This is a genomic window from Micromonospora sp. NPDC047620 (assembly GCF_043205005.1).
In the GTDB taxonomy this organism is placed as follows: Bacteria; Actinomycetota; Actinomycetes; order Mycobacteriales; family Micromonosporaceae; genus Micromonospora.
In genome coordinates this window covers 1-43,313 of sequence record NZ_JBIDDG010000045.1, presented here as the reverse complement: position 1 = coordinate 43,313, position 43,313 = coordinate 1, and the positions used below count along the sequence as shown (strand labels likewise).

The 43,313-nt window shown below is 72.2% G+C and carries 39 protein-coding genes and 1 pseudogene; 26 read left to right on the top strand and 14 right to left on the bottom strand.

The window, feature by feature from the left end; genetic code table 11:
• Nucleotides 1–212 precede the first annotated feature (212 nt).
• Both ACGF5C_RS32480 and ACGF5C_RS32475 read right to left on the bottom strand, forming a co-directional pair.
• Nucleotides 213–1,583 carry an ATP-binding protein gene (locus tag ACGF5C_RS32480; protein ID WP_393307873.1) on the bottom strand — a complete coding sequence of 457 codons (1,371 nt, stop codon included), beginning with the start codon at nucleotides 1,581–1,583 and terminating at the stop codon, nucleotides 213–215.
• Nucleotides 1,584–1,612: 29 nt separating this feature from the next.
• Nucleotides 1,613–2,302, bottom strand: coding sequence for a response regulator transcription factor (locus ACGF5C_RS32475; RefSeq protein ID WP_357701537.1), 690 nt, complete (start codon nucleotides 2,300–2,302; stop codon nucleotides 1,613–1,615).
• A 73-nt stretch (nucleotides 2,303–2,375) separates the two neighbouring features.
• Here ACGF5C_RS32475 and ACGF5C_RS32470 point away from each other — a divergent pair, with 73 nt between their 5' ends.
• Together ACGF5C_RS32470 and thrS are read left to right on the top strand one after the other, a co-directional pair.
• Nucleotides 2,376–3,296, top strand: a complete 921-nt coding sequence (locus ACGF5C_RS32470) for an ADP-ribosylglycohydrolase family protein (protein WP_393307871.1) — start codon at nucleotides 2,376–2,378, stop codon at nucleotides 3,294–3,296.
• A 205-nt stretch (nucleotides 3,297–3,501) separates the two neighbouring features.
• Nucleotides 3,502–5,502, top strand: a complete 2,001-nt coding sequence (thrS, locus tag ACGF5C_RS32465) for a threonine--tRNA ligase (protein ID WP_393307869.1) — start codon at nucleotides 3,502–3,504, stop codon at nucleotides 5,500–5,502.
• 72 nt (nucleotides 5,503–5,574) lie between these two features.
• Here thrS and ACGF5C_RS32460 read toward each other — a convergent pair whose 3' ends face one another.
• Nucleotides 5,575–6,321 (bottom strand): D-Ala-D-Ala carboxypeptidase family metallohydrolase, encoded by a 747-nt coding sequence (locus ACGF5C_RS32460; protein WP_393307867.1) that lies wholly within the window; start codon nucleotides 6,319–6,321, stop codon nucleotides 5,575–5,577.
• A gap of 159 nt (nucleotides 6,322–6,480) precedes the next feature.
• Between ACGF5C_RS32460 and ACGF5C_RS32455 the strand changes: the two genes are divergently transcribed.
• Together ACGF5C_RS32455 and ACGF5C_RS32450 are read left to right on the top strand one after the other, a co-directional pair.
• On the top strand, nucleotides 6,481–6,990 hold the full coding sequence (locus ACGF5C_RS32455) for an HIT domain-containing protein (protein ID WP_350706683.1): 510 nt from the start codon (nucleotides 6,481–6,483) through the stop codon (nucleotides 6,988–6,990).
• A gap of 115 nt (nucleotides 6,991–7,105) precedes the next feature.
• A complete protein-coding gene (locus ACGF5C_RS32450; protein WP_393307865.1) occupies nucleotides 7,106–8,164 on the top strand; it encodes an aldo/keto reductase in 1,059 nt (352 codons plus the stop codon).
• A 141-nt stretch (nucleotides 8,165–8,305) separates the two neighbouring features.
• On the opposite strand, the gene ACGF5C_RS32445 is transcribed toward ACGF5C_RS32450, so the two are convergent.
• Nucleotides 8,306–10,468: an elongation factor G-like protein EF-G2 gene (locus tag ACGF5C_RS32445; protein ID WP_393307863.1), complete on the bottom strand. Its 2,163-nt coding sequence runs from the start codon at nucleotides 10,466–10,468 to the stop codon at nucleotides 8,306–8,308.
• A gap of 252 nt (nucleotides 10,469–10,720) precedes the next feature.
• On the opposite strand from ACGF5C_RS32445, the gene pgsA reads away from it, so the two are divergent.
• The 11 genes from pgsA (at nucleotide 10,721) to ACGF5C_RS32390 (ending at nucleotide 19,686) form a co-directional block, all read left to right on the top strand.
• A complete protein-coding gene (pgsA, locus tag ACGF5C_RS32440; RefSeq protein ID WP_393307861.1) occupies nucleotides 10,721–11,353 on the top strand; it encodes a phosphatidylinositol phosphate synthase in 633 nt (210 codons plus the stop codon).
• A gap of 43 nt (nucleotides 11,354–11,396) precedes the next feature.
• On the top strand, nucleotides 11,397–12,329 hold the full coding sequence (locus ACGF5C_RS32435; protein WP_393307859.1) for a phosphatidylinositol mannoside acyltransferase: 933 nt from the start codon (nucleotides 11,397–11,399) through the stop codon (nucleotides 12,327–12,329).
• A 15-nt stretch (nucleotides 12,330–12,344) separates the two neighbouring features.
• A complete protein-coding gene (locus tag ACGF5C_RS32430) occupies nucleotides 12,345–13,505 on the top strand; it encodes a glycosyltransferase family 4 protein (protein WP_393307857.1) in 1,161 nt (386 codons plus the stop codon).
• Nucleotides 13,506–13,507: 2 nt separating this feature from the next.
• On the top strand, nucleotides 13,508–14,011 hold the full coding sequence (locus ACGF5C_RS32425; RefSeq protein ID WP_393269670.1) for a hypothetical protein: 504 nt from the start codon (nucleotides 13,508–13,510) through the stop codon (nucleotides 14,009–14,011).
• Between the two features lie 191 nt (nucleotides 14,012–14,202).
• Nucleotides 14,203–15,120 carry a pyridoxal 5'-phosphate synthase lyase subunit PdxS gene (gene pdxS / locus ACGF5C_RS32420; RefSeq protein WP_393307855.1) on the top strand — a complete coding sequence of 306 codons (918 nt, stop codon included), beginning with the start codon at nucleotides 14,203–14,205 and terminating at the stop codon, nucleotides 15,118–15,120.
• Nucleotides 15,121–15,196: 76 nt separating this feature from the next.
• Nucleotides 15,197–15,805, top strand: a complete 609-nt coding sequence (gene pdxT / locus ACGF5C_RS32415; protein WP_357452246.1) for a pyridoxal 5'-phosphate synthase glutaminase subunit PdxT — start codon at nucleotides 15,197–15,199, stop codon at nucleotides 15,803–15,805.
• Between the two features lie 242 nt (nucleotides 15,806–16,047).
• Nucleotides 16,048–16,797, top strand: a complete 750-nt coding sequence (locus tag ACGF5C_RS32410; RefSeq protein WP_357701515.1) for a YebC/PmpR family DNA-binding transcriptional regulator — start codon at nucleotides 16,048–16,050, stop codon at nucleotides 16,795–16,797.
• Nucleotides 16,798–16,852: 55 nt separating this feature from the next.
• Nucleotides 16,853–17,065 (top strand): type II toxin-antitoxin system VapB family antitoxin, encoded by a 213-nt coding sequence (locus ACGF5C_RS32405; RefSeq protein WP_393307853.1) that lies wholly within the window; start codon nucleotides 16,853–16,855, stop codon nucleotides 17,063–17,065.
• Nucleotides 17,062–17,457 carry a PIN domain-containing protein gene (locus ACGF5C_RS32400; protein WP_393307851.1) on the top strand — a complete coding sequence of 132 codons (396 nt, stop codon included), beginning with the start codon at nucleotides 17,062–17,064 and terminating at the stop codon, nucleotides 17,455–17,457. Before ACGF5C_RS32405 ends, ACGF5C_RS32400 begins: the two co-directional genes overlap by 4 nt.
• Nucleotides 17,458–17,674: 217 nt before the next feature.
• Nucleotides 17,675–18,925, top strand: coding sequence for a hypothetical protein (locus ACGF5C_RS32395; protein ID WP_393307849.1), 1,251 nt, complete (start codon nucleotides 17,675–17,677; stop codon nucleotides 18,923–18,925).
• A gap of 116 nt (nucleotides 18,926–19,041) precedes the next feature.
• Nucleotides 19,042–19,686 (top strand): DUF402 domain-containing protein, encoded by a 645-nt coding sequence (locus ACGF5C_RS32390; RefSeq protein ID WP_393307847.1) that lies wholly within the window; start codon nucleotides 19,042–19,044, stop codon nucleotides 19,684–19,686.
• A 54-nt stretch (nucleotides 19,687–19,740) separates the two neighbouring features.
• Here the strand turns inward: ACGF5C_RS32390 and ACGF5C_RS32385 are convergent, their stop codons facing one another.
• On the bottom strand, nucleotides 19,741–21,189 hold the full coding sequence (locus ACGF5C_RS32385) for a hypothetical protein (RefSeq protein WP_393307845.1): 1,449 nt from the start codon (nucleotides 21,187–21,189) through the stop codon (nucleotides 19,741–19,743).
• 220 nt (nucleotides 21,190–21,409) lie between these two features.
• Nucleotides 21,410–22,201 (bottom strand): shikimate dehydrogenase family protein, encoded by a 792-nt coding sequence (locus ACGF5C_RS32380; RefSeq protein ID WP_393307843.1) that lies wholly within the window; start codon nucleotides 22,199–22,201, stop codon nucleotides 21,410–21,412.
• Between the two features lie 351 nt (nucleotides 22,202–22,552).
• Here ACGF5C_RS32380 and ACGF5C_RS32375 point away from each other — a divergent pair, with 351 nt between their 5' ends.
• Entirely contained in the window at nucleotides 22,553–23,356 is an 804-nt protein-coding gene (locus ACGF5C_RS32375; protein ID WP_393307841.1) for an SGNH/GDSL hydrolase family protein, read from the top strand.
• 240 nt (nucleotides 23,357–23,596) lie between these two features.
• Here ACGF5C_RS32375 and ACGF5C_RS32370 read toward each other — a convergent pair.
• The 3 genes and pseudogenes from ACGF5C_RS32370 to ACGF5C_RS32360 form a co-directional block, all read right to left on the bottom strand.
• Nucleotides 23,597–23,869 (bottom strand): annotated as a pseudogene (locus tag ACGF5C_RS32370) (ABC transporter permease); the annotation flags it as partial.
• Between the two features lie 32 nt (nucleotides 23,870–23,901).
• Entirely contained in the window at nucleotides 23,902–24,195 is a 294-nt protein-coding gene (locus ACGF5C_RS32365) for a hypothetical protein (RefSeq protein ID WP_393307839.1), read from the bottom strand.
• The gene (locus tag ACGF5C_RS32360; RefSeq protein WP_393307837.1) at nucleotides 24,192–25,067 is read right to left on the bottom strand and encodes an IS630 family transposase; all 876 of its coding nucleotides are present in this window, start codon (nucleotides 25,065–25,067) and stop codon (nucleotides 24,192–24,194) included. Before ACGF5C_RS32360 ends, ACGF5C_RS32365 begins: the two co-directional genes overlap by 4 nt.
• A 442-nt stretch (nucleotides 25,068–25,509) precedes the next feature.
• On the opposite strand from ACGF5C_RS32360, the gene ACGF5C_RS32355 reads away from it, so the two are divergent.
• The 3 genes from ACGF5C_RS32355 (at nucleotide 25,510) to ACGF5C_RS32345 (ending at nucleotide 28,979) form a co-directional block, all read left to right on the top strand.
• Nucleotides 25,510–27,903: a hypothetical protein gene (locus tag ACGF5C_RS32355; protein WP_393307835.1), complete on the top strand. Its 2,394-nt coding sequence runs from the start codon at nucleotides 25,510–25,512 to the stop codon at nucleotides 27,901–27,903.
• 279 nt (nucleotides 27,904–28,182) lie between these two features.
• On the top strand, nucleotides 28,183–28,776 hold the full coding sequence (locus ACGF5C_RS32350; RefSeq protein ID WP_393307875.1) for a DUF5753 domain-containing protein: 594 nt from the start codon (nucleotides 28,183–28,185) through the stop codon (nucleotides 28,774–28,776).
• Nucleotides 28,767–28,979 (top strand): DUF397 domain-containing protein, encoded by a 213-nt coding sequence (locus ACGF5C_RS32345; protein ID WP_393307833.1) that lies wholly within the window; start codon nucleotides 28,767–28,769, stop codon nucleotides 28,977–28,979. The genes ACGF5C_RS32350 and ACGF5C_RS32345 overlap by 10 nt, the downstream gene beginning before the upstream one ends.
• Before the next feature lie 45 nt (nucleotides 28,980–29,024).
• Here ACGF5C_RS32345 and ACGF5C_RS32340 read toward each other — a convergent pair whose 3' ends face one another.
• The 3 genes from ACGF5C_RS32340 to ACGF5C_RS32330 form a co-directional block, all read right to left on the bottom strand.
• Nucleotides 29,025–29,975, bottom strand: coding sequence for an HAAS signaling domain-containing protein (locus ACGF5C_RS32340; RefSeq protein WP_393307831.1), 951 nt, complete (start codon nucleotides 29,973–29,975; stop codon nucleotides 29,025–29,027).
• Nucleotides 29,972–30,313 (bottom strand): PadR family transcriptional regulator, encoded by a 342-nt coding sequence (locus ACGF5C_RS32335; protein ID WP_393307829.1) that lies wholly within the window; start codon nucleotides 30,311–30,313, stop codon nucleotides 29,972–29,974. The genes ACGF5C_RS32340 and ACGF5C_RS32335 overlap by 4 nt, the downstream gene beginning before the upstream one ends.
• A 147-nt stretch (nucleotides 30,314–30,460) precedes the next feature.
• Nucleotides 30,461–31,354, bottom strand: a complete 894-nt coding sequence (locus ACGF5C_RS32330) for an NmrA/HSCARG family protein (protein WP_393307827.1) — start codon at nucleotides 31,352–31,354, stop codon at nucleotides 30,461–30,463.
• A gap of 218 nt (nucleotides 31,355–31,572) precedes the next feature.
• Here ACGF5C_RS32330 and dnaE point away from each other — a divergent pair, with 218 nt between their 5' ends.
• Both dnaE and ACGF5C_RS32320 read left to right on the top strand, forming a co-directional pair.
• On the top strand, nucleotides 31,573–35,103 hold the full coding sequence (gene dnaE / locus ACGF5C_RS32325; RefSeq protein ID WP_393307825.1) for a DNA polymerase III subunit alpha: 3,531 nt from the start codon (nucleotides 31,573–31,575) through the stop codon (nucleotides 35,101–35,103).
• A gap of 81 nt (nucleotides 35,104–35,184) precedes the next feature.
• The gene (locus ACGF5C_RS32320) at nucleotides 35,185–36,222 is read left to right on the top strand and encodes an aminotransferase class V-fold PLP-dependent enzyme (RefSeq protein WP_393307823.1); all 1,038 of its coding nucleotides are present in this window, start codon (nucleotides 35,185–35,187) and stop codon (nucleotides 36,220–36,222) included.
• Nucleotides 36,223–36,263: 41 nt separating this feature from the next.
• Here ACGF5C_RS32320 and ACGF5C_RS32315 read toward each other — a convergent pair whose 3' ends face one another.
• Nucleotides 36,264–37,124 (bottom strand): SPFH domain-containing protein, encoded by an 861-nt coding sequence (locus ACGF5C_RS32315; RefSeq protein ID WP_393307821.1) that lies wholly within the window; start codon nucleotides 37,122–37,124, stop codon nucleotides 36,264–36,266.
• Between the two features lie 311 nt (nucleotides 37,125–37,435).
• On the opposite strand from ACGF5C_RS32315, the gene ACGF5C_RS32310 reads away from it, so the two are divergent.
• From ACGF5C_RS32310 to ACGF5C_RS32290, 5 genes are read left to right on the top strand one after another with little or no spacing between them, the layout of a single operon-like run.
• Nucleotides 37,436–38,197 (top strand): ABC transporter ATP-binding protein, encoded by a 762-nt coding sequence (locus ACGF5C_RS32310; protein ID WP_393307819.1) that lies wholly within the window; start codon nucleotides 37,436–37,438, stop codon nucleotides 38,195–38,197.
• The gene (locus tag ACGF5C_RS32305) at nucleotides 38,184–38,876 is read left to right on the top strand and encodes an ABC transporter ATP-binding protein (RefSeq protein ID WP_393307817.1); all 693 of its coding nucleotides are present in this window, start codon (nucleotides 38,184–38,186) and stop codon (nucleotides 38,874–38,876) included. The genes ACGF5C_RS32310 and ACGF5C_RS32305 overlap by 14 nt, the downstream gene beginning before the upstream one ends.
• A gap of 38 nt (nucleotides 38,877–38,914) precedes the next feature.
• The gene (locus ACGF5C_RS32300; RefSeq protein ID WP_393307815.1) at nucleotides 38,915–40,174 is read left to right on the top strand and encodes an ABC transporter substrate-binding protein; all 1,260 of its coding nucleotides are present in this window, start codon (nucleotides 38,915–38,917) and stop codon (nucleotides 40,172–40,174) included.
• 7 nt (nucleotides 40,175–40,181) lie between these two features.
• A complete protein-coding gene (locus tag ACGF5C_RS32295) occupies nucleotides 40,182–41,063 on the top strand; it encodes a branched-chain amino acid ABC transporter permease (protein ID WP_393307813.1) in 882 nt (293 codons plus the stop codon).
• A complete protein-coding gene (locus tag ACGF5C_RS32290; protein ID WP_393307811.1) occupies nucleotides 41,060–42,076 on the top strand; it encodes a branched-chain amino acid ABC transporter permease in 1,017 nt (338 codons plus the stop codon). Before ACGF5C_RS32295 ends, ACGF5C_RS32290 begins: the two co-directional genes overlap by 4 nt.
• A 506-nt stretch (nucleotides 42,077–42,582) precedes the next feature.
• Here ACGF5C_RS32290 and ACGF5C_RS32285 read toward each other — a convergent pair.
• Nucleotides 42,583–43,179: a hypothetical protein gene (locus ACGF5C_RS32285; protein WP_393307809.1), complete on the bottom strand. Its 597-nt coding sequence runs from the start codon at nucleotides 43,177–43,179 to the stop codon at nucleotides 42,583–42,585.
• Nucleotides 43,180–43,313 lie beyond the last annotated feature (134 nt).

Below are 43,313 nucleotides of genomic sequence, written 5' to 3'. Positions count from 1 at the left end.
GGCGGGGGGGTGGGGGGGGGGGCCCCGCGGGGCGCGGGGGGGGGGGGTGGGCTCGGCGTGTTGGGGGCGGGCGGGGGGCGGTGGTGGGGGGGGCCCGGGCCCCCCCCCCCCCCCCACGGCTCCACCGGCCGGTGGGTGCTCGAGGCAGTGACCGGTGGAACTGATGGGTTCGTGGAAGATCATGCCAGGCCGCGACGGGTCGGCCGCCGCGGTTAATCCGGATCTAAGGAAGACTTGCGCCGGCCCACAGCTCGGCCGACCAGCCCGAACCGGCTGACCTGCCGGGGCGTCGCCTCGGGGTCGGCGAGCAGCATGACCACGCTCGCCCCGCCGAGCCGGGCCCGGTCGATGCTCACCGAGCCGTTGGCCTGCAACGCCACCCGCTTGGCGATGTCCAGCCCCAGCCCGGTGGAGCCCTGGTCGCTGGCACCCCGGCGCAGCGCCCGGTCGGGGTTGGCGATCCCCGGCCCGGCGTCGTCGATCCGGATGGCCACGTAGCCGTCGCGGCGGGAGACCGCCACCTCGAACGCGGTGCCCTGCGGGGTGTAGCGGAAGACGTTGCCGATCACCGCGTCCAGCGCGGCGGCCAGCTCGGCCCGCGGCACCGGTGCCGGGATGCGCAGCTGGGCGCCGGTCACCCGGTGCGGGCGGTTCTGGTCGCCGGCCAGCGCGGCCCAGAACACCATCCGGTCCCGGACCACCTCGCTGACGTCGCACATCGCCGGCCCCGCCTCGTGCGCCACCGCCTTGCGGGTGGTCTTGATCAGCACGTCGATCTCGCCCTCAAGGGTGACGATCGCCTGCCGGATACGTCGGATGCCGCGCCGCCGGTCCAGCTCCGCCGCGCTGAACGAGCCCACGCTGGTGTCGTCGGACTCCAGCGCCTCGGCGTCCAGCCGTAGCACGGTCAGCGGGGTGCGCAGCCGGTGCGACAGGTCGGCGACCAGCTCCCGCTCGTCGGTGCGCGCCGCGACCATCCGGTCGGCCATCCGGTTGAAGGCGTACCCGGCCTCGGCCAGCTCGCGCGGGCCGCTGGGCTCGACGCGTACGGCCAGGTCGCCGTCGCCGATCGCGAGCGCCGCCCTGACCAGCCCCCGGGCCGAGTCGACCGCGCGGGCGGCGACCCGGTCGACCACCAGCACCGCCGCGCCCACCAGCGCGGCGGCCACCCCGAGCAGCAGCAGCCACCGGCCGCCGGCGCCCTCGTCCAGCGCCGCCTCGGGCACGAAGACCTCCACCACGGCGGTGCGGTCGCCGAGCACCACCGGGTCGAGCCGGAGCACGCCGCCGTCGACGTCGACGACCACGGAGCGCCGCTCGGCCCGCGCCCGCTCCAGGTCCGCGCCGCCGGCCCGGCCCGCGGACTCGTCCGCCCCCAGGCCGTGTACGACGGGCCGGGTGGCCGGGTCGTCGCCGCTGGCGGCCACGGCGCGCTGCACCACGGCGGGATCGGTGCTGACCGCGAGCGCCCCGGTGACCAGCGCGCTGCGGCGGGCGGCATCCGCGATCGCCTCCTCGCGGGCCCGGTCACCGAGGCCGGTGGCGAGCGGGAGGAGGAAGGCGAGCGCGACCAGGGCGCACATGCCGGCCGTGAGACGGGCCAGCGACGCCCTCAGTCCGGCGCCACCAACCGGAAGCCGACCCCCCGCACGGTGCGCAGGTAGCGCGGCTTCGCCGCGGACTCGCCCATTTTGCGACGCAGCCAGTAAAGGTGAACGTCGATGGTCTGGTCCTCGCCGACCGACGGCTGCCGCCATACCTCCTCCAGAAGTTCCCGGCGGGACACTACCCGGCCCGGACGTGCGGCGAGATACGCCAACAGGTCGAATTCCTTGCGGGTCAGCGCCAACGGCTCGCCGTCGAGGTGGGCGCTGCGCTGCCCGACGTCCACCCGCAGCCCGCCGACGCTGTGCACGGCCGGCTGCACCGCCCGGCTGGCCCGCCCGGCGCGGCGCAGCACGGTGGTGATCCGGGCGTCGAGGTGCGCGCCGGTGAACGGCTTGACCATGTAGTCGTCGGCCCCGGCGCGCAGCAGCCGGACCACGGACTGCTCGTCGTCGCGCGCGGTGGCGATGATGATCGGCACGTCGGTGATGCCGCGCAGCATCCGCAGTGCGTCCGAGCCGTCGAGGTCGGGCAGGCCGAGGTCGAGCACCACCAGGTCGGGGGTCTCGGCGGCCACGCGGCGCAGGGCGTCCAGCGCGGTGCCCACGGCGTGCACGGCGTGCCCCCGGTCGGCGAGGGACCGCAGCATCGCGCCGCGTACGACGTGATCGTCTTCGACCAGGAGCACGGTGGCCACGCCAAGACGGTACTCGGCGGGGCAAGTTGATCGCGTTGCGGCGCACCTGCGAACCGGGCAAGCTGGTACAACGATGTCCTTCACGCTCTTTGCCGACACCCGCCTCGCGCTCGCCCGGGACTCGCTCGCCGGCCTGTCGGTCGGCGACGCGCTCGGCTCGCAGTTCTTTGTCCCCGGCCGGCACCCGGCCGACCTGGCCGCCGGCAAGCTTCCCCCGGCACCGTGGGAGTGGACCGACGACACCGAGATGGCCTGCTCGGTCGTCGCCGCCCTCGCCGCATCGGGCACCATCGACCGGGACGCCCTTGCCATGGCCTTCGCCGAGCGCTGCGAGCCCTACCGGGGGTACGGTCCGGGCGCCGTGACGATCCTGCGGCTGATCCGCACGGGCACGCCGTGGCCAGTGGCGGCCGCCGCCGCCTTCGACGGGCAGGGCTCGTGCGGCAACGGCGCGGCGATGCGGGTCGGCCCGCTGGGCGCCTGGTTCGCCGACTCGACCGCCCGGGCGGCGGCGCAGGCCCGGGCGTCGGCCGAGGTGACCCACGCGCACCCGGAGGGCATCGCCGGGGCGGTCGCGGTGGCGGTGGCCGCCTCGCTGGCCGCCCGGGCCCGGCTGGACGGCCACCGGCCGCCCCCGCGCCGGCTGCTCGCCGGGGTGGCCGCCGCGCTGGACCCGGCCACCGAGGTGCACCGGGGCGTACGCCGGGCGGCCGACCTGCTCGACTGGCCGCTGCGCGAGGTCGTCGACGTGCTCGGCAACGGCTCCCGGGTCACCGCCCAGGACACCGTCGCCTTCACCTGCTGGGTGGCGGCCGTGCACCTGGACGACTACCCGGCGGCGATCGGCGCCTGCGTCGAGGCGGGCGGGGACGTGGACACCACCGCCGCCATTGTCGGCTCGGTGGTGGCCGCGCACACCGGGGTGGGCAACCCCGGCGGGGTGCCCGCCGCCTGGCTGGCCGCCCGCGAGCCGCTGCCGGACTGGTCCGCCTGACCCTTCCCGCCGGTCGGTCGGGTGCGCCCGTCGCGCCTCGACCGTGCCGCCCGCGACGTGCGGCGTGACGACGACGTGCGCCGGGGCCGGCGTCCCACGGGTCGCGGGGGCGGTGGCGTCGCCGACCGTGCCGGCGGGGGCGACCGATAGCATCGCAGGAGCCGAACGTTCGGCGTCATCCGTACCGTCTGCTGGAGGAGTGACCGTGTCCGCACCCCGTACCCCCGCCGTGGCCGACCCCGTCGTCGTCGCCGCCGGGACCACGGCGGCCGACGCGGTGGCCGCGGCCGGGCTGCCCGCGGCCGGCCCGAAGGTGGTCGTCGTGGTCCGCGACCCGCAGGGCCAGTTGCGTGACCTGGACTGGTCGCCGCAGGTCGACACCGAGGTCGAGCCGGTCAGCCTGGACTCCCCGGACGGGCTCAACGTGCTGCGGCACTCCACCGCGCACGTGCTCGCCCAGGCCGTGCAGGACGTCTTCCCCGAGGCCAAGCTCGGCATCGGCCCGCCCATCGAGAACGGCTTCTACTACGACTTCGCCGTCGACAAGCCGTTCCAGCCGGACGACCTCGGCAAGCTCGAGAAGCGGATGCAGGAGATCATCAAGTCCGGCCAGCGGTTCCGCCGTCGCCGCTTCGGCAGCCTGGACGAGGCGAAGGCCGAGCTGGCCGCCGAGCCGTTCAAGCTGGAGCTGATCGACGTCAAGGGTGAGGGGCTGGACACCTCTGAGGTGATGGAGGTGGGCGGCGGCGAGCTGACCATCTACGACAACCTCGCCGCGACGGAGGACAAGGTCTGCTGGTCGGACCTGTGCCGCGGCCCGCACCTGCCGAACACGCGACTGATCGGCGCGTTCAAGCTGATGCGCTCGGCCGCCGCGTACTGGCGCGGGTCGGAGAAGAACCCGCAGCTCCAGCGGGTCTACGGCACCGCCTGGCCGACCCGGGACGAGCTGAAGGCGTACCTGAAGCTGCTGGAGGAGGCCGCCCGGCGCGACCACCGCAAGCTCGGCGCGGACCTCGACCTGTTCAGCTTCCCCGACGAGATCGGCTCCGGCCTGGCGGTCTTCCACCCCAAGGGCGGCATCATCCGCCGTGAGCTGGAGAACTACTCGCGCCGCCGGCACGAGGAGGCCGGGTACGAGTTCGTCAACACCCCGCACATCACCAAGGCGCAGCTCTTCGAGACCTCCGGGCACCTGCAGTGGTACGCCGACGGCATGTACCCGCCCATGGAGATGGAGGGCGCGAACTACTACCTCAAGCCGATGAACTGCCCGTTCCACAACCTGATCTTCCGGTCCCGGGGGCGGTCCTACCGCGAGCTGCCGCTGCGGCTGTTCGAGTTCGGCTCGGTCTACCGGTTCGAGAAGTCCGGTGTGGTGCACGGCCTGACCCGGGTGCGCGGCATGACGCAGGACGACGCGCACATCTACTGCACCCAGGAGCAGATGGCCGGCGAGCTGAAGTCGCTGCTGTCGTTCGTGCTCGACCTGCTGCGCGACTACGGCCTGGACGACTTCTACCTGGAGCTGTCCACCCGCAACCCGGAGAAGTCCGTCGGCACCGACGAGAACTGGGAGCGGGCCACCGAGGCGCTGCGCTCGGCCGCCGAGGAGTCCGGCCTGGACCTGGTGCCGGACCCGGGCGGCGCGGCCTTCTACGGGCCGAAGATCTCGGTGCAGGCGAAGGACGCGATCGGCCGGACCTGGCAGATGTCCACCATCCAGGTCGACTTCAACCTGCCGGAGCGGTTCGGGCTGGAGTTCCAGGCCGCCGACGGCACCCGGCAGCGGCCGGTGATGATCCACCGGGCGCTGTTCGGCTCGATCGAGCGGTTCTTCGGCGTGCTCACCGAGCACTACGCGGGCGCGTTCCCGGCCTGGCTGGCCCCGGTGCAGGTGGTGGGCATCCCGATCCGCGAGGACCACACCGACTACCTGCACGGCTTCGTCGCGGCGCTGCGCGCCGAGGGGATCCGCGCCCAGGTGGACGCGGGCGACGACCGGATGCAGAAGAAGATCCGCACCGCCCAGCAGCAGAAGATCCCGTTCATGGTGATCGCCGGTGACGACGACGTGGCGGCTGGCACGGTCTCGTTCCGCTACCGGGACGGCTCGCAGCGCAACGGGGTGCCGATCGCCGACGCGGTGTCCCACGTGCTCGACGTGGTCGGCTCGCGCACCAACGTCGGCCCGTCGGCCGCCTGATCCACCACGCACCGGAGGCACGGAAGGCCCCCCGCCGTCGGCGGGGGGCCTTCGTCGACGGGCCGTCGGGCGTCAGATCCCGCAGGTCGGGGCGGACCAGGACCGGCTCGGCGTGTTGCCCAGGTGGGTGTGGTCGTTGTGGCCCGGGTAGCCGGGGCCGAGGATGTTGCTGAAGCCGTGGTAGCGGGCCTGCTGGGCGAGCCGGCACAGCGAGGGCGACCCGACCAGGTCGACCCCGTCGCCGTAGAGGTGCCGGCTGCCGGCGGCGCCGCCGACCGCGCTGTTGCAGGCGTAGCTGCGGAAGCCGCTGCTGATGTAGAGCGGCACGTTGCCGAGTGCGCGCCGCATGGCCTGGAGCTTCCACATCGACACGCGGGCGTTGAAGCGGGCGGTGCTGGCTGGCACCGCGCCGCCGGACCAGTCGCTGTTGCACCTGTTCCACTCCGCGTAGCTGAAGCTGACCGGGGTGCAGTCGTCGTCCTGGAGCGCGTAGATCTGGTTGAAGGTCAGCGGCCCGGCGACGCCGTCGGCGCCCAGCCCGTACGCCTGCTGGAAGCGGATCACGGCGGACCGGGTGCCCGGGCCGTACACGCCGTCGAGGGCGAGCACGGCGCCGTAGCCGGGGTAGCCCGAGACCCGGATCTGGAGTTGCCGGACGTCCTCGCCGGACATCCCCTCGGACAGGGTGCGCCCCCACGTGTAGCAGCCGTCGGCGTGGGCCGCGCCGGCGGTGAAGGTGACGCCCACCACGGTGGTGGCGGCGGTCAGCGCGAGCGCCGCGAGGAATCTGCCGAACCGTCGGATCACGGAGACCTCCATCGGTCTATGGAAGAAAATCGATGGATGGAAGTTTCAACGGTGCTCTTCGATTCGTCAACAACTTCCAGCGCCGGGTTCCCCACGGCGGGCCTCGCCGGTCGTCGGGCCGCTCCGTAGGATCGGCCTGTGACAGGGGTGGAACGGCACACGGACAGCGGCATGGCCGACGGCCTGGAGCGGCTCTGGACGCCGCACCGGATGACCTACATCTCGGGTGAGGACCGTCCCGAGGGCTACGAGAAGCCGAAGGGGTGCCCCTTCTGCCTCGCCCCCGGCCTGCCGGCGGAGGAGAGCCTCGTCGTCGCGCGCGGCGCGCACGTCTTCGTGGTGCTCAACCTCTACCCGTACAACCCGGGTCACCTGCTGGTCTGCCCCTACCGGCACGTCGCCGACTACACCGACCTCGACGGGCCGGAGACCGCCGAGCTGGCGTCGTTCACCCAGACCGCGATGCGGGTGATCCGCAAGGTCAGCAACGCCCACGGGTTCAACCTCGGGATGAACCAGGGCGGGGTGGCCGGCGCCGGGATCGCCGCGCACCTACACCAGCACGTCGTGCCCCGCTGGGGCGGGGACGCCAACTTCATGCCGGTGATCGGGCGCACCAAGGTGCTGCCGCAACTGCTCGGGGACACCCGGGAGTTGCTCGCCCGCGCCTGGCCCTCCTGACCCGGACCGCCCTGTTCGCCCGCGCCCGGCCCGGTGAGGCGGGCCGGGGTCGGGGTCCCGCGCGGCGGCGGGGACTTCGCCCCGGGGCGGGCGCCGGAGGTGGCACGATGCGTCGATGGCAGTCACGACACGGCCGTTGGGCCGCAGCGGCATCGAGGTCAGCGCGCTGGGCATGGGGTGCTGGGCGATCGGCGGCCCTTGGGCCGAGGGCACGCAGCCGCTGGGCTGGGGCGCCGTCGACGACGAGGAGTCCGTCCGGGCGGTACGTCGCGCGCTCGACCTCGGCGTGACCCTCTTCGACACCGCCGACACCTACGGGGCGGGGCACTCGGAGCGGGTCCTGGGCCGGGCGCTCGCCGGCCGGCGCGACGAGGCCGTGATCGCCACCAAGTGGGGCCACACCTTCGACGAGGCGACCCGTCAGGCCACCGGCGCGGACAGTTCCCCGGCGTACCTGCGGCGGGCGGTGGAGGAGTCGCTGCGCCGGCTCGGCACCGACCGGATCGACCTCTACCAGCTGCACCTCGCCGACCTGCCGGTGCCCCGGGCCGAGGCGCTCGTCGGCACCCTGGAGGACCTGGTCGCCGACGGGCTGGTCCGCGCGTACGGCTGGAGCACCGACCGCCCCGACCGGGCGGCCGCCTTCGGCCAGGGCGCCCGGCACGCCACCGCCGTGCAGCACACCCTCTCGGTGCTCCGGGACGCCCCCGAGCTGCTCGCCGTCTGCGACAAGTACGACCTGGCCAGCGTCAACCGGGGGCCGCTGGGGATGGGCCTGCTCTCCGGCAAGTACACGACCGGCTCCACGCTGCCCCGCGACGACGTGCGGGGGGTCGCACCGGGCTGGCTGGAGTGGTTCCGGGGCGGCCGGCCGGCCCCGGAGTGGCTGCGGCGGGCCGCCGCCGTGCGGGCGGCGCTGACCGCCGACGGCCGCACCCCGGCCCAGGGCGCGCTGGGCTGGATCTGGGCGCGCAGCGGGCGCACCGTCCCGATCCCCGGCTGCCGCACCGTCGCGCAGGTCGAGGAGAACGCCGCCGCCCTGCACCGGGGGCCGCTGCCGGCCGACCAGTTCGCCGAGGTGGAACGCCAGTTGGCGGCGCTCCGCTCGGCCGCGCTCCGCGAGGCCGACCGCCCCCACCACCCGAGCCCCATGCTTCCCACCGCCCGCCCCTGACGCGCCCCACCCGCCGGGTCACCGTCGATCATGCCGTTGTGGTGGGGCGTCGCGCCCCGGATCGCCCGTTTTGTCGGGCAGCTCCACCGCGCCAGGCGGCTCCGTGTCACAACTGCGTGATCGACCCCGCGGGGAGCCCGGTCAGGGGTGGCTGGCGTGTTCCTTGCGGACCTGGTCGGCCAGGTGGGCGGGCATGGGGTCGTAGCGGACGAAGTGGCGGCGGAAGGTGCCGGTGCCCGACGTCATCGAGCGCAGCTCGACCGCGTAACGGAGCAGCTCCGTGGCGGGCACCTCGGCGCGGACCAGGGTGCGCCCCTCGGCGTCCGCGTCCGGCTCGGTGCCGAGCACCCGGCCGCGCCGCCCGGACAGGTCGCCCATCACCGCGCCGACGGACGAGTCGGACACCCGGATCACCACCTCGTCGACCGGCTCCAGCAGCGCCGGCTGGCCCTTCTCGGCGGCGTCCCGCAGCGCCAGCGCGCCGGCGGTCTGGAAGGCCGCGTCGGAGGAGTCCACGCTGTGCGCCTTGCCGTCGAAGAGGGTCACCCGCAGGTCCACCACCGGATGGCCGGCGACCAGGCCCCGCTCCATCTGGGCGCGTACGCCCTTCTCGACGGAGGGGATGTAGTTGTGCGGCACCGCGCCGCCGACCACCCGGTCGACGAACTCGAAGCCGGCCCCGCGCGGCAGCGGCTCGACCTCGATGTCGCAGACGGCGTACTGCCCGTGGCCGCCGGACTGCTTGACGTGCCGGCCGTGCCCCTTGGCCGGGACGGTCAGCGTCTCGCGCAGCGCGACCCGGACCGGCTCGGTGTCCAGTTCCACCCCGCCCGCGCGCAGCCGCTCCAGCACCACGTCGGCGTGCGCCTCGCCCATGCACCAGAGCACCAGCTGGTGGGTCTCCGGGTTGCGCTCCAACCGCATGGTCGGGTCGCCGGCGACCAGGCGGGCCAGGTTGCGCGCGAGGGCGTCCTCGTCGGCGCGGCTGTGGGCCACGACGGCGACCGGCAGCAGCGGCTCGGGCATCTCCCAGGGTGCGATCAGCAGCGGGTCGTCCTTGGCGGAGATCGTGTCGCCGGTCTCCGCGCTGCCCGACTTGGTGATCGCGCAGATGTCGCCGGCCACGCAGGCGCCCACCTCGCGCAGGCTCGCACCCAGCGGGGTGTAGATGTGCCCGACCCGCTCGTCGGCGTCGTGGTCGGGGTGGCCGCGCTCGGCCATCCCGTGCCCGGAGACGTGCACGGTCTGCTCCGGGCGCAGCGTGCCGGAGAAGACCCGGACCAGGGAGACCCGGCCGACGTGCCGGTCGACGGTCGTCTTGACCACCTCGGCGACCAGCGGGCCGTCCGGGTCGCAGGCCAGCGGCGGGCGGGGCGAGTCGTCCACCCCGGCGACCGCCGGCAGTTCGTGCTCCAGCGGCGACGGGAAACCGGCGGTGAGCACCTCCAGCAGCGCGTCCAGCCCGACCCCGGTCTCCGCGCAGACCGGCACCACCGGGTAGAAGTGGCCTCGCGCGACCGCCTTCTCCAGGTCCTCGATCAGCACTTCGGTGCCGATCTCCTCGCCCGAGAGGTAGCGGTCCATCAGGGACTCGTCCTCGCTCTCGGCGATGATCCCCTCGATCAGCTCGTTGCGGGACTCGACGATGGCCGGCAGGTGCTCCGGGTCCGGCTCGCGCACGTCGGCCGGCAGGCCGGCGGTGTAGTCGAAGACCCGGCGGGTGATCAGGCCGAGCAGGCCGACGGTGGAGACGCCGTCGTCGCCGAGCATCGGCAGGTAGAGCGGGAGCACGTTGTCGCCGAAGACCCGCTGGCAGAGCGCCACCGCCTCGTCGAAGTCGGCGCGCGGGTGGTCGAGCCGGGCGACGGCGACGGCCCGGGGCATGTCGACCGCCGCGCACTCCTCCCAGAGGGCGGCGGTGGCGGCGTCCATCCCGTCGACGGCGGAGACCACGAACAGCGCCGCGTCGGCGGCCCGCAGCCCCGCGCGCAACTCGCCCACGAAGTCGGCGTAGCCGGGGGTGTCGAGCAGGTTGACCTTGATCCCGTCGTGCAGCAGCGGCGCGCAGGCCAGGCTCACCGAGCGCTGCTGGCGTACGGCCGCCGGGTCGTGGTCGCAGACGGTGCTGCCGTCGGCGACGGTGCCGGCCCGGCCGATCGTGCCGGTCGCCGCGAGCAGCGCCTCGACCAGGGTCGTCTTGCCCGCTCCGGAGTGCCCGACGAGCACCACGTTGCGGATCCGGCCCGGCTCGGTCACCACCGGCGCGCCGCCGGCGGCCCCCTTCTCCTGACTTTTCTGCGCCATGGGGCGCACCTCCCTCAGCCGTGGTTGGTGGCGACCGCCGCGCGCGACGGGGAAGCGGCCCGAGCGGGTTCCGCGGCGATATCCTCCGGTGCTCTGCAGGGTTGCGGGTAATCAACGGGCGAGTGGGTGAGCTGACTCACCTTCCTGGCTCGATCTCACACCTGTTGCGGGGCCGGCACAAGCCTCCGTCCTGCGCGGGTCGTTGACCGGCCGTACCACCGGTGCCGGCGGGACCGTTATCGTGGGACCGCCATGGCGAAGATCTTCCAAGTGACGGCCCGCGCGGGGATGACCCGCGTCGTCGAGCCGGTCGCACGCGGCCTGCTCCGAGCGGGCGTAACCCCCAACGCGGTCACCGTGGCGGGCACCCTCGGGGTGCTCGTCGGTGCGCTCGGCTTCGGTGCCCGCGGTCATCTGGTCGCCGGGGCCCTGATCGTGACCGTGTTCGCGCTCACCGACCTGCTCGACGGGACGATGGCCCGGATGAGCGGCGGCTCCACGAAATTCGGGGCGTTCCTCGATTCGAGCATGGACCGGATCGCCGACAGCGCGGTCTTCGGCGCGGTGGCGTACTGGCTGGCCACCGAGCACGAGTATTCGGGCGTCGCCGCCGCGCTGCTCTGCCTGGCCGCCGGCGGCCTGGTCTCCTACGTCAAGGCCCGGGCCGAGGGGCTCGGCATGACGTGCAACGTGGGCATCGCCGAGCGCACCGAGCGGCTGCTCATCGTCGGCGTCGGCGGGCTGCTCACCGGCCTCGGCGTCCGGCCCGCGCTGGAGATCGCGCTCTGGCTGCTCGCCGCCGTGTCGATCTTCACCGTCGGCCAGCGGATGGCCCACGTCTACCGCCAGGCCCAGCGGGTGCACACCCCGGGCGGGCAGGGGTGAGCGCGACGAGCGCCGGTCGGCCGCTGTCCGGGGGCCGGCGCCGGTGAATCTCACCGAGCTCGGCTACGTCGCCGGGTGGCGCGTGATCCGCGCGCTGCCCCGGCCCGTCGTGGCCGCGGCGTTCCGGGCGGGCGCCGACCGCGCCCACCGCCGGGGCGGCGGGGGTACGGCCCGACTGCGCGCGAACCTGCGCCGGGTGGTCGGCCCCGACCTGCCCGAGGCCGACCTCGACGAGCTGGTCCGCCACGGCCTGCGCTCGTACGCCCGCTACTGGATGGAGGCGTTCCGGCTGCCCTCGCTCAGCCGGACGGAGATCCTGGCCGGCTTCCGGCTCGACGGCGAGGAGCTGCTCGCGGCCGACGTGGCGGCCGGCCGGGGCGCGGTGGTGGCGCTGCCGCACGCCGGCAACTGGGACGCCGCCGGCGCCTGGGTCGCGGCGACCGGCTGGCCGATCACCACGGTCGCCGAGCGGCTCAAGCCCGAGGGCGTCTACCAGCGGTTCCTCGCCTTCCGGCGGAGTCTGGGCATGGAGATTCTGCCCACCCACGGCGGCGACCGGCCGGCGTTCGACGTGCTGGTCGACCGGGTCCGGGCCGGCACGGTGGTGCCCCTGCTGGCCGACCGGGACCTCTCCGCCCGGGGGGTGGAGGTCGACTTCTTCGGGGCCCGCACCCGGATGCCGCCGGGCCCGGCCCTGCTCGCCCTGCGCACCGGGGCGCCCCTCTACGTCGCCTCGATGTGGTACGAGGCGGACGCGGCCTGCGCGTCGGTCGAGGGTCCGCTGCCGCTGCCCGACCCCGAGGAGGGCCCGCTCGACCGGCGGGTCCGGTCGCTGACCCAGCGGATCGCCGACGGTCTGGCGGCGGGCATCGCCCGGCATCCGGAAGACTGGCACATGTTGCAGCGGATGTGGCTGGACCAGCACGGCACGGGTGGCGGCGCGACCCTGCCCTCCCCGGCTGCCGGACAGGCGTAAGGGAGGCGTTGAGGCGTGCGCATCGGCATCGTGTGCCCGTACTCCTTCGACGTGCCCGGCGGGGTGCAGAACCACGTCATGGACCTCGCCGAGGCGCTGATCGGCCTCGGGCACGAGGTGAGCGTGCTCGCCCCGGCCGACGAGGACTCCCCGCTGCCGCCGTACGTGGTGCCGGCGGGGCGGGCGGTGCCGCTGCCGTACAACGGCTCGGTGGCGCGGATCGCGTTCGGCCCGGTCTCCACGGCGCGGGTGCGGCGCTGGATCACCCGGGGCGACTTCGACGTGCTGCACGTGCACGAGCCGCTGACCCTGAGCCTGTCGCTGCTGGCCGTGCTCTCCGCCCGTGGGCCGGTGGTGGCGACCTTCCACACGGCGATGACCCGGTCGCGGGCGCTCGCCGCCGCGCAGGGGGTGCTCCAGATCGTGCTGGAGCGGATCACCGCCCGGATCGCGGTCAGCGCGCTGGCGCGCAAGGTACAGGTCGAGCACATGGACGGCGGCGCGGTGGAGATCCCCAACGGGGTGGCCGTCGCGAAGTTCAACCATGCGCAGCCGCTGCCCGGCTGGCCGGGGGAGTGCGCGCCCGGGCGGGGCGGCGCGATCGGCTTCCTCGGCCGGTTCACCGAGGCCCGCAAGGGCTTCCCGATCCTGCGCGACGCCTTCGTCGAGCTGGCCCGGCATCGTCCCGGGCTGCGGCTGCTGGTGGCCGGCCCCGGTGACCCGGACGACCTGTTCGGGCGGTTCCCGGTCGAGCTACGCGACCAGGTGACCTTCCTCGGGCTGGTCTCCGAGGAGGACAAGGCGCGGATGCTGCGCAGCGTGCACCTCTACGTGGCGCCGAACACCGGCGGGGAGTCCTTCGGCATGATCCTCACCGAGGCGCTCGCGGCGGGCACCACCGTCGTGGCCAGCGACCTCGACGCGTTCCGCCGCGTGCTCGACGGCGGCCGGGCCGGCCGGCTCTTCCCGACGGGGGACCGGCCCGCGTTGCGTACCGCCCTGGCCGAGCTGCTCGACGATCCCGACGGCCGGGCCGCGCTGACCGCCTGCGGCGACCAGGTGGTGGCCACCTTCGACTGGCCGGTGGTCGCCCGCCGGGTCCTCGAGGTGTACGCGGCGGCGATCGAGGCCACCGACGGGCGGGTCATGGACACCGAATGGGTGGGGCTGGACTGACGATGTCGGGCATGTGGTGGGGGGTGGTCGCGGCCCTGGCCGTCGGGCTGGTCGCGGCGTACCTGGTCTGGACCGCCGGCCGGGTCGACCGGCTGCACGGCCGGGCCGAGCTGGCCGCCCGCGCCCTGGACGCCCACCTGCTGCGCCGCGCGGCGGCCGCCGCGGTCCTGGCCGAGCGGCGCTACGGCGTCGAGCTGTACGCGGCGGCGCGGATCGCGCTGGACGCGCAGCCGGACGAGCGGGAGGCCGCCGAGAACGACCTCACCCGCCAGTTGCGTGCCGTGGAGCTGGACCCGGCCGATCCGGACTGCGAGGCGGTGATCGGCGCCAGCCGACGGCTCGCCCTGGCCCGTCAGGTGCACACCGACCTGGTCCGCGACGCCCGCGCGGCGCGCGGCCGTCCGCTGGTGCGGCTGTTGCGCATGGGGCGCCGTCGACCCTGGCCGCGCTACTTCGACATCGACGACCCCACCCTCACCGTCCCGGCGGACGTCCCCGCCGGCTGAGGCGGGCACGGAGCCGACAGAAACGCCCCGGACGGGACGCCGGGCGCACCCGGCGACCGGGCGGCGGCGGGGTGGTGACGACTGCCACAGGGCAGGCCACCGTGGGTCTGATTGGCTGTCGGACGGGCGTTGGGACGGCCGTAGCATTTTCGCAGCCACCCCACCCCGAGCACGTCGAGGAGCGATGACCCGTGCCCGAAACGACTGCCCAGAACGCCAGCACCAGCCCGGTCACCGGCACCGCCCGCGTCAAGCGCGGCATGGCCGAGATGCTCAAGGGCGGCGTGATCATGGATGTGGTCAACGCCGAGCAGGCCAAGATCGCCGAGGACGCCGGCGCCGTCGCCGTGATGGCGCTGGAGCGGGTGCCCGCCGACATCCGCGCCCAGGGCGGGGTGTCCCGGATGAGCGACCCCGACATGATCGACGGCATCATCGACGCCGTCTCCATCCCCGTGATGGCGAAGGCCCGGATCGGCCACTTCGTGGAGGCCCAGATCCTCCAGTCGCTCGGCGTCGACTACGTCGACGAGTCCGAGGTGCTGACCCCGGCCGACTACGCCAACCACATCGACAAGTGGGCCTTCACCGTCCCCTTCGTCTGCGGCGCGACCAACCTGGGCGAGGCCCTGCGCCGGATCACCGAGGGCGCGGCCATGATCCGCTCCAAGGGCGAGGCCGGCACCGGTGACGTCTCCAACGCCACCACCCACATGCGCAGGATCCGCCAGGAGATCCGCCGGCTGAGCTCGCTGCCGACCGACGAGCTGTACGTGGCCGCCAAGGAGCTCCAGGCGCCGTACGAGCTGGTCAAGGAGGTCGCCGAGAGCGGCAAGCTGCCAGTGGTGCTGTTCACCGCTGGTGGCATCGCCACCCCGGCCGACGCCGCGATGATGATGCAGCTCGGCGCCGAGGGCGTCTTCGTCGGCTCCGGCATCTTCAAGTCCGGCAACCCGGCGCAGCGGGCCGCCGCGATCGTCAAGGCCACCACCTTCCACGACGACCCGGACGTGCTGGCCAAGGTCTCCCGGGGCCTGGGCGAGGCGATGGTCGGCATCAACGTCGACGACATCCCGCAGCCGCACCGCCTGGCCGAGCGCGGCTGGTGACGGATGTAAGGAAGGGCACCTTCCTAATGCCTGAGGTAGTGGAAGGGGCCCTTCCTAACCAGGAGAGGAGCGGCAGATGGGCGACGCACCCGTGATCGGTGTGCTCGCGCTCCAGGGCGACGTGCGCGAGCACGTGGCCGCCCTCGCCGCGGCGGGCGCGGACGCCCGTCCGGTGCGCCGGGCGCAGGAATTGGACGCGGTGGACGGGCTGGTGATCCCCGGGGGCGAGTCCACCACGATCAGCAAGCTCGCCGACATCTTCGAGATGCGCGAGCCGATCGACAAGCGGATCGCCGGCGGGATGCCGGTGTACGGCTCGTGCGCCGGCATGATCATGCTGGCCACCGAGGTCCTCGACGGCCGGCCCGACCAGCGCGGCTTCGCCGGCATCGAGATGACCGTGCGGCGCAACGCGTTCGGGCGGCAGGTCGACTCGTTCGAGGCGCCGGTGGCGATCACCGGCGTCGAGGGCGGGCCGTTCCACGCGGTGTTCATCCGGGCGCCGTGGGTCGAGCGGGTCGGCGACGGCGTCGAGGTGCTCGGCACGGTGACCGAGGGCCCGGCCGCCGGGCGGATCGTGGCGGTCCGGCAGGGCAACCTGCTGGCCACCTCGTTCCATCCCGAACTGACCGGCGACGCGCGCGTGCACGCGTACTTCGTGGAGCTGGTCCGGGCGTCGCGCTGAGCGGTGGCGAGCCGTGCATTGTTTCGCCCCGTCTGTCCTGGTCCGGGCGGTCGGGGCGTGGCGGCGAGGCGCGGCGCGGTGACAGCGGGCCGCCGGGCGTCGGTAGGATTGCCGAGATTCGGCAGGGCCATCTGCCCGTCACGGCTTCCACCAGGGCTGACCGGCACCACCGCGTGCGCCGGTGGGAGCGGGGCGTGCGCGGTGCGGTCGATGCAGACGGCGGGTAGCAACGGAGGTAACAGATGTCCGGCCACTCAAAGTGGGCGACGACCAAGCACAAGAAGGCGGTCATCGACGCCAAGCGCGGCAAGATGTTCGCCAAGCTCATCAAGAACGTCGAGGTCGCCGCGCGGACCGGCGGTGGCGATCCCGCCGGTAACCCCACGCTCTACGACGCCATCCAGAAGGCCAAGAAGAACTCGGTCCCGAACGACAACATCGACCGCGCCGTCAAGCGCGGCTCCGGCCTGGAGGCCGGCGGCGCCGACTACCAGACCATCATGTACGAGGGCTACGGCCCGAACGGCGTGGCGCTGCTCATCGAGTGCCTGACCGACAACCGCAACCGCGCGGCCACCGAGGTGCGCACCGCGCTGACCCGCAACGGCGGCTCGTTCGCCGACGCGGGCTCGGTGTCGTACATGTTCTCCCGCAAGGGCGTGGTGATCGTCCCCAAGGCCGGGACGACCGAGGACGACGTGATGATGGCGGTCCTCGACGCCGGCGCCGAGGAGGTCAACGACCTGGGTGAGGCGTTCGAGGTGGTCTCCGAGCCGACCGACCTGGTCGCGGTGCGCACCGCGCTCCAGGACGCCGGCATCGAGTACGAGTCGGCCGAGTCGGCGCTGATCCCGAGCGTCAACGTCCCCCTCGACGAGGACGGCGCGCGCAAGATCTTCAAGCTGATCGACGTCCTGGAGGACTGCGACGACGTGCAGAACGTCTACGCGAACTTCGACGTCAGCGACGAGATCATGGCCGCGGTCGGCTGACCTGCTGCGTTGATATACGCACCTCCCGGATATATATTTGTCCGGGAGGTGTTTCATGGCGAAGACTCTGTTGGATCTCGACGAGGATCTTCTTGCCGAGGCGACCGCCGCCCTCGGTACCTCCACCAAGAAGGAAACCGTGACGGAGGCCCTCAGGCAGGCGGTGGAATCCAGTCGGGAGCGACGGCGGCGCGCGCTGGCGGACCTTCAGGAGGTCGCCGACGAGGGGGGCTTCCAGTTCGACCGGCTAGACGAGCTCGACCGGTGAGATATCTGGTTGACACGAGTGCGCTGGTCCGCATTGTGCGCCGTCAGGTTGATCCGCAGTGGTCCGAGCTGGCGACCCGCGGCCTGATCGCCCTCTGCGACCCCGTGCTCGTGGAGACCTTGACCATCGCCGATGCCAAGGCGTATGACCGGGTCGAGCGCGGCCTGCGGGATCTGTACCCCTGGGTGCCGGTTCCCGACGACGCCTGGCAGGTCGTGCGGGCGGTGCGGCAGGAACTCGCCAGCCAGAGCGCGCATCAGGGGTTGTCCGTGGCCGACTACCTGGTTATCGCCACCGCCATCCGCCTGAAGCTCGTGGTACTTCATCAGGACGCCGACTTCGAGACGGTGGCGAGGCTCGCGCCGCAGCTGAGCGAAGAGCGGATCGGCTGACGGCCGCGATGGGAGTCGCTGGCTGCGGTCCGCTTCCGACGTCTCCGATGAGATATGGCCGCCGTCGGCTGATCCAGGGCGTCGGCTGAGCCGCCGCGCCTCCGGGGCGGTTACCGCCCGGACGGGCGAAATTTCCGGATGATCATTCGGACACCCGCCGTTCGGAAAGCTCGCATAGGATCTCCCGCTGTTTGATCTTCTTGAGCAACGGAGAGACATGCGAAGGACCCTCACCGCCGTGGCTGCCGTCCTGGCGATTCCCGCCCTGGCCGGCGCTGTCGCCCCGCCGCATGCGACGGCGGGCCCGTTGCCGACTCCGGGCCGGGGCGTGGCCGTCGGGACGTCGCGCCCGCCGGTGGCGCCCCCGAACATGCCGGCGACGGTGTACGGGGGTGCGTGGCCCTCGGGCCACGTGCAGGGGGTGGCGGTCGACTGGAGCCGCGGCCACGTCTACTGGTCCTTCACGAACCTCCTGGTCAAGACGGACCTCGACGGTCGGGTCGTCGGCACGGTGACCGGCTTGACCGGCCACCTCGGCGACCTGGACGTCAACCCGGAGGACGGCCGCGTCTACGGCTCGCTGGAGTACAAGGCGCAGCGGGCCTTCTACATCGCCATCTTCGACGTCGCCCGGATCACCCGGATCGGAATGGACGCCGAGACGGACGGCGTGATGACCACCGTCTACCTGAAGGAGGTCGTCGACGATTTCACGGCGGACCTGGACGGCGACGGCGTCTTCGACGGCGACACCGGGCAGACCGCCGACCACCGGTACGGCGCCAGCGGCATCGACGGGGTCTCGTTCGGGCCGGCGTTGGGCACCGCCGGCGGACGGAACGTGCTGATGGTTGCCTACGGCATCTACCCGAACACGACGCGTACCGACAACGACCACCAGGTGCTGCTCGCGTACGACGTGCGGCGGTGGAGCCTCCTCGCCCGTCCGCTCAGCCAGACCGCACCGCACCAGAGCGGGCCAGGGCAGCCGTACTCCAAGGTCTTCGTCCGGACCGGGAACACCACCTTCGGCGTGCAGAACCTGGAGTACGACCGGCACACCCGCCGGTGGCTGATGGCGGTCTACCGGGGCAGCAAGCCGGAGTTTCCGAACTGGACGCTCTACGCGATCGACGCCACCGTCGCCCCGCAGGCCGGTGTGATCACCGGCCAGCCGGACGGCGCGACCGGATGGATCGTGCCGCTGGCCCCGGCCGGGCTGACCGATCCGGCCACCGGGATCCGCGGCTGGGAGGGGCCCGGCAGCTTCGGCCTGGAGGCCCTCGGCGACGGGCGGTTCTACGTGGTCAGCAGCGGGACGACCACGGTGGACGGTGAGCGGCGGCAGACCGGCACCGCCGTCCTCCGGCAGTGGACGGGAGCGACGCCGAACCCCTTCACCACCGCCGGATCCACCGTCGCCGGGCGCCGACCCGCAGCCCGCGCGGCGGTCTCGCGGCCCCGCTGACCCTCGTCGAGGACGGCGCGCGCAAGGTCTTCGACGTCTTGGCGGACGGCGACGACGTGCGGAACGGCTACGCGACCTGTGACGCCGGCACTCGGTAGGTTGGGGGAGTGGGCCGGGTGGAGCGAGAGGACGGGCGGGTCGGGGAGGGGCACCGCTTCGCCCCGGGCGACCTGGTCGTCCGGCGCGAGGTCCTGCACGGCGAGGTGTGGTTCGGCTGCCCGACCGTCTGCGTCGAGGACTCGCCCGACCTGCTCGTGCTCTACCTGCCCCCGGGCGCGGAGTTCGGCTTCCCCGAGACCGGGCGGTTCCCGTGCGGGCGGCACCCGTGGCAGGTCGCCGGGCACCGGGCGTGGAGCGGCCACGGCAAGCTGATGCTGCACCGCCCGGGCGAGGCGCACTCCGTCGACGTCTTCTGGACCGGCCCGGAGCGCGCCTTCGCCGGGTGGTACTTCAACCTCCAGGACCCGGTCCGGCGTACCCCGATCGGGGTGGACACCCTCGACCACGAGCTGGACCTCTGGTGGCCGGCCGACGCCGCCCGCTACGTCTGGAAGGACGTGGAGATGTTCGCCCAGCGCCTCGAAGAGGGGCGCTATCCGGGGATGGCCGACGCGATCCGCGCCGAGGGCGACCGGATCGCCGCCCTGCTCGACGCCGGGGAGCGGTGGTGGGACGAGGCGTGGGCGTCGTGGCGGCCGGACCCGGCCTGGCCGGTGCCGGCCCTGCCGGCAGGCTGGGACACCGTCCCTCCGACCCGCTGACCGCCACCCGCCGGTCCAGGGCCGGGCGGGTCGAGCGTGCCTCGGCCCTGCTCGTCAGGACCCGCCGGGGCGGGGCATGACCGGACGGACCTCGACCGGGCGGCCCGGCCCGCCACCGGCGCGCGACGCGTACTCCGGGACGCCCACGCACGTGAACAGCAGCGCCGCGAGGTCGTCCGGCTCGCCGAGCAGGCCCGGGACCTCCGAGTCGAGGAAGGTCATCCCGGAGGCGCCGGCGCCCAGGGCGTACGCCGCGAGGTGCAGCCGGCCCTCGACGAGCCCGGCGGCGAGCTGGGCGTCGCGGTAGCCGCGGTCGTCGAGCGCCGACAGCGGGGTGGCCCCGACGACGACGTACGCCGCGTCGCCGGCGAGCGCCTGGTCCAGGCAGACCCGCAGCAGCTCGTCACGCAGCTCCGCGGCCCGCAGCGGCGCCGTCAGGTCGGGCCAGCGGTAGAGACCGGGCGCCACACCGTCGACGCCGTGCACGGCCACCCAGTGCGGCACCGGCACGCCGCGCAGGGCGGCGGCCAGGGGCCACTCCAGCAGGGCGCGCGGCAGCGTGCGGGACCGGTCCATGCGGCGCTGCGACCCGCGCCGGCGCACCACCTCGTCGAGCGAATCAGACGGCGGGAACTCCGGCAGCGGCGGCGCCTCCGGCCAGGGCTCCCCGAGCGCGTCCCGCTCGCCCGCGCGCTGCGCGGCGGTGCACAGCGGCAGCTCGACCGCCGGCAACTCACCCGGCACCGCCGCCCCGGTGGGGCCGATCGCCGGCTCGCCGTCGCCGAGGGACAGCAGGGCGAGCGGATACTCGTGCACCCCGTCCGCGCCGACGAGGCGGCGTAGCGTGGCGTCCGGGAACAGCGTCCGCAGCCGTGGCGCGAGGCCGGCGCTCGTGGCCCCCGCCGACAGTTGGGACAGCAGCGTCCCGGCGTCCCAGTAGAGGTGCCGCCAGCCGCGCTCGGCGTACCGCCACCCCGTCCGCCACGGCACGCCCGTGACCACGAGCGTGGTGGCCGCTCCGGTGGCGGCGGGGGCGACCTGGACGAGCGCGTGCCGCGCCGGGTCGTACCAGTGCACGCCGTCCGGGACGCCCGCGACGTCGCGGGTGCTCGCGTAGACCTCCAGCGGGAAGCGTGCGCCGGCCGAACCGGCGGCCCGGTAGAGGAACGGCCGCCCGTGGCGCTCGGCGGTGCGGACGACGCCGGCGCCGAGGAAGAGCACGCGGCCGAGCTGCGCGGCGTCGAGGAGTTGCGCCTGGCCCGCGGCGCCCGCGAGCACCGCCGTCGCGGGGATCCCCGGGTCGGGCAGGTCGCGTGGCAGGGCGACGACGGGCAGGCCGTCCGGATAGCCCTTGAGCTGCGGCGGCAGGGTCTCGGGGTCGTTCGGCACGAGGTCGTGGCGGATCCGCGGATCGTCCCCGGGCACGTCCCAGTCGCGGTCCGGCACGTATGACGTCAGCCGGTGCAGCAGCCCGGCGCCGGAGTCGAGGTCCACAGCGGCCATCCTGCCAGTGCGCGGCCCCGCACCGCAGTGACGACCGCACCGACCACCCCACCCGCGCGGGGCCTAGGCGGCCCGGGTAGCCGGCGCTCCACCGGGCCGACGTCCGCGCGGCGCCCAGTCGGTGGGCCGACGTCCGACCGGCCCCGGTCGGTGGGACGGCGTCCGACCGGCCCCGGTGGGTGGGCCGGCGGTCACGTCACCGTGCGGCGCCGGGCCCCGGTCACAACCCGAAGAACGCGAGGTAGGAGTCGAGTTGGTGGGCGAGCATCGGCTCGCCGGGGTGCGCCCGCAGGCCGCGCGCGCGGGCCTCGGCCAGCAGGGCCGTCTCCGCCGGGGTCATGATGATGTCGGCGACCACGGCGTCCGCCGGCAGTTCGGCCACCGGGAACGGCAGCGGGTCGTCGGGGCGCAGCCCGAGGGGGGTCGCGTTGACCGCGAGGTCGGCGTCGGCCAGTCGCGGCCGCGCCGCCCCGGTGACCCGGTCCGGGTACGCGGCGGACAGCCGTCGCCGCAGCGTCTCCAGCCGGCCCGGGTCGGTGTCGGCCAGCCGCAGCTCCGCCACGCCGGCGTCGAGCAGGGCGACGGCGATGGCGCTGCCCGCCCCGCCCGCGCCCACCACGCACACCCGGCGGCCCCGGGGATGGTGTCCGGCCGTGGCCAGCCCGCGGACGAACCCGTCGCCGTCGAAGGTGTCCGCGGTCCAGGTCCCGTCGGGCTCGCGCCGCAGGGCGTTGGCGCTGCCGGCCAGGCGGGCGCGGTCGCTGGCCCGGTCCGCGAGGGCCAGGGCGGCGGCCTTGTGCGGCACGGTGACCAGCATCCCGTGCAGGTTGCCCACCCGTTGCAGGCCGCGTACGACCGGGGTGAGGTCGGCCGGTGCGACGTGGACCGGGACGAGCACCGCGTCGGTGCCGCGGCGGGTCAGCACCGGATTGAGCAGGGCGGGGGCGCGCACCTGCGCGATCGGGTCGCCGAGCAGCGCGTACAGCCGGGTGGTGCCGCCGATCTCCGTCATGCCGCGCCTCCGTGTCGATGGCCGACGCCCAGGGCCGCCCGTCCCGCCGGTCGGGTGCCGCGCCGCGCCGACGCTATCGCGGGCCCGGACGTGGGGCCCCGCCGGGTTCGCGCCCGGCCGCCGAGCCGGTCCCCTTCCGCCCGGTCGGCCGCCGAGGGTTCGGTAGGGGACGGTGGGCGTGCCCGGGGGCGTCCGACCCCCGGAGGCGCGGGGCGGGCGGACGCGGCGGTACGGGGTGCCGGACCCGGAGACCGTTGCCGGCACCCCTAAGATCACCGCAAGGATCTTTCGCCGGGGAATATTTAGTGATATCAATCTCGCACCCGATCCCTCTCACCCCCGGAGTGCGACGTGCGGAGAACCCGCTTCCTGACTCTCGCCCTGAGCCTCGCAACGGCTCTCGGCGCCAGCCTGTCCATGACGGCCCCCGCCCAGGCCGCCCCCACCGACCGCTACGTCGCCCTCGGCGACTCCTACGCCTCGGGCGTGGGCGCCGGCAACTACACCAGCGAGAGCGGCTCCTGCCAGCGCAGCACCAGCGCCTACCCCGCGCTGTACGCCGCCAACGTCAAGCCCGCCTCGTACCGCTCGGTCGCCTGCTCCGGCGCCACCACGACCAGCGTGATCAACACCCAGCTCTCCGCGCTCAGCTCCACCACCAGCCTGGTCAGCGTCACGGTCGGCGGCAACGACGTCGGCTTCGCCAACATCATGACCACCTGCGTGCTCAAGGGCACCACCGAGTGCGTCGCCGCCGTGCAGGCCGCCGAGGACAAGGCCCGCGCCCAGCTCCCCGGCCTGCTGAGCAACGTCTACAACGGCATCAAGACCCGGGCCCCGAACGCCCGGGTCGTGGTCGTCGGTTACCCGGTCTTCTACCAGCTCGGCACCGTCTGCGTCGGGCTGAGCGCCACCTCGCGTGCCAAGATCAACGAGGGTATCAACCTGGTGGACGACATCACCCGCAGCGCGGCCACCGCGGCCGGCTTCACCTTCGCCGACGTGCGCTCGGCCTTCGTCGGGCACCAGCTGTGCAGCTACGGCGAGAAGTGGCTGCACGCCCTCAACTACCTCAACCTCGGCGTCTCCTACCACCCGACCGCGGCCGGCCAGTCCGGCGGCTACTACCCGGTCTTCCGCAACGCCGCCGACTGACCCGACCGCGCGCCACCGCCGACGCGTACCGGCTGATCCGGCAGCCGCCCGCGACGGCGGTGGCGCGCGTCCGTCCCGGCTCCCGGTGGTCCTCGCCCGCTCCCCGCGGGACGCGGGCCGACCGGCCGCGGCGGCCCGGCACGTGGTGGGCGTGCCGGGCCGCGCCGTGCGTCAGCCCCGGACGCGGTACGCCCGGCCGGCGCACCGCGACACCGCTCAGCCCACCGTCTCGCGCGACCGCCACGCCGTCCGGACCAGCACGAAGCCGAGCAGGAAGAACGGCACGAACCAGCCGATCGCCGGGGCCAGCAGCGAGAGCAGCTCCCCGCTGTCGCCGAACTGCACACCCACCACGGCGACCAGGGCGACCAGGGCGACCTGCCCGAGGGCCAGCAGGGTGCCGGCGACCATCTTGCCGGCCAGCAACGCCCGGACCGGCACCGCGGCCACCAGGATCTCCACGATCCGGGTCTGCTTCTCCTCGATGATGCTCTGCGCGATCTGCACGCCTAAGTAGCCAACGTCGGAAGTCCTTCGGGGGTTGATCATGTAGCTGGCTGCGCGGAGGATGCTTCCTGGTGATCGGCGTTGTGTCGGTCGAGTCTGGCCAGCAGATCGTCCAGGTCGGAGGTGGTGAACTTCCACTGGAATGGCTGTGCTGTGGCGTTGTAGCGGTCTTCGAATGCTCGGAGCCGGTCCCTGACCTGGGCCAGGTCGGTGAAGTCGTTGGGCGAGACGACCTTGCGCTGCACGACGGAGAAGTAGATCTCCACCTGGTTGAGCCAGGAGGCGTGGACGGGGGTGTGGACCATGAGCGCGTTCGGGAATGCACTGGTCAAGCGGTCGGCGGCCTCTGCCCGCGGTGGGAGGAGCCGTTGTCGACGATCCAGAACACCCTTTTGGCGCTGGCGTAGGGCTCTTGGCTCATGACCTGGGTGACCAGGTTCATGAACGGGTCGATGCCGGTTCTGGGCTCGGTGCGGCTGAGCACCCTCGCGTGGTGGACGTCGTAGGCGGCCAGGTAGGCCAGGGCACCGCCGCGGCCGTAGGTGTGGTTGACCTGCATCGCCCGGGCCTGTCCGGGGGCCAGGGTGGGGTGGCAGCGGCAGCGGGCCTGGATGGAGGTCTTCTCGTCCGCGCTGATGACGTACTCGTCCGGTCCGAGCGGTTCGCCCTGCCAGGTGCGCGCGTACAGATCCAGCACACGGGCAGCCTTGGGTCCGAAATCGGGGTCGTGGATGAAGATCCAGGAGCGGTGCTGCCAGGGCTTGAGCGCGTCCTGGGCCAGCCAGCGGCGCACGGTGGAGGCCGACAGGGCCGGGGCGATGCCTCGCGCCGTGGCCTCGCGGGCCAGTTCCGGGCACGACCAGCGGGCCAGCGGCGTGCCGGTCTCGGCGGGTAGTTGGCAGGCCAGGGCCTTGACCTGGGCGGTCTGCAGGGCGGTGAACGAGGGTGGCCGGCCGGGGCGCTGGCGGTCGGCCAGCCCGGGCATGCCCTCGTCGGCGAAGCGGCCTCGCCAGGTCCGCACGGTGTCCACATGCAGGCCCGTCTCGCGGGCGATGCACGCGTTGGAACGGCCCCGTGCCGCGTGGAGCACGACGTGCGCGCGGATCCGGGCCTGGTGGGGAGTCCTGTGCCCGTAGGCCATCTTCTTCAGCCGGTGCCTCTGCGAGGCGGTCAGCGATATCGGGCGGGCGGTGGCAACGGGCAAGGCAGGCAGGCCGATCAGCAGAAGTGGTTCTTACCGGCTGGAGCCTGCCGCGCCGCCTGACGCGGGCGGCCAGACAGGATGACCCCTCGCCCACCGTGCCGGAGTCGGCCAAGACCTCCCCTGCTCAAAAGCTGCCCGCGCGGCCTGAGCCGCCTGGCGGTAGCTCGCCGGCCTGGACGTCCGCTGTCATTCCCTGCCCAAGATCCTCGACCTGCCCGAACAGGTCTGGATCAACAAGCCCGAGCCACAACGACAAGCCGCTTAACTCCCGTTGGCCTCAATCCCTTGACACGTTCCGGCCGGACACCAACCCTCATGAAAGCCTGAGGCTGATAGCCGACAGCGCGGGTTCGGCTACCACGATCCGCGCGCCGCGACGAGTGCGCCCGATGGGCAGAAGGACATTGAAGGACTGTCATGCCCGTGTCCTATCGTCGCCCACATGGCCAACAACCCCGCACCCGAACGCCTCTTCTTCGCAGAGGCCGACACTCGCCTCGTGCAGGCTCTCTCCGCCTCCTTCGAGGGCAACTATGACAACGTCCTGCTCTTCGACGGCGATCTGGTACTGGAGGGGGACTTCCTCGACGCCGTCGCCGGGATCGGGAGTCTGGACGACGTGGACCTGGTGGTGATCACCGGCGATCTGACCGTGTCCGGCCCGATCGCGCTCTACGAGTTTCTGCCGGGGCTCTATGTCGGCGGTACCACCCGGGCCGAGACCCTGGAGGGCGGCGACTGCGAAATCTACATCCAGGACGGCACCTTCACCCATCTGGTCTACGGCTACTACAACGACGGCATCCTGGAGGCCTGCACCGTAGAGACCCCATGGGTCATCAACTACAACCACGATCTCAGCGTTTCCGCCCCCGACGCTCGCCTGGTGGACAACTACGGCAACGATGACAACGCGGACTTCGGCAGCGAGAACATCGTGGAGTCGTTCGTCACCGAGGTCGTCGACCCGGAATACAAGAGCATCAAGGTCCCGGAGTTCCTGGAACGGCTACGGGCCGGACTGCCGGTCCTGCGCCCGGGTGCGCGGACCGCGAAGGATGCGGTGCTGGCGGACGTCGCGCGTGCCCGGGCCGACCGGGTGCTCCATCTCGATCTGTCGGAACGCAAGCTCAAAGAGTTCCCTGCCGAGGTTCTGCGGATGCCATGGCTGCGCACACTCGTCCTGGACGGCAACCCCATCGGGCGACTCCCCGACGAGATCGGCACTCTGACCGACCTGGAACTTCTGTCGGTACGAGACTGCGGCCTGGCCGAACTGCCCGCCTCCATCGGCCGGCTGTCCAGGCTGCGCGTACTGCGGATCGCCGGCAACACCACCTACGACTTCTCCACCGAGCCCGCCCACCGGCCGATCAGGCTGCCGGACACCATCGGCCGGCTCACCACGCTGGAGGAACTCGATGTCTCAGAGCTGTCCAGCAAGCCCTCCGGCACCGGCGAGGCACTGCCCGACATCACACCCTTCGCGCTCCCGGAGACGGCTGGCAACCTGATACACCTGCGCCGGCTGGTGGCGGACCAGACCAACCTGGTGTTCCCGGCATCGATGCAGGGCCTGGCCAGCCTGGAAGAAATCTCCATGGTGGGAAGGAGCTGGAGGTACCTCAAGCGGTTCCCCGAAGCCCTCACCGGCTTCCCGAACCTGCGCAAGCTCGAGCTCAGGGGCAACTTCTTTCAGGAGATCCCCGCCACACTGCTGCGCCTGACCAACCTCGAGGAACTCGACCTCGACAATGCCCTCGGACTGGTGAAGACCCCGCTGCCCGACCTGTCCCGGCTGCTCAGGCTGCGGGTGCTGAAGCTGAGCGGACTCACCGACCACACAGGTGTGCCGGTTCCGTCGCACGAGCTGCTGCGGCCCGTGCTCGCGAATCCCCTGCCCGCGCTGGAGGAACTGGAGATCGACCGCTGGGGAGCGGAGGACAGGGGCGGGCGTGGTCCGATGACCGCCGACGTCATCGCCGGAATCGGCGCCTTCCAGAGCCTGAAGAGGATCGACCTGTCCTTCAACGGGCTGGCCGAGCTGCCCGACGGCTTCTTCACCCTGCCCGCCGTCGAGCAGATCGACCTTCGCTACAACGCCCTCTCCAGAGAGGTCCGCCGACGGGTCGCCGACGCCTACCCCGGGGCGCGCATCGACTTCCGCGACCAGGGCGGCGTCGACGGCGACTCCGAGCGCGAGCAGGCAACGGCGGCCGGCAGCCTGATCACACAGGCCAACGCGCTTCGCGGCCGAGGGGAATGGTCGGCGGCACTCGCCGAGTACGACAAGGCCATCGCCCAGTACACCGAGGGCGACGCCGACTCCGCCTACGGCCTGCTCTACGCCTACTACGGCAAGATGTGGATCCACGGCAAGGTCGGCCACGGCGACGAGGGCACCGAGCAGTACCGGGCCCAGCACCGCCGCGACGGCTTCGCGGTCGCCGAGACCTGTATGCGGCTGGTGCCGCCGGTCTGGCAGATCTTCCACTTCACCGACGAGGGACAGTTCCAGCGCGAGGTCGTCCGCTACGCGACCAACTTCCTCGCCTGGGAAATCATCCATGCCGAAGACCCCGCCCCCACCCCGAAGGACCTCGCCGACGCCCTCCGGCTGATCGAAAAGGGCGTGGCGTGCGCCGACGGCGGCGACCACCTGTATCTGCATGACACCTACGCCCGGGTTCTGCTCGCACTCGGCCGAGAGTCCGACGCATGGCGGGAAGTCCAACGGGCGCTGGCCATCGACCCCGCCTTCGCACCGCTCCGGGACCTCAGAGTGGACCACCGGTACCAGGCGTGGGCCGACAGGAGCGCCGGAACCGGGGACTGACCTGGGCATGCGACACCTGGCCGTTGGCCAGGTGCGCCGGGCGTCGTGGCAGAGGCCCCGGCCTGCCTCCGGCCTCAGAACGCGTTCGCGGACGGGGCTGGAGGAGGGGCATCGGGGCCGGACACCCCGCCCGTCGCCGCCTTCAAGCGGTTTCCTGCTGGCCCAGCCCGTCCGTGGGCGTGCAGATGTGGTCAAGGCCCCCGCGTAGGTCCCACTCTGCGTCAACCCCCGAAGGACTTCCGACGTTGACCACTAAGGTCCGAGGGTTTCTTCGAGCGGCTGCTCACCCTCGTCCGCGCGGACGCCGCGCCGCCCTGGCTGCGTGAGTGGATCTCGGTGGAGGCGGAGGCCACGCTGATCCGCTGGTTCGAGCCGTCACTGATCCCCGGCCTGCTCCAGACCGAGGCGTACGCCCGCGCGGTGCTCACCGGCGGCGGCATGCTCCGCGAGGCCGAGGTGGAGCAGCGGGTGACCTCCCGGCTGGCCCGCCAGGCGGTGCTGACCCGGGAGGCCCCGCCGGAGGTCGTCTTCGTCGTCGACGAGGCGGTGCTGCGCCGGCAGATCGGCGACCGGAAAGTGATGGCCGAGCAGTTCGCCCACCTGTTGGAGGTAGGCGAGCTTCCCCAGGTCGATATTCATGTGGTGCCCGCCGAAGCCGGCATGCATCCTGGGCTCGCTGGGCCGTTCATCCTGGCCCGCACGACGGACGGCGCTGAGGTGGCCCACCTCGACAACCAGTTGCGTGCGCAGGTCACAAATCGGTCCGAGGATGTTGATAGCCTTCAACGAGCATGGGAGCGATTGCGGGGCAAGGTGCTACCCCGCAGAGCCTCCCGGGAACTTCTCGCGGAGGTGGCGGAGTCGTGGACCTGACCGGCGCGGCCTGGCGGAAGTCCACCCGGAGCAGCAACGGCGGTTCCACCTGCGTCGAGGTGGCGACGAACCTGGCCGGCGTGGTGGGCGTACGCGACAGCAAGGACCGTGGGGGGCCGGTGCTGGCCTTCGGCCCCGCGGCCTGGACCGGCTTCCTCGCCGCGGCCACTACCGGCGCCCTCCGGCCCGCTCGTCACGGCTGACGGCCCGGCACGCCGGGGCGTGCCGGGCCGCGTGGCGCGGTCGGGTCAGCGGCGGTCGCGCAGCGCCTTGACCACGCCTTCGACGACGTCCCAGAGCACGATCAGCGCCGTGCCGGCGACCACGATGGTGGCGACGGTGTTCAGGTTCTCGCCCTCGCCGAGCCACTCGAAGCGGGCCACGAAGTCGGGGTTGAGCAGCCGGTCGGTCGACATCAGCCAGACCACCGGCACCGCGAAGGCCAGGTCGAGCACCGCGTTCGCCGCGACCAGCGGCCAGGTCCAGCGCCCGGCCCGGTACTTGGCGATCTCCAGGCCCACGTTGGCGACCAGCACGGCGATCAGGAACGGCAGCCAGAAGCTCCACAGCGCCGGGTCGAGGACCGGCAGGTTGCCGTCACCGTCGGCGGGGACGAACGACCGGAAGTGCTGCATCGGCAGGTAGGCGATGAAGATCGCCAGGAAGCCGATCGAGGCGGCGGTGTCGGTCAGGGTGATCTGCCGTTCGCCCGGGCTCTCCGGAAGCTGGTCGACGCTCCAGTCGGGCAGGTGCAGGGGGGTCCTGGTGCGCTCCAGCACCGCGAAGACCAGGGTGACCCAGAAGGCGATCTGGAGGGCCACCGTGAGGGCGGTGGTGACGCCCTCGCCGACGGCCCCGCCGGCGTTCTCGCCGTCGGTGGCCGCCAGCAGGCCGACCACCACGCCGGCCGTTGCCGGCACGAAGCTGAGCAGCAGCTTCAGCAGCCGCTCCCAGGCCAGGTAGTAGGCCGGCCCGATGAGCTGCAACCGGCGGTCGGAGTAGCGGGCGGCGAGCTGCGCCGGATCGCCCAGCTCGGTGAGCACCTCCCGTTCGGCGGCGGTGCCGTCCTGCCCGCCGGTCGTGCGGCCCTCGACCATGTCCTCGATCGAGGCGCGCAGCTCGGTGGCGATCTCCTCGCGGCGCGCGACCGGCACCGAGCGCAGGGTCGCGGCGAGGTAGCGGTCGGTCAGGGTAGTCATCGGTCGGCTCCTTCGATCAGCCCGGTCAGGGAGGTATGCACTGCGGCGAGGTCGGCGAGGAGTCGGCCCAGCACCGACTCGCCCTCCCCGCTGGTCCGGTAGAACTTGCGCGGCCGCTTCTCCTCGGTGTTCCACTCGCTGGTCAAAAGCCCCTGCTCCTCCAGTCGTCGCAGCAGCGGATAGAGCGTGTTGGCGTCGACCGGGAAGCCGTGGTCGGAGAGGCGTTGCAGCAGCGCGTAGCCGTAGTCGGGGCGCCGCAGGGCGATGAGGCTCGCCACCACCACGGTGCCCCGACGCAACTCCTGGAGGTGCGTCCGCAGGATCTCATCGCTCACCATGCGTCACACCATACTGTGTGGCACACACTATCGTCCAGTGCTACATCATCGTGTCCGAAGGCATCAGTGTGTTCCGGCGAAAAAGACGGCGGCGAACCCCGCAGGGTTCGCCGCCGGTCGACGCGCCGCTGGCCGGATGGCGGTGGGCTAGCCGCCCTGGGGCTTCCGTCGCGCGGGCTTCCCGGTCCGGTCGCCCTGCGGTGCGGACGCCGCCGCCCGGCCGAGACGGTCCCGCAGAAACTGCTCGAACGTCAGCAGCCCGGGGAACCGGTTCCGCAGGCCGGCGATGTCGGCTCGGTATCCGCTCTCGGCGAACCACGCGTACATGCGTTGGTCGATGGGTTGCGGCTCCAGGCGGGTGGGGGTGCCGGTGAGCGCCTCGTAGATCTCGGCGACCCGGGTGAAGGTGAGCTCGTCACCGGCGATCTCGATCTGCGTGCCGAGGTGATCGGCGGGGTGCGCGAAGGCGTACGCGGCGATGCGGCCGACGTCGTCCGAGGCGATCATCTGGATCGGTCGGTCGGGTACGACCTGTAGCCGCAGGACCCGTTCCCCCTGGGCGTCGGCGTAGTGGAGAAGGTTGTTCATGAAGAACGCGGGGCGCAGGACGGTCGCGGGCAGGTTCAACGCCTGGATGTGCCGCTCGATCTCTGCCTTGGTCTCGAAGTGGTCGATGCCGGTCCGGCGCTCCGCACCGCCCACCGAGCTGTAGACCAGGTGTGCGACGCCGGTCTCCTTGGCCACGTCGGCGACGGTCTTTCCCTGCCTGACCTCGGCCGCGAGGGTGTCCGGCGTGTACGCCAGGGCCTGGACACTGAAGACACCGTGCACACCGTGCATCGCCGCGCGTAGCGAGTCGGCGTCGTCCATGTTCCCCTCGACCAGGGTGGCGCCCTGCTCGTGGAGGAGGCGTGCGGCGGGCTTGGCCCGATCGCGTACGAGTGCCCGCACCTGCCAGCCGTCCCGGAGCAACCGGCGTGCCGTGGCGCCGCCCTGGTTGCCGGTCGCGCCGGTCACGAGAACTGTCTTCCGCTCTGTCATGACGGTCCACCCTAGGGAAGTAGCTGGTCAGCGAGACGCCAAGGGGCCGACCGCCGAGTGGGGCGCGCGCCCCGGCCGCCCCCCGCAGCGGCCGGGGAGATCCACACCACCCCGGCCCGCTCCGCCCCGCGCGGCGTCTGGAGCCGCCTCTTCCGGCGGCGATAGGGTAGGCCGACCGACCTCGACCATCCCATGATCCGACCCGGGGGGCGCCACGCATGGGCGATTCGTTCGCGCATCTGCACGTGCACACGGAGTACTCGATGCTCGACGGGGCGGCCCGGCTGAAGGACCTCTTCGCCGAGGTCAAGCGGCAGGGCATGCCGGCGGTGGCGATGACCGACCACGGCAACATGCACGGCGCGAACGACTTCTACAAGCAGGCGATGGCGGCCGGGGTCAAGCCGATCCTCGGCATCGAGGCGTACGTGGCGCCGGAATCACGCTTCCACAAGCAGCGGGTGCGCTGGGGCAGACCGGAGCAGAAGAGCGACGACGTCTCCGGCAGCGGCGGCTACACCCACATGACCATCTGGGCGCGGAACAAGACCGGCCTGCACAACCTCTTCAAGCTGACCAGCCGGTCGTACACGGAGGGGTTCTTCGTCAAGTGGCCGCGGATGGACGCGGAACTGCTCGCCGAGAACGCCGACGGGTTGATGGCGACCACCGGCTGCCCCTCCGGGGAGGTGCAGACCCGGCTGCGCCTGGGTCAGTACGACGAGGCGCTCAAGGCAGCCGCGAGGTACCAGGAGATCTTCGGCAAGGAGAACTACTTCCTGGAAGTCATGGACCACGGCATCAGCATCGAACGCCGGGTCCGCCAGGAGCTGCACGACATCTCCCGCAAGCTGGACATCCCGCCGGTGGTGACCAACGACTCGCACTACACCCACGAGGCCCAGGCCGAGGCGCACGACGTGCTGCTCTGCGTGCAGACGGCGGCGAACGTCGCCGATCCGAACCGGTTCCGGTTCGACGGCAGCGGCTACTACATCAAGTCCGCCGACGAGATGCGCGCCGTCGACAGCTCCGACCTCTGGCTGGAGGGCTGCCGCAACACCCTGCTGGTGGCCGAGAAGGTCGACCCCGCCGGGATGTTCGAGTTCCACAACCTGATGCCGCGCTTCCCGGTCCCCGAGGGGGAGACCGAGGAGTCCTGGTTCCGCAAGGAGACCTTCGCCGGGCTGGCCCGGCGCTACCCCGGCGGCATCCCCGAGGGCCACGTCACGCAGGCCGAGTACGAGCTGGGCGTCATCATCCAGATGGGTTTCCCGTCGTACTTCCTCGTGGTCGCCGACTTCATCCAGTGGGCCAAGAACCAGGGCATCGCCGTGGGCCCCGGCCGCGGTTCGGCCGCCGGCTCGCTGGTGGCGTACGCGCTGGGCATCACCGACCTCGACCCGATCCCGCACGGCCTGATCTTCGAGCGGTTCCTCAACCCCGAGCGCGTCTCGATGCCGGATGTCGACATCGACTTCGACGAGCGCCGGCGCGGCGAGGTGATCAAGTACGTCACCGACAAGTGGGGTGAGGACAAGGTCGCCCAGATCGCCACCTTCGGCACCATCAAGGCGAAGGCCGCGATCAAGGACTCGGCCCGGGTGCTCGGCTACCCGTACGCGGTCGGCGACCGGATCACCAAGGCGATGCCCCCGGCGGTGATGGGCAAGGACATCCCCCTGGAAGGCATCTTCGACCCCAAGCACCCCCGGTACGCCGAGGCCGGCGAGATCCGGGGCATGTACGAGGCCGAGCCCGACGTCAAGAAGGTCATCGACACCGCCCGGGGCATCGAGGGGCTGATCCGGCAGACCGGCGTGCACGCCGCCGGCGTCATCATGTCCGCCGAGCCGATCATCGACCACATCCCGCTGATGCGCCGGGACTCCGACGGGGTCATCATCACCCAGTTCGACTACCCGACGTGCGAGTCGCTCGGGCTGTTGAAGATGGACTTCCTCGGCCTGCGCAACCTGACCATCATCGACGACGCGGTGAAGAACATCCAGCTCAACCACGGCAAGGAGCTGGACCTGCTCGGGTTGCCGCTGGACGACAGGGCCGCGTACGAGCTGCTGGCCCGGGGCGACACCCTGGGCGTGTTCCAGCTCGACGGCGGGCCGATGCGCTCCCTGTTGCGGATGATGAAGCCGGACAACTTCGAGGACATCTCCGCCGTCCTCGCCCTGTACCGACCCGGCCCGATGGGCGTGGACTCGCACACCAACTACGCGCTGCGCAAGAACGGCCTCCAGGAGATCACCCCGATCCACCCGGAGCTGGAGGAGCCGCTGCGGGAGATCCTCGCGCCCACCTACGGCCTGATCGTGTACCAGGAGCAGGTGCAGCGCGCCGCGCAGATCCTCGCCGGCTACACCCTCGGCCAGGCCGACCTGCTGCGGCGGGCGATGGGCAAGAAGAAGAAGGAGATCCTCGACAAGGAGTTCATCCCGTTCCGGGACGGCTGCAGGGAACGGGGCTACTCGGACGAGGCGATCCAGAAGGTCTGGGACGTGCTGGTCCCGTTCGCCGGCTACGCCTTCAACAAGGCGCACTCGGCGGCGTACGGCCTGGTGTCGTACTGGACCGCGTACCTGAAGGCGCACTACCCGGCCGAGTACATGGCGGCGCTGCTCACCTCCGTCGGCGACGACAAGGACAAGATGGCGCTCTACCTCTCGGAGTGCCGCCGGATGCGCATCCAGGTGTTGCCCCCGGACGTGAACACCTCCGCCGGGCCGTTCACCCCGGTCGGCAAGGAGATCCGGTTCGGTCTCGGCGCAGTACGCAACGTCGGGGCGAACGTGGTCGCCGCGATCATGCGCTGCCGGGAGGAGAAGGGCGACTACGCCGACTTCTACGACTTCCTGTCGAAGGTCGACGCGGTGGTCTGCAACAAGAAGACCATCGAATCGCTGATCAAGGCCGGGGCGTTCGACTCGCTCAAGCACTCCCGCAAGGCGCTGCTCGCGGTGCACGCGGAGGCCATCGACGCGTACGCCGACGTCAAGCGCAAGGAGGCCGTCGGCCAGTACGACCTCTTCGGCGCCGGCTTCGGCGACGCGGACACCAGCAGCACCACCGTGATGCCGGTGATCGGCGAGGGGGAGTGGGACAAGCGCGACAAGCTCGCCTTCGAACGCGAGATGCTCGGCCTCTACGTCTCCGACCACCCGCTCTTCGGCCTGGAGCACGTCCTCGGCGCGGCGGCCGACTGCACGATCGCCGCCCTGTCGGAGGAGGGCACCGTCCCGGACGGGGCGGTGGTGACCCTCGCCGGCATCCTCTCCGGGGTGCAGCGCCGGGTCACCAAGCAGGGCCGGGCCTGGGCCTCGGCCACCCTGGAGGACCTGGCCGGCGGCGTGGAGGCGCTGTTCTTCCCCAACACCTACGAGGTGATCGGGCAGTACATCGCCGAGGACGCCATCGTGGTGGTCAAGGGGCGGGTGGACCGTCGCGACGACACCCCGCGCATCATGGCGATGGACATGTCCATGCCCGACATCAGCAGCAACCCGGCGAGCAAGCCGATCACCCTCACCATCCCGGTGACCCGGTGCACGCCCCCGCTGGTGGAGCGGCTCAAGGAGACCCTGGTGCTGCACCCCGGCGACACCGAGGTGCACGTCAAGCTGCTCAACGGCAGCAAGGTCACCACGCTGCGGCTCGGCCCGTTCCGGGTGGCGGCCACCACCGCGCTGATGGGCGACCTGAAGAGCGTCCTCGGCCCCGCCAACGTGAGCTGACGCCGCCAGCCGCCGGTGCCGGGGCCGCGAGTGCGGGATTGGCCGTCCCGGTACGCGCCGCGGGTGACTAGCGTCGGCGGTGTGGAGATCGCGCAGGCGCAGAAGCTGTGGCAGCCGCAGCCGGGTTGGCTGAACACCGCCAGCTACGGGCTGCCGCCCGACCCGGTGTGGGACGCGGTGCAGGAGGCGCTGGCCGACTGGCGGACCGGGGGTACCTCCTGGGAGGGCTGGGGCGAGGCGACCGAACGGTCCCGGGCCGCCTTCGCCGGCCTGGTCGGGGTGCCGGCCGCCGACGTCACGGTCGGCAGCACCGTCTCCCAGTTGCTGGCCCCGGTCGCCGCCGCGCTGCCGCCCGGCGCGACCGTGGTGGTGCCTGAGGTGGAGTTCACCTCCAACCTCTTCCCCTGGCTGGTGCAGGCCGAGCGGGGCGTCCGGGTGCGGACCGTGCCGCCGGCCGGGCTCGTCGACGCGATCGACGCCGGCACCGACCTGGTCGCGTTCAGCCTGGTGCAGTCCGCCGACGGCACGATCGCCGCGTACGACGAGATCGTCGCGGCGGCCCGGGCGCACGGCGCGCTCGTCGCGGTGGACGCCACCCAGGCGTGCGGCTGGCTGCCGTTCGACGCGAGCCGAGCCGACGTGGTCGCGGTCGGCGCGTACAAGTGGCTGATGGCGCCACGCGGCTCCGCCTTCGCCTACCTCGCGCCCGCGCTGCGCGAGCGGCTGCGCCCCGACGCCGCCGGCTGGTACGCGGGCGACGACCCGCACGCCTCCTACTACGGCCCGCCGCTGCGCCTGGCCGACGACGCCCGCCGGTTCGACATCTCGCCCGCCTGGTTCAGCTGGGTCGGCACGGCCCCCGCCTTGGAACTGCTCGCCGAGATCGGCGTGCCGGCCGTGTACGCGCACGACGTCGCGCTGGCCAACCGGTTCCTCGCCGGGCTGGGCCGGCCGCCGGGGCAGAGCGCGATCGTCACGGTGGAGGTGCCCGGTGCGGCGGAGCGGCTGGAGCGGGCCGGGGTCCGGGCGGCGGTCCGTGCCGGCCGGGTCCGGGCGTCCTTCCACGTCTACTCCACCGAGGCCGACGTCGACCTCGCCCTGGACGCGCTCACCGGCTGAACCGGGGCACGTCCGGGGGCGGGGTCAGCGCCGGTCGGCCGTCACTTGGTGCCGGTGATGATCCCGGGGTTGATGCAGAGCCCGGGGTTGCTGCCGTTGCGTTCGGCGATCTCCAGGCACCGCGACACCTTGTCGACCTTCGCGTTCGTCTCGGTGATCTGCTTCTGGATGGCGGCGTTCTTCCGGTCCTGCTCCAGGTTGCGGGTCTGGGCGAGCTTGTCCTGGAACGCCTTGATGTTGCCCTCGGTCTTGTCGTCGTGGTTGACCCGGGTGATCGTCACCGACAGGATGTCGACGTCGTTGGAGAGCCGCGTCTCCGCGCTGGTCTTGATGCTCTCGGCGAAGGGCTTCAGGTCCACGTTCAGGCTGCCGGTGTTCGAGTCGATCTTCTCCAGCGGGTTGTACGTGGCGAAGGCGTCGTTGACGGCGCTGTCGAGCTGGACGCCCACCCGCTGGCCCCGGAAGCTGTCGAAGTCGCCCTTGTAGTCCATGAACTGCTTCGGCGCGTTCTCGGGCTTGACCTGCCACTCGACGAGCACCTCGACGCAGGCGTCGGCGAGCGTGCCGGTGCGGACCCGCACGCAGTGCTCGCCGCCGATGTGGTCGTACTTCTGCCGGCCGGCGTCCCACTCGCCGACCTTCTGCCACGGGGCGACCCACTTCAGGCCGGAGCCGGTGACCTTGCCCGTCGGCTTGCCGAAGCTGGTGACGATGCCGACCGAGCGGATCGGCACGGAGTGGGCGCTGGAGCCGACGGTGAACACGACCGCGCCGACGAGGCAGCCGAGCGCCGCCAGGGTGGCGGTCCGCTTCGTCGAGCTGGCGCGCGCGCCGAGCGCGAGCGCGCCGGAGATCGCCAGGCCGACGGCGAAGATGATCGCAACAGTGAAGCCGAAGGGCATTCGCTCGGCACCTTTCGCGGGAGGGGGCCATCACCCTAGGGGCATCCGTCAAGGCGGAGCGCAGGTGGGGCGCGGCGTGGCGCGCCCAGATGGGCGTGGTACGGAACGACCCAACAGTCACCATTGTCGATGCCGGCGGGCGGGGTGGCCGGGCGGCGGGGTGGAGTTCCCGCACGGTCCGGGTTCCCGGAATGTGGTGGCCATCGACATAGTTCGACGTCCTGTTGCGGTCGTAGGTTTCCAGGACGCGACGGTCATGTGACCCAGGTCACCAATCCGACCGTCGCGCGACCCCTAGCAAGGAGTAGGCGATGGCCGGGCAAGCGCTCCTGTCGGCTCGCGGGCTGACCCGCGACTTCCGGGGCTTCCGGGCGGTCGACCGCGTCGACCTCGACGTCGCGGCGGGCAGCGTGCACGCGCTGGTCGGCCCGAACGGCGCTGGGAAGACCACCCTGTTCAACCTGCTCACCGGGTTCCTGCGCCCCAGCGGCGGCCGGATCGAGCTGGACGGCCGCGACGTCACCGGGCTGCCCCCCGAGCGGGTCGCCCGGCTCGGCGTGGCCCGGTCGTTCCAGATCACCAGCCTCTTCCCGCAGCTCACCGCCCGCGAGCACGTCGAGCTGGCGTTGCAGAGCCCGAGCGGGCTCGGCTGGCGGTTCTGGCGCTCGGCGAAGCTGATGCGCCGCTACACCGACCGGGCCGCCGAGCTGCTCGACATGGTCGGGCTGGCCGACCTGGCCGAGGCCCCCGCCGAGGCGCTGGCGTACGGGCGCAAGCGGGCGCTGGAGCTGGCCATCGCCCTCGCCCTGGACCCGAAGGTGCTGCTGCTCGACGAGCCGACCGCGGGCATGGGCCTGGAGGACGTCGACCGCACCGTCGACCTGATCGCCCGCGTCCGGCAGGGCCGGACCGTGGTGATGGTCGAGCACAACATGAGCGTGGTCGGGCGGCTCGCCGACACCGTCACCGTCCTGCAGGCCGGCAAGGTCCTCGTCGAGGGCCCGTACGAGCAGGTCCGCGCCGACGAGCGCGTGATCACCGCATACCTGGGAGCCGCTGATGCTGCGCATTGAGAACCTGTCCGCCTGGTACGGCGAGGCGCAGGTGCTGCGGGAGGTCAGCCTGGACGTCTCCGCCGGCGAGGTGGTCACCCTCGTCGGGCGCAACGGCGCCGGCAAGTCCACCCTGCTGCGCTGCGTGATGGGCCTGCACACCGGCCAGCGCGGCACCGTGGCGCTGGACGGCCGGGACGTCGGGAAGCTGCCCGCGTACCGGCGGGCGCGGCTGGGGCTCGGCTGGGTCCCCGACGACCGGGGCAGCTACGCCACGCTGAGCGTCACGGAGCACCTCACCCTGCCGCCGGCGGTCGGCCCCGACCCGTGGCCGCTGGAGCGGGTGTACGAGGCGTTCCCCGCCCTCCACCAGCGACGGGACTCGGCCGCCACCATGCTCTCCGGCGGCGAACAGCAGATGCTCGCCCTCGCCCGCGTGCTGCGGATGGGCGCCCGGCTGCTGCTCTGCGACGAACCGACCGAGGGGCTCTCGCCACTGCTCGTGCAGCAGGTCGGCGACCTCCTGCGCGAGGCCAAACGGCACGGGGTGACCGTGCTGCTGGTCGAGCAGAACCTGCACTTCGCCACCGGCGTCGCCGACCGGCACTACCTGCTGGCCGAGGGACGCGTCGCGGAGGCGATGGACAACTCCGAGGTGCGCTCGCGGGAGCGCGAGCTGCTGTCGTACCTCGGCATCTGATTCCGATTCGACGACCCGCGCGGCGCGGGGGTGGAGGGATGAGCATGCGTAGGACGGTGGGTGTGGCCGCCGCGTCGGCGGCGGCGATGGTGCTGGTCGCCGGCTGCGGCGGCGGTGGTCCCCAGTCGGGCGGGGACCAGAAGCTGACCGGGGGCAAGATCGTGCTGGGCGTGCTGAACGACCAGTCCGGCGCCTATTCGGAGCTGTCCGGCAAGAACTCGGTCAAGGCCGTCGAGATGGCCATCGCCGACTTCAAGGCCAGGCACGGCGACAGGGCGGTGACGAAGGACATCACCGTGGAGACCGCCGACCACCAGAACAAGCCCGACATCGCCAACAGCAAGGCCGCCGAGATGTACGACCGCAAGGGCGTCGACCTCATCCTCGACGTGCCGACCTCCTCGGCCGCGCTCAAGGTCGCCGACGTGGCGAAGGAGAAGAAGAAGCTCTACTTCAACATCGGGGCGGCCACCACCGACCTGACCGGCAAGAGCTGCAACAAGTACACGTTCCACTACGCGTACGACACCTACATGCTGGCCAACGGCACCGGGAAGACCACCACCGAGCAGGTCGGGAAAAACTGGTACATCCTCTACCCGAACTACGCCTTCGGTCAGGACATGGAGAAGAGCTTCTCGAGCGCGATCACGGCGGCCGGCGGGACCGTCGTCGGCAAGGACGGCGCGCCGTTCCCGAACACCAGCGGCGACTACTCGACGTTCCTGCTCAAGGCACCGACGCTGAACCCGAAGCCGCAGGTGCTCGGCACCATGCAGGCCGGCGCCGAGCTGGTCAACGTGGTCAAGCAGTACAACGAGTTCAAGCTCCGGGAGAAGGGCGTCGGGCTCGCCGTGGGCCTGATGTTCATCACCGACATCCACTCGCTGACCCCGGCCGCGCTCGCCGGCACCACGTACACCGACGCCTGGTACTGGAACTTCGACGCCAAGAACCGGGAGTTCGCCGACCGGTTCCAGAAGGAGACGGGCACCCGGCCGTCCTTCGCGCACGCGGCCAACTACTCCGCCGCCACCCAGTACCTGGAGGCCGCGCAGGCCGCCGGCACGGACGACGCCGACGCCGTGGTCAAGGCGTTGGAGGGCAAGACCGTCGAGGACGTCTTCCTGCGCAACGGCAAGATCCGCGCCGAGGACCACCGGGTCGTCCACGACGCCTACCTCGCCCAGGTGAAGCCGCAGTCCGAGGTGAGTGAGCCGTGGGACTACGTCAAGGTCCTCAAGACCATCCCCGCCGCCGAGGCGTTCCGCGCCCCGTCGGCGGACTGCAAGATGTGACCAGGGCATGACCGGCTTCTTGCAGAACACGTTCAACGGGTTGGTGAGCGGGGCGTTCTACGCCCTGCTCGCCCTCGGGCTCGCGGTCATCTTCGGGATGCTGCGGGTGGTCAACTTCGCCCACGGGGCGTTCTACATGTTCGGCGCGTTCGGCGCGTACGTCCTGCTCAGCGAGGCGGGCATGCCGTTCTGGGCGGCGTTGGTGATCATGCCGGTGGGGTTGGGCCTGCTCGGCATGGCACTGGAGCGGGCCTTCATCCACCGGCTCACCCGGCTCGACCCGCTCTACAACTTCCTGCTCACCTTCGGCCTCACGCTGATCCTGCAGGACCTGGTGAAGCTCCGCTACGGCGTGCAGTCCAGCCCGTACGAGACCCCGTCCGCGCTGAGCGGGTCGGTCGACTTCGGGCTCTTCGACTTCCCCACCTACCGGGTCTTCATCCTGGGCTTCGCGGTCGCCGTCTGCGTCGGCGTCTGGTGGGTGCTGACCCGCACCCGGATCGGCATGGTGGTCCGGGCGTCGACCGAGCGGGCCGAGCTGACCCAGGCGTTCGGCATCAACGTCGGCCGCTGGGTCACCCCGGTCTTCGGCTTCGGCATCGGCCTGGCCGCGCTCGCCGGGGTGCTGGCCGCGCCGATGCGGGCCGTGAACCCGCTGATGGGCGCCGACCTGATCATCGTGGTCTTCGCGGTGGTGGTGATCGGCGGGCTGGGTTCGATCTTCGGGTCCGTGGCCGCCGGCTTCGGCATCGGCCTGGTCCAGGCGTGGGGCGAGGCGTACCTGTCCGACTTCCCGATCGTGTCGCAGACGATCGTCTTCATCGTGATGGCCGCCGTGCTGCTCTGGCGGCCGGCCGGGCTGTTCGGCCGTGAGGAGGCACCGGCATGACGAGCACCGTCGACACCGCGACCGACGCCGGCGGCCGGGCGCCGAAGTCGGGGCTGGTCGCCGTGACCCGGGCGCCCGGCTGGGTCCGGTACGCGCTGTTCGCCGTCGGGCTGCTGGTGGCGTTCTGGCTGCCCAACGGGCTCTACCCGGCGGTGGCGGTGGACATCCTCTGCTGGGCGCTGTTCGCCGTCGCCGTGGACCTGCTGCTCGGCTTCACCGGGCTGATGTCCTTCGGGCACGCGGCCTTCTGGGGCGCCTCCGCATACGTCACCGGGTTGGTGGCCATCCACGCCGGCCTGCCGTTCCCGGTGGCGGTGCTGGCCGGGGCGCTCGCCGCGGCCGTGCTCGCGGTGCCGATCGGCTACCTGGCCGTGAAGCGGACCGGCATCTACTTCGCCATGGTCACCCTGGCGTTCGCGCAGATGGTCTACTACGTGGCCAACGAGTGGCGCTCGGTCACCCGGGGCGAGAACGGCCTACAGGGCGTGCCCCGCGAACTGTTCGGGTTGGACCTCACCGACGACTACTACTTCTACTACGCGATCCTGCCGATCGTGCTGCTCGGGCTGGCCGGCGCCTGGCGGATCGTGCACTCGCCCTTCGGCCGGGTACTGGTCGGCATCCGCGACAACCCCGCCCGCGCCCGCGCGCTCGGCTACCCCGTACACCGCTACAAGCTGACCGCGTTCGTGCTGTCGGGCTTCATCGCCGGGCTCGGCGGCGGGCTGTTCGCCGTCGGCCACCGCTTCGTCTCCCTCGACGTGCTGCACTGGACCACCTCCGGCAAGGCCGTCATCGTGGTGGTGCTCGGCGGGATCGGCACGCTCTGGGGCGGGGTGCTCGGCGCGGCCATCCTGGTCCGTCTGGAGGACTGGCTGTCGTTCTCCGGGTTCGAGGCGATCGGCCTGGTCACCGGCGGCATCTTCGTCCTCGTCGTGCTGGTGTTCCGGCGCGGCATCTGGGGCAGCGCCGCCGCCCTGGCCACGCGCTGGCTGGCTTCCCGCCGCCGGTGACCCCACGCACGTATCCAGCCTGCGCCCCTCTTACCGCCCCCTGACCGCCCCTCTTACCGCCCCCTGGCCGCTCACCGCGCTCGCTGGCCGCGGCCTGGGCCGCCCCCGCTGGCCGCGGCCTGGGCCGCCCCCGCTGGCCGCGGCCTGGGCCGCCCCCGCTGGCCGCGGCCTGGGCCGCCCCCGCTCACTGCGGCTCGGGCCGCGCCCGCTGACCGCGCGGCTTGGGCCGGGCTCGCCCCTCTGCTGCTTGGGCGCGCTCGCTGACCGCGGCTTGGGCCGCTCCCACCCGCCCGCTTGGTACGCCTCGCCGCCCGCCGCGTCGAGATCTTGGACAGTTGCCGTTCGCACCGAACGGCAACTGTCCAAGATCTGGTGACGCGTTGCGGCGTGCGCCGACGGCCGGCGCCCCGTGTCGGGGTGCCGGCCGTCGGTATCGAGATGTGTCGCCGGCCGGCACCCGTGACGGTGCCGGCCAGCGATCCCCCTTGTGTGGTGAATGTCTGTGGTCAGCTGTTCCAGTGTTCGGCGACCAGGTCGGCGGCCTGCTGTTCCCACTGGGCGTAGTGGTCCGGGTACGCCGACACCTGCACCGTCTGCGCGGCCTCGGTCAGCGGCATGTCCTGCCACCGGTCGACCTGCTTGAGACCCTTCAGGAACGCCGTCGTCGAGTACTCCGGGTCGGTGATCTGCTCCACCGTGCCCCAACCGCTCGACGGGCGCTGCTGGAACAGACCCTGCGAGTCGTGGTCGTTGCGGTCACCCAGATGACCCAGGTTCTCCAGCTTCGACTCCTGCAACGCCGTCGCGATCGACACCACGGCCGCCCGCTCGTCCATCCCGGCCTTCTTCGTCGCCGCGATGATCGCCTTCGTGTTCGCAACCTGCTCGTCGGTCAGGTCGATACGCGACTGGGCGCCCTGCACGCCGTGCGGGATCAGCTTGGCCGTGTCGGGCTTGTCGGCCTGCACGGCGACGGCGGTGATGCCGGTGGCCGCCTCGACCGGGGCGGTGGTGTCGGTGTGGTTCAGCGGGCCGGCGGCCAGACCACCGGCGAAGGCCAGACCAGCGATACCGAGAACGCTCTTACGCATGATCGTGTTCATCAGAGATGCTCCATTCGGGGGTTGGCACACCCACTGACAAGGGGGGGTGTCCCTATGGGTTTCGTCAAGCGGTGATCGGCGGTGTGGGGCGGGGTTGATAGGGGATCTTGTCGCGGAGCATGGCGAACAGGACG

Excerpts from the sequence above, each read along its gene's own strand:
- ACGF5C_RS32480 (WP_393307873.1), bottom strand. The coding sequence starts at position 1,583 with ATGTGCGCCCTGGTCGCGCTCGCCTTCCTCCTCCCGCTCGCCACCGGC.
- ACGF5C_RS32470 (WP_393307871.1), top strand. The coding sequence starts at position 2,376 with ATGTCCTTCACGCTCTTTGCCGACACCCGCCTCGCGCTCGCCCGGGAC.
- ACGF5C_RS32460 (WP_393307867.1), bottom strand. The coding sequence starts at position 6,321 with ATGGAGGTCTCCGTGATCCGACGGTTCGGCAGATTCCTCGCGGCGCTC.
- ACGF5C_RS32455 (WP_350706683.1), top strand. The coding sequence starts at position 6,481 with ATGGCCGACGGCCTGGAGCGGCTCTGGACGCCGCACCGGATGACCTAC.
- ACGF5C_RS32450 (WP_393307865.1), top strand. The coding sequence starts at position 7,106 with ATGGCAGTCACGACACGGCCGTTGGGCCGCAGCGGCATCGAGGTCAGC.
- ACGF5C_RS32445 (WP_393307863.1), bottom strand. The coding sequence starts at position 10,468 with ATGGCGCAGAAAAGTCAGGAGAAGGGGGCCGCCGGCGGCGCGCCGGTG.
- pgsA (WP_393307861.1), top strand. The coding sequence starts at position 10,721 with ATGGCGAAGATCTTCCAAGTGACGGCCCGCGCGGGGATGACCCGCGTC.
- ACGF5C_RS32425 (WP_393269670.1), top strand. The coding sequence starts at position 13,508 with ATGTCGGGCATGTGGTGGGGGGTGGTCGCGGCCCTGGCCGTCGGGCTG.
- pdxT (WP_357452246.1), top strand. The coding sequence starts at position 15,197 with ATGGGCGACGCACCCGTGATCGGTGTGCTCGCGCTCCAGGGCGACGTG.
- ACGF5C_RS32410 (WP_357701515.1), top strand. The coding sequence starts at position 16,048 with ATGTCCGGCCACTCAAAGTGGGCGACGACCAAGCACAAGAAGGCGGTC.
- ACGF5C_RS32405 (WP_393307853.1), top strand. The coding sequence starts at position 16,853 with ATGGCGAAGACTCTGTTGGATCTCGACGAGGATCTTCTTGCCGAGGCG.
- ACGF5C_RS32395 (WP_393307849.1), top strand. The coding sequence starts at position 17,675 with ATGCGAAGGACCCTCACCGCCGTGGCTGCCGTCCTGGCGATTCCCGCC.
- ACGF5C_RS32385 (WP_393307845.1), bottom strand. The coding sequence starts at position 21,189 with ATGGCCGCTGTGGACCTCGACTCCGGCGCCGGGCTGCTGCACCGGCTG.
- ACGF5C_RS32380 (WP_393307843.1), bottom strand. The coding sequence starts at position 22,201 with ATGACGGAGATCGGCGGCACCACCCGGCTGTACGCGCTGCTCGGCGAC.
- ACGF5C_RS32355 (WP_393307835.1), top strand. The coding sequence starts at position 25,510 with ATGGCCAACAACCCCGCACCCGAACGCCTCTTCTTCGCAGAGGCCGAC.
- ACGF5C_RS32340 (WP_393307831.1), bottom strand. The coding sequence starts at position 29,975 with ATGACTACCCTGACCGACCGCTACCTCGCCGCGACCCTGCGCTCGGTG.
- ACGF5C_RS32335 (WP_393307829.1), bottom strand. The coding sequence starts at position 30,313 with ATGGTGAGCGATGAGATCCTGCGGACGCACCTCCAGGAGTTGCGTCGG.
- ACGF5C_RS32330 (WP_393307827.1), bottom strand. The coding sequence starts at position 31,354 with ATGACAGAGCGGAAGACAGTTCTCGTGACCGGCGCGACCGGCAACCAG.
- dnaE (WP_393307825.1), top strand. The coding sequence starts at position 31,573 with ATGGGCGATTCGTTCGCGCATCTGCACGTGCACACGGAGTACTCGATG.
- ACGF5C_RS32315 (WP_393307821.1), bottom strand. The coding sequence starts at position 37,124 with ATGCCCTTCGGCTTCACTGTTGCGATCATCTTCGCCGTCGGCCTGGCG.
- ACGF5C_RS32310 (WP_393307819.1), top strand. The coding sequence starts at position 37,436 with ATGGCCGGGCAAGCGCTCCTGTCGGCTCGCGGGCTGACCCGCGACTTC.
- ACGF5C_RS32305 (WP_393307817.1), top strand. The coding sequence starts at position 38,184 with ATGCTGCGCATTGAGAACCTGTCCGCCTGGTACGGCGAGGCGCAGGTG.
- ACGF5C_RS32300 (WP_393307815.1), top strand. The coding sequence starts at position 38,915 with ATGAGCATGCGTAGGACGGTGGGTGTGGCCGCCGCGTCGGCGGCGGCG.
- ACGF5C_RS32295 (WP_393307813.1), top strand. The coding sequence starts at position 40,182 with ATGACCGGCTTCTTGCAGAACACGTTCAACGGGTTGGTGAGCGGGGCG.
- ACGF5C_RS32290 (WP_393307811.1), top strand. The coding sequence starts at position 41,060 with ATGACGAGCACCGTCGACACCGCGACCGACGCCGGCGGCCGGGCGCCG.
- ACGF5C_RS32285 (WP_393307809.1), bottom strand. The coding sequence starts at position 43,179 with ATGAACACGATCATGCGTAAGAGCGTTCTCGGTATCGCTGGTCTGGCC.